Source organism: Jiangella asiatica (genome assembly GCF_004349065.1).
GTDB classification, from domain to species: Bacteria; Actinomycetota; Actinomycetes; order Jiangellales; family Jiangellaceae; genus Jiangella; species Jiangella asiatica.
Map to the genome: position 1 here is coordinate 56,586 of NZ_SMKZ01000022.1, position 43,545 is coordinate 100,130.

Consider the following 43,545-nt stretch of genomic DNA (forward strand, 5'->3'; position numbering starts at 1 on the left):
GCGCCGGCACAGCGCGCGGGAGCGCCACCTGTGCAACGGCCGGCCGGGGGAGTCGTTGAGCTCGACGGTGCCGGCGTCGGGCGGAAGCAGACCAGCCAGCAGCATCGCCAGGGTGGACTTGCCGCTGCCGTTCGGGCCGGTGACGGCGGTGGCCTCGCCGCGGCGGACGGTGAGGTGGACACCGTCGAGGGCGGGGCGGTCGGTGCGCGGGTAGGTCAGGGCGAGGTCGCGGGCGGCGAGAAGTGGTTCGCCGCCGGGCCCGGGGACGTACGGCGGTGGCGGCGGGCCCCATGGAGCGGGCACCCACACGCCAGCGGCGGCCAGCGCGGCGCCGCGCCGGCCGAAGACCTCGGCCGGGGTGCCGTCGTCGACGACCCCGCCGCCGGGTTCGAGCACGACGACGCGGTCAACCAGCCCGACGACGTCGTCGACCCGGTGCTCGACGATCAGCAGCGTGGTGTCCGTTCGGGCACCGCCGGTGGTGGGCGCCACCGTCGCGGTCACCGCGCCCAGCACCGCCGCGGCGCCCGGCGGGTCGAGGTTCGCCGTCGGCTCGTCCAGTACCAGCATCGACGGACGGCGTGCCAGCGCACCGGCCAGGGCCAGCCGCTGCTGCTCGCCGCCGGAGAGCGCCGTCGTGGGGCGGTCGCGTCCGTACCCGAAGCCGACCTCGCGCAGGGCGGCGTCGACCCGCGGCCAGATCTGGTCGGCGGGGACGCCGGCGTTCTCCAGGCCGAACGCGACGTCGTCGCCGGAGCGCGACATCACCAGCGACGCCTCGGGATCCTGGAACAGCACGCCGACGCGGTCGCGCGTGGTTGCCGCGGGCCGCCCGTCGACCAGAACCTTGCCCTCCTGCTCGGCGGCGGTCTGCGGGTCCAGGAGCCCGGCGACGGCGCGCAGCACCGTCGACTTGCCGGCCCCGGATGGGCCGACCAGGAGCACCCGCTCGCCGGCGGCGATCTCCAGGTCGACCCCGCGGCAGGCCCACGCCTTCCGGCCCGCGTAGCGCCAGCCCCAGCCACGCAGGCTGATCGCGGCAGCCGGCATCAGATCTCGCTCTGCGTGCGGCCGGAGGCGAACGACGCCAGGACGCCGGTGCGGGCCAGTGCCCGCACCAGCAGGTGCCCCAGGACGCCGGCGACGACCAGCCCGGTGGCGATCGCGCACAGCACGTAGACCAGCTTCCAGTCGGCCGAGTACTGCGGGACGGACACGATGATCTCGTAGACGCCCATCGCCACGCCGGCGCCGCCACCGGCGAGCACCGCGGCCCCAAGGCCCCAGCGGCGGTAGAGCAGCAGCGCGAACACCAGTTCCGCGCCCAGGCCCTGCCAGACACCGGACATGAACACCGACAGGCCCCACACCGAGCCGAAGAAGATGGACAGCGTCGCCGCCACGACCTCGGTGTACAGCGCCGCACCGGCCTTGCGGATCACCAGGCCGCCGACCACCGCCGGCAGCAGCCAGACGCCGGCCACCAGCGGACCGGTCGGCGTTCCATCCAACGGTCCGCTGACGGTGGTGTAGATGAGGTTGTTCCAGACCGCGAACAACAGCCCGAATGTCACACCGAGCACCGACGCGACGACGATGTCGACCGTGCGCCACCGCTGCCGGCCGAGATGGTCGGTCTGGTCCTGGCTCCGGGACTGGGCCATCGGAAGGCTCCTCTCGCACTGGGGGACGTACGACAGGGAACCGGTGCGGACATGGGTCAGCGCGCCTTCGCGGGGCCATCGAGGCCCGCCAAGACGCGCTGCCGCTGTCGAGGTGTCGACTTCCTGCGCCGGCATTACCCGGATCAGGTTCGAGGGTCTGCGGGTTGGTCCCGCACTCTCAGCGCTGCAGCGCTCCCCTGTCGTGGGTATGAAGTTATCTCGTGAACGAGATTACACCCCTTTCGTCCCACCCGTGTTGATCAGCGACGATGACGCTCCGGAGGTGGCCGGCGGGCGAGAGCCAGGTAACGTTTCGGTGACGACCGGGACGAACGGTGGGTATGCTCCATGAGGCGCTCCGCCCGGAGCCGCCTCAGTGCACACCGCCTGATCCTTGGGTAGGAGAGGTCCGCCGCTGATGCAACTGGTCGTTCGCCGACTGGCTGCAGCCGCTACCACGGTGGCGCTGACCGTGGCCTTGACAGCTTGTACATCCGGCCCGGAACACCAGGCCGTCGCGCCGCTCGCGCAGATCAGCATGGACGAGCGGAGCGACGCGGCCAACGGCATCAACGAGCTGGCGCCGCCGGAGGTCCTCGAGCGAGCCATCACGGCGATGCGTGGTGCCGGGACGTACCGCGTCACCGGCACCACGGTCGCGGGCAACGCCATCGACATCGCGTTCCACGACGGCGTCGGCTCGACCGGCACGGTGGGCACGGAGACCACCGTCCAGCTGGTCGCCACCACCGCCGGGATCTACGTCACCGGCGACACCGCCAGTCTGGCCGCGCAGGTGGGCGCCGACGTCGACACCACCATCGCCGGCAAGTGGCTGCTGATCTCGGCGGAGGCCGCGTCCGGGTTCGCCATCTTCGCCGACGGCTCCGCGTTCGCCAGCGCTGTGCTGGGCGCCGAGGCCCCGACGAACATGACCGAGGTCACCGAGGTCGACGGTCAGCCGGCGGTCGGCCTGCTGTTCCCCGAGACCGGTGGGACGCTCTGGGTCGCGGCCACCGGCGAGCCGCTGCCGCTGCGGCTGGAGGAGAAGGGCGCCTCGGTCGGTGCCGGCGTCATCACGTTCAGCGGCTACGGCACCGAGGTCGCGATCACCCCGCCGGCCGAGGACGCCGTCGTCGACCTCACGAAGATCCCGGCCTCGTGACTCGCGCCAGCACCGCCGTCCGCGCCCTGTCGGCGCGGTGAGCTAGTCTGCATCCGTGGAACTCGTCGGCGCCGTCGCCACCGGTCTGACCAGGCTGTTCGGCCGGGTCGAGGTTGAGGGGCTCGGCCACCTGCCGCTGCGTGGGCCGGCCATCGTCGCCGTCAACCACACCACCATCGCCGACGTACCTCCGGTGCTCTCCACGCTCTACCACGCCGGTCTGCGCCCCAGCATCCCCTGCCACCGCGACGGCTGCGGCGTCGACCACGGTCACGTGCGGTTCATGGCCTCGTCGCTGGTGTTCGGCAACCCCTTCATCGGGCCGCTGGCCCGGCAGGCAGGCATGATCGAGGTCGGCGGCCGGCAGGCCGGCGCGGCCGCGCTCAAGGCCGCCCACGACGCGCTCGGCCGCGGCGAGGTGGTCGGCATCTACCCGGAGGGCGACGTGTCGGCGACACTGGACGGGTCGCCGCGCCGGTTCCGCTTCGGCGTGGGCCGGCTGGCCGCCGATGCGAAGGCCCCGGTGGTGCCGGTCGCGCACCACGACGCGCGCCGCATCGGGTCGGGGTCGGTGGCGCGCAGCCTCGGCGGCGCGCTGACGTCCATCGTGCGCCGGCCCACGATCCGGCTGCGGGTCGGACGGCCGGTGCTGCCCGACGAGTACACCGGGCTGCCGCTGCGCGACGTCGTCGAACTCCTCCAAGAGCGGGTCGCCGACGTGTGGCGGGTCGTCTCCGGCGAGACGGTGCCCGATGTAGACCTGGACCAGCGGGAAAAGCCATTGTGAACGCGCGCAGCCCGATGCACTGTAGATACGGCTCCGCGGCTGCGGAGCCGACACGCGATTGGTCCAGATTTTGCCTGTGTGTTCCCTGCGGAGCGGATGGGCCACACTAGAGTCAGAGCGTCGAGCCCTGGCCTGGGCTCGGGAAGGAGGCGTGGCGCGTGAACACCCTCGTTCTGAACGCCTCCTATGAACCGCTGGCCGTTGTCTCCGTTCGCCGCGCTGTCATCCTGATCCTCACCGAGAAGGCCGTCGTCGAGCACGCCGACGCCGGCAAGCTCATCCGCTCGGCCACCCGTGAGCTGCCGACGCCGTTGGTGGTGCGGCTGCTGCGGTTCGTCCGGGTCCCCTATCGCCGCAAGGTGCCGTGGTCGCGCAGCGGGGTCCTCGAGCGCGACGGCCGCCGCTGCGCCTACTGCGCCGGACGGGCCAACTCCATCGACCACATCGTCCCGACCTCCCGCGGCGGTGCCGCCCGCAGCTGGCGGAACACCGTTGCCGCCTGCGTCGCGTGCAACCAGGACAAGGCCGACCGCACACCGGCCGAGGCGGGCATGCGGCTGTTGATCGAGCCGTTCGAGCCGAAGGCGCACCGTGCCCTCGTGCTCGCGCTGGGCGTCACCGCCGCCGAGGGGCTACCCGACTGGTTGCTCGCCGCCACCGCGTAGCCGCACCCTGCCCCGTCGTCGTCGCGGCCCGCCCGTCGCCTGCTGCCCGTCCTCGAAATGATCACGGGGCGCGCAGAATCCTGGCGATGTCCACGCCGAATCAGCCGTCCGATGATCGCCTGCGCGAGTACTGTCGGCCGGTAGGAGGTGTGCCATGGTGAGTCCTGTTCCTGGTCTCCCGACCGGCCTCGTGGTCGGGACGTACGACGACTACCCCGCGGCGCAGCGGGCCGTCGACTTCCTCGCCGACCAGAAGTTCGCCGTCGAGAACCTCGCCATCGTGGGCAGCGAGCTGCGCCAGGTCGAGCGCGTCACCGGCCGGCTCACGTGGGGCAAGGCCGCGCTCGGTGGCCTGGCGACCGGTGCCTGGCTGGGTCTGTTCGTCGGATTGCTGCTCGGCCTGTTCACTGACGAGGGGTGGCTGGCGATCATCCTGCTCAGCGTGCTCTGGGGTGCCATCTTCATGGCGATCTTCGGCGTCGTCGGCTACGCGCTCGCCGGCGGGCGGCGTGACTTCACGTCGCAAAGCGTCACCATCGCCGGCCGGTACGAGGTCTACTGCCAGCACCAGCACGCCGAAGAGGCACGTAACCTGCTGGCCAAGCTGTCGCTGCAGACCGGGACCACGTCACCGGGCTAGAGCCAGCCGCGGCGCTTGAAGTTCCAGTACAGCCCCAGGCAGATCGCGGCCATGAGCAGCATGACGCCCGGATAGCCGAGCTCCCAGCGAAGCTCGGGCATGTGCCGGAAGTTCATGCCGTAGATCCCGGCGATGGCGGTCGGAACCGCGATGATCGCCGCCCACGACGTGATCTTGCGCATGTCGTTGTTCTGCGACACGGAAAGCTGCGCCAGGTTGGCCTGCAGCATCGAGGCGATGGTCTCGTCGTGACCGGCCAGCAGGGTGTGGACCCGATCGAGGTGGCCGCTGACCTCGCGGAAGTAGGCCTGGATCTTCGACGGCAGGATTCCTGGTGCCGGCTGTGACAGCTCGCGTACCGGGTGGCTCAGCGGCAGGACCGCCCGGCGCAGCGTCAGCAGCTCCCGTTTGGCCCGGTAGATGCGTTCGGCCTGGTTGTCGCGGACGTCGGCGAAGACCGCGGCCTCGATCTCGGTCAGGTCCTCCTCGAACTCCTCCGCCGCGTCGAGATAGCCGTCGACGGTGACGTCGGCGGCTGTGTACAGCAGCGCCGTCGGGCCCTGGGCCAGCAGCTTCGGCTGCTCCTCCAGCCGGCGCAGCGCGAGGTCCAGCGTGCCCGGGTCGCCGCGGGCGACGGTGAGAACGAAGTGCGCTCCGGCCACGGCGGTCAGCGCACCGGTGTCGAGCATCTCGTTGCGCTCCGGGCCCTCGTGCCGGACGTAGCGCACCGTCCGCAGCACCATCGAGACGACGCCGTCGTAGTGGGCGAGCTTGGGGCTCGGCCGCGGGTCGAGCGCGTCCTCGACGACCAGCGGGTGCAGGCCGAAGTCGGCCGCGGCCTTGCGCCATCGCTCCTGGTCCGGTTCGCTCAGGCCGACCCAGACGAAGCCGTCGCCGGACCGCGCGGCATCGACGGCCTCCGGATAGCCGACGCCGTCCTGCCGGCGACCGTCGCGGAACAACGCCCACTCCGTGACCGTCACGGTTCCTCCTCGGCGAAGTGTCATCGGCTCCAACGCCACCAGCGCTAGCGTTACCAGCATGACGACGTTCCGGCAGCGGAATCGACAGGCTCACCGCTCGGCCGCGCGTGGGCAGCGATGAGCGGGCCGGAGCTGTGGCTCGTCCGGCACGGGCAGACCGAGTGGAGCCGCGACGGCAAGCACACCAGCAACACCGACCTGCCGCTGACGCCCGAGGGCGAGGTGGCGGCGCGGGCCATTGGCGAGCGGCTCGCGACGACGACGTTCGACCTCGTCCTGGCCAGTCCGCTGAGGCGAGCCCGCACGACGGCGGCGCTGGCTGGTTTCCCCGACCCTGAAATCACCGACGACCTGCGCGAATGGGACTACGGCGAGTACGAGGGCATCACCACGCCGACGATCCGCGAGCGCGACGCCGACTGGTCGCTGTGGATGGACGGGGCACCCGGCGGGGAGTCGCCGGCCGAGGTCGCCGCCCGGACCGACCGCGTCGTCGCCCGGGTTCGCGCCGACGCGGCCACCCGGGTGTTGGCGTTCGCGCACGGGCACATCCTGCGGGTGCTGGCGGTGCGCTGGCTCGGTCTGCCCGTCGACGACGGCGCCCACCTGCGGCTGGACACGGCAACGGTGTCCGTCCTCGGCTGGGAGCGCGAGACACCCGCCGTCGCGCGGTGGAACGCCTGACGAGCGCCCCCGGCGGGCACCGGGCGACGGCCGGGAACGGCACGCACCACCAGGATGCCGCGTCCCGCGCACTCGCCCTTTCTCATCACCAGGCATGCCCGATCCTCATGAGGCTTGCAAGCATGGTGCGACACGCAATTTCGTGCTGAACGTGATCATTTGGGGCCGGGGGTGGGCGAGCGGCTTGACCGCGCCGGTCTGACGCGACAGCGTCGGGGTCGTGAAAGGCGAACGAACCTGTCCTCGGTGCGGCACCATCGCCAGGCCGCCCGGTGCGTGGTCCAGCCGGTGGATCTGCCCGCTGCACGGTGAGATCTACCCGCTGGCCCCGTTGGTGGCGCCAAGCGCGCGGCTGGTCCACCAGCTCGGCGAGACGTCGGACGTTCCACTGTGGCTGCCGTGGCCGCTGCCGCGCGGGTGGGTCGTCGGCGCCGTCATCCACGCCGGCGACGACGCATCGGGCGTGCGGGCGGTGGGTGTGGGCATCAGCGGCCCGAACCCGATGGGCGGGCCGGGCGACTTCCTGCTGGTTGCCGAGGAACCGGGTGTCGGCCTAGGGGCAGGGCTGGCCGGCCTGGAGGGCGCCGACCCGGGCAAGGCCGTCGAGGGGGAGCCGCACGCGAGGATGCACGTGCACGGCCGCGCGGTGCCGCTGTGGTTCGTCGAAGGGCCGGCCGACCGCGCGGTCTACGTCGGCCACTGGAGCGGGAGCTGGCTGTGGGTCATTCTGTACCCGCAGAGCGCCGGGGTCCTGCTCCTGGAGGACCTCGCGGTGGTCGATCTACGTGATCTTGGCCACGAGGCGGACCTGCTGCCGTACGGAACGCCACCGCCGTGGTTGTCGCGGGGCTACGATCAATGAGATCATCTTTGGTCCAGTCCATTTGTGAGGTCGCCGGTTGCGCATCGATCTGCACACCCACAGCAGTGTGTCCGACGGCACCGACCGGCCCGACGAGCTGATCTGCCTCGCGAAGGCCGCCGGGCTCGACGTCGTCGCGCTGACCGACCACGACACCTTCGACGGCTGGGCGGCCGCCATCTCGGCGGGTGAGGACTCCGGCGTCGAGGTCGTCCCCGGCGTGGAGATCTCCACCGAGCTGCGCGGTCACGGCGTGCACCTTCTCGGCTACTTCGTCGACCCGGCGAATCGGGCGCTCGCCGACGAGCTGGCCCGGGTCCGAGGCGACCGCCGGACCCGGCTGGCCCGGATTGCCGCCGCACTCACCACGGCCGGGTTGCCGCTCGACGTCGCCGACATCCTGGCCGGGTCGCCGGACGCCGCGACCGTCGGCCGCCCGCACGTCGCCGACGCGATGATCGCGAAGGGGTACGTCCGCGACCGCGAGGAGGCGTTCGCCTGGTGGCTCTCGGCCGGCCGGCCGGGCTACGCGTCCAAGTACGCGCCGCCGGTCGACGAGGCCATCGACCTCGTGCACGCCGCCGGCGGGGTCTGTGTGCTGGCGCACCCGTGGGGCCGTGCGGGCGCCCGCCGTGCGCTGGGCCCGTCGTCGATCGAGAGGTTGGGCGAGCTCGGCCTGGACGGGATCGAGGTCGACCACCAGGACCACGACCCGGCCGCCCGCCGGGCGCTGCGGCGCATCGCCGGCGAGGTGGGCCTGGTCGTCACCGGCTCCAGCGACTACCACGGCACCGGCAAGGCCGACCACGAGCTGGGCGTGAACACCACGGCGCCGGCGGAGTGGGAGCAACTGCGCTCGCTGGCCAAGGGCTGACCGTCCCATGATCATCAACGATCCCGGGTGTCATAGCCCTCGAAATCGTTGATGATCATGGGGAGGGGGGAGAATGGGCGGGTGAGCCAGCCCATCCTCGACGGCATGCCCCGGCGGCTGTACGGCGCCACGCCGACCAGGTTGAACACCTGGCTCGACTGCCCGCGCCGCTACCGCTTCACCTACCTCGACCGGCCGCCCCCGCCGAAGGGACCGCCGTGGGCGCACAACACCCTCGGCGCGGTGGTGCACAACGCACTGGCCGGCTGGTGGCGGCTGCCCCGGCCGGCCCGGACGCCGGAGCGGGCCGGTTCGCTCGTCGACGAGTACTGGCTGTCCGAAGGCTTCCGCGACGCCGACCAAGCCGCGCTGTGGCGGCAGCGGGCCCGGGAGATGGTGGTCGGCTACGTCGCCGGCCTCGATCCCGACGACGAACCGCGCGGCGTCGAGCGCACGGTCGGGCTCATCCACGGCGGGACCTCGCTCACCGGCCGCATCGACCGCGTCGACCAGCGCGGGGACGACCTCGTCATCGTCGACTACAAGACCGGGCGGCACGTGCTCACCACCGACGACGCCCGATCGTCGCTGGCGCTGGCCGTCTACGCCGCGGCGGCCGCGCGGACGCTGCGCACGCCGTGCCGGCGGGTCGAGCTGCACCACCTGCCCAGCGGGACCGTCATCGCATGGGAGCACGACGAGCGCACGCTGCGGCGGCACCTGGACCGCGCCGACGGCATCGCCGCGGAGTGCGCGCGCGCCGACGCCGCGTTCAAGGCCGGTCAGGCCGGAGACGACCTCTTCCCGCCGCGGCCGTCGTCGCTGTGCGGCTGGTGCGACTTCGTGCAGCACTGTCCCGAGGGCAGGGCGGCGGTGCCGGCGCGGGCGTCGTGGGCGGGGCTGGAGTCGGCGTGAGACCGGTTCGCGGCGAGCTTGGGGTGATGTGTCGTGTCTGACACGTTTACGGCCGGACGCTCCGGTACATGATCACTCCGGAACACCGCCCCAGGCCGGGCCCGGGGCGGCTAGGGTTGAGGACGAGTTCGCACCGACGTGAAGGAGCGCGGATGGCCGGACGCTACGGCGTCTCATCCCGGTCGGGTCAGCGCCACGCTGCCCGGCGCACCCGTCGTCTGCGTGGGGTCCGGGCGACCGTGTTCGGCGCGTCGACGGTGGTCGCCGCCGGCCTGTTCGGGTTCGCCGGCACCGCCATCGCGCCGGAGGCACCGGTCGAGCCCGGCGCGCTGCCGCTCTCCGACCGGGTCGGCGGCGACGTCTCCCGCGGCGAACGCGACACTCTGCCGGCCAAGACCGTCGGACCCGCCGTCGTGAAGGTGGTCACCCGTCCGGCACCGCCCGTCGAGACCCCCGACCCGAACGCCAAGCCTCAAGCCGCCGCGCCGCTTCCCGCCGGCAGCGGCAGCGGCCACCGCGTGGTCTTCGACATCACCACCCAGCAGGTCTGGCTGGTCGACGAATCCGACGCGGTCGTGCGCACCTACCCGGTCTCCGGCAGCCGCTACGACCAGCTGCCCACCGGCACGTTCGAGGTTTTCTCCACCTCGCGCGACACCGTCAGCTGGCACGGCACCGAGACCATGGAGTACATGGTCCGCTTCTACCGCGGCGAGAACTCCAACATCGGCTTCCACGACATCCCGGTCGACACCGCCTCCGGTGCCGAGGTGCAGACGCTGTCGCAGCTCGGAACGCCGCTGTCCGACGGCTGCATCCGCCAGGACCTCGAGGACGCCGTCGCCCTGTGGGAGCACGCGCCGGTCGGCACCCCCGTTGTCGTCGTCCGCACCTGATTCTTTCCCGAGTACCCGATCCGCGGCGGCGGCAGGGCGGTCAGCGGCCGCTGAGGGCTGCGGGGAGCTCGGCGCGGCTGGTGATGCCGAGCTTGGCGTAGATGCGCGCGAGGTGGCTCTCGACGGTCCGGGTGGAGATGCTGAGCCGGCGCCCGATGTCGCGCGAGGAGATGCCGGCGGCGGCCAGCGGCGCGATCTCCTGCTCCCGCCTGGTCAGCGCGACCGCCTGCTGCCGCGGCGGGTTGGTCCAGACGCCGTAACCGGCCAGCGTCGCCTCGGTCGCCGTCATCATCTCGGTGTCACCGGCGGCCAGGGCGCGCGCGTAGCTGACCATGGCCTCCGCGCGCCACATGCCGTCGCAGCGTTTGGCCGCCACGGCCATCCGCTCGGCGACGTCACTCGGGGTCAGCGCGCCCACCGTCGGCAGGCCGTCGGCGATTCCCAGCAGCGCGATGTACAGGGAATCAAGCTCGGCCGGTGCCAGGTCGGCGGCGGCCGCGGCGTCGGCGGCCTCGATGGCGTGCACGACGGCATCGGCCTCGCGGCGGGCCAGCCCCACCCACAGCAGGGTTCGGCGCCGTCGGCCGTGGATGGTGGCGTCCTGGTGCACGGGCTCGCGCAGGGACTCCTCGCGTAGCCGGGCCGCCTCGTCGGTGTCGCCCACCCAGACCGACGCCTCGGCGGCCAGTGCGAGCGTGGCCGGCAGCATGCCCCGCGGGTCGCGCTCCCGCAGCGACGCGATGGCCGCCCGCAGGTGCCCCAGCGCCTCGCCCCAGCGGCCGCGCGCCATCGCGATCTGCCCGTCGACCAGCCCCGGGATGTTGCGGTGCTGCGGTACGTGCCCGATGTCGAGGTCGGACTCGTCGGCCTGCATGCGCTCCGCGCCGTCGACGTCGCCGGCGAACAGCCGGATGACGACGCAGGCCGCGCGCAGCGACATGAGGTAGGCGGTCGCCTCGGAGAGCGACTCTCGCGCGGCCGCCATGTACCGGTCGCCGAGCCGCAGTGACTCGCTGATCTGGCCGGAGCGCGCCAGCGCCAGCTGCACCGGTGCGACGAGCTGGATGCGCGCCAGCAGCGGCAGCGAGGCGTCGGCGAGGAACGCGACCGCCTCGCCCAGCGCCGTGCCGCTGTGGCCCGCGTTCATGAGGAGCGTCAGCCGGTGTCCGCGCAGCACCGCCGCGGCATGGGGGTCGTGCAGGACACGGGGCACCACGCCCTCGAGCAGCCGGACGGCGGCATCGGCGTCAGCGCGCCCGTGGAACATCACGTCGGCACCGGTGACGGCGGCGTGCACGACCAGCTCGGTGCCGACCGTGCCGCGTGGCAATGCGTGCAGCTGGTTGAGGTCGGCCTGGGCGCGGTCGATGGAGCCGAGCACGCGGTGTGCTCGGGCCCGCTGCGCCAGCGCCCCGGCGACGACGTCGAGGTCGGGGTCGGCCAGTAGCGCCAGGTCGGCGAAGCGGCGCGCGTCGGTGGGCTGCTGCAGCTCGTTGGCGAGCGCGGCCGCGGCGACCAGAAGCTCGGCCTCGGGCACCGAGCCGGCCTCCAGGGCCCACGACACCCAGCGCATCAGATCCGGCAGCGAGGCGTCGCGGGGCGCCGGCAGATGCCGCACGACCCGTTCGCGCAGCACGCGGCGGCGCCCGGGTGGGACGAGGCTGCGGATGGCCTCGCCGTACACCGGGTGGGACAGCTGCACGGTGGGCGGTCCGGCGGACGGGTCCACGACCAGCATGCCGGCCTCGACCAGGGCGTCGACGGCGGCGGTGTCGGCCAGCTCGAACAGCAGCGGTAGCGGCAGGGACTCCGCGAGCGACACGATCTCGAGGACCTCGCGCTCGCCCTCGGGCCGGCGGCTCAGCTCGGACGTCACCAGCCCGATCAGCCGGCCCGGCGCCACCGGCCCGGACCACGTCCACACGCCGTGGTCCTGACGCAGCTCGCCGCGGCTGATGGCGGAGCGGACCAGCTCGCGCAGGTAGAGCGGGTTACCGCGGCTGGCCTCCCACATCCGCCGTTCGGTGTCGCGGCCGACGATGCCGCCCAGCGCGGTCCGCAGCAGCTCGCTCGTCGTCGCCCGGTCCAGTGGCTCGACGTCGATCCAGCGAAGGAAGCCGTCCTTCCAGAGCGCGACCAGATCGTCCGGGATGCCAGGGCCGGGCCGGCTGGTGACCAGCAGCCGGGCCTGCCGCGCGGTGGCAAGCATCCGCAGCACCCCGCTGCTTGCGCCGTCGAGAAGGTGGCCGTCCTCGACCCGCAGCACGACCGGCCGGCCCTCGGCGTCGCGGCGCAGCCGCTCGGCGGCCGCCCGGAAGACCGTGATGGGGCTGGCGCCGTCCTGCGCGGGCACGTCGGCCAGCAGCGGCGCGAGAGCGGCGAGCATGACCGGCTGCGCGCGGCTCGGCGACGTCACCGTGACGACGTGCGCGGTGGCGGATACGGCCCGCTCCAGCTCCGTGGCCAGCGTGGACTTGCCGACCCCGCTCTCACCGACGAGCAGCACGCCGTGCGATGCTCGGGAATCGGAGGTGGTCAGGACGTCGAACGCGGACGCGTACTCCTCCGCGCGTCCGACGACCGGCCACGGGCCGGGCATGTGACTGGCGTGCATGCACGGAAACGGTAGAGGCAGATGACCATGATCGCCGACATTCCGGGCGAAGAATTTACGTAGTACCTACGGATGCCGATCCAGCGGGCCGGTACGTAACGTGGAACGCAGCCTGCGGCCCGGTTTTCGGGCGCGGCAGGCCGGGATGACGGCGGGCTGGTGCTTACGTCCGTAGTCCCGAGCCCGGCTCCGGCGAGTGGGGGGCGCCTGCTTCGCCGGTCCGGGCTTCCTCCCGGTGGCCCTCGGCACCCTCCACCCCGAGGTACACCACCCCTTCGCCGGGGTCACCGGGAGGACGCACCCTCCGCCACGCTCATCGGCGGTCGACCCCAACCCTGCGGGGGTCGACCGCCGATGATCATGACTGGATGGAGTCAGTCGGTGTCGACTGGATTGCCGCCTCGGGTGCGGCGCCGAGACCGCTGCCGCCGCGGCCGTGCCTCCCCGTCACCATGTTCGGCCCGCGGCTGGGCGCCGGACGCGCCAACCGCCTCGCCGCGCCGGGTGCGCCGGCGACCGCCCCGCGACGGCCGGGACGGACGGCCCCGCGTGCGGCCGGTCTCGCCGAGGTCCTCCAGCTGCTCGGCCTCCAAGCCGGCACGGGTCCGCTCGGAGCGGGGGAGCGTGCCCTTGGTGCCCGGCGGGATGCCGAGGTCGTGGAAGAAGTGCTCGCTGCTGGAGTAGGTCTCGGCCGGGTCCGCGTAGGGAAGGTCGAGCGCCTCGTTGATCAGCTTCCAGCGGGTGAGATCGTCCCAGTCGACCAGAGTGATGGCGACGCCAGAGGCGCCGGCCCGGCCGGTGCGGCCGATGCGGTGCAGGTAGGTCTTCTCGTCCTCGGGACAGCTGAGGTTGACGACGTGGGTGACGCCCTCGACGTCGATGCCGCGGGCCGCGACGTCGGTGGCCACCAGCACGTCGACCTTGCCGCCGCGGAAGGCCCGCAGCGCTTGCTCGCGGGCGCCCTGCCCGAGGTCGCCGTGGACCGCGGCCGCGGCGAACCCGCGGTCACGCAGCTCGTCGGCGAGGCGCTGTGCGGCCCGCTTGGTCTGGCTGAAGATCATGGTCAGCCCGCGGCCCTCGGCCTGGAGCAGCCGGGCGATCAACTCGTCCTTGTCCAGGTTGTGTGCCCGGTAGACGAACTGCGCCGTGGTCGGCACCGTCTGCGTCTCGTCCGGCGACTCCGCGCGGATGTTGACCGGGTGCCGCATGTACCGCCGGGCCAGGCCGACGATGGCGGCCGGCATGGTGGCCGAGAACAGCATCGTCTGACGCAGCTCCGGCGTGAGCGAGATCAGCTTCTCGACGTCGGGCAGGAACCCGAGGTCGAGCATCTCGTCGGCCTCGTCGAGCACCAGGACCTTGACGTGGCCGAGGTCGAGGTGACCCTGGCCGGCAAGGTCGAGCAGCCGCCCGGGCGTGCCGACGACGACGTCGACGCCCTTCTTCAGCGCGTTGACCTGCGGTTCGTAGGCGCGGCCACCGTAGAGCGTGGTGACCCGGACCCGGCGCACCGTCGAGGCGGTGGCGAAGTCGTTGGCCACCTGCACCGCGAGCTCGCGCGTCGGGGTGACGACAAGAGCCTGCGGCTTGCCGGGCTCGGTCGCCTCGGCGTAGTCGCGGTCGTCGGGAGCGACGATGCGCTGCAGCAACGGGATGCCGAACGCGATCGTCTTACCGGTGCCGGTCCGGGCCTGACCGATCAGGTCGTTGCCGGTCAGGGCGACCGGGATGGCCATCTCCTGGATGGGGAAGGCCTCCGTGATGCCGACACGCTGGAGCGCCTCGGCGATGGGTGGGAACACACCCAAGTCGGTGAAGGTTGTCAGGGCGTCTCGCCTCATTCGTCGCTGGGACCCCGAGTAGCCAGCCGATCGGCGCGCCATGCGCAACCAGGCCGCGCGCCGGCGCTGTGTCAGTGCCAGCGGGCCAGGAGCGTCTGAGTGCGCACGGACGTCCGGTTCGTCCCCAGGGGGCGCCCGTTTTCCGCCCGGACGCCATCTATACCACTGGACAGTGTACCGGCAAGTCCGTTCTACCCGGTGTTCGGCGTCATCCGCAGCGCGTGGCGGACCGATATCGTTGGTGTCCGTGACCGCGACCGACGGCTTCGACGACCCGGCCTACCGCGACGGCATCGTCGACCTGCTCGGGCTGCTCGGCCTGGGCGAGCTCACCGGGTTCGAACGCATGGCCGCCGACGCCGGCCTGGCTCCGACGCTCGCCGACAAGGCCGCGCTGGCCGGCATGGCCGTCACCGAGTTCCACCACTTCGAGCACATCCGCGACCGGCTGGGCGAGCTCGGGGCCTCCGTCGACGAGGCCATGGCGCCCTTCCGCGACGCGCTCGAGCAGTTCCACGCCAACACCGCACCGGCAGACTGGCTGGAAGGGCTGGTCAAGGCATACGTCGGCGACGGGATCGCCGCGGACTTCTACCGCGAGGTGGCCGAAGAGGTCGACCCGCTCACCCGGCAGCTGGTGCTCGAGGTGCTGGCCGACGCCGGCCACGCCGACTTCGCGGTCGAGCGGGTTCGCGAAGCGATCGCCGCCGACTCGCGCGTGGCCGGCCGGCTGGCGCTGTGGGCCCGCCGGCTGGTCGGCGAGGCACTGGCGCAGGCGCAGCGCGTGGCAGTGGACCGCGACGCGCTCGCCGTCCTCGTCGTCGGCGGCGCCGGGCGAGCCGGCCTGGACCTCGCCGAGATCGGCCAGCTCTTCGCCCGCATCACCAGGAAGCACGCCGACCGGATGACGAAGCTCGGGCTGTCGCCGTAGCGGCCGGATGGGGGTCGGTGCGGCCGGATGGGGGTCGGTGCTGCCGGACGGTGGAACGCCGTCCCCGCCCGCGGGCTCGTTCCTCGCCCGATGCCCGACCGAACCCTGGCCGGCGTTCCACCGTCCGGCCGCGGCGCTGGCCTTGCCCGATGCCCGACCGAACCCTGGCCGGCGTTCCACCGTCCGGCCAAGAGGGCAGGGAACGTGGGACGGACGGGTCAGACGGTGCCGAAGCCGACCCGGCGCTCCACGGGCTCGCCGATCTCGACGTAGGTCAGGTGCTCGGTGCGCACCAGTAGGCGCCGGCCGCGCTCGTCGGCGAGGTCGAGCAGCCCGTCCGTGTCGGCGAGCGCCGCGCGGACCGTGCTCTCGATCTCCTCGGGCGACTGGGCGCTCTCGAGCACCAGCTCCCGCGTGGCGTTGTGCACGCCGATCTTGACCTCCACGGCCACCTTCTCTCCCATCGGTACGCAGACCTTGCTGTGACCCTGCTTCAGGTGTGGTCTGTCGGTCTGGTCAACCTCAGGCTAGTCGAGCCGATTCCACCGCCGGTCGCCTGTGCGCCGCGAGCGTAATCACGCCGTCGTGGCCGCGCCGTCGATCTTGGGGAAGCCGCGGATGCCGCGCCAGCCGAGGGTGGCGACGAGCTCGGCAGCGGCCTCTCGGGGAATGGAGCCCGCTGAGGTCAGCCAGTACCGCGCGGTCACCTGGGCGATGCCGACCAGACCGACCGCGAGCAGGGTGGACGCCTCCGGCGGCAGGCCGGTGTCCTCGGCGATGATGTGGCTGACCTCCTGTGCGCACAGCTCGGTCAGGTGCTCCAGGCGGTCCTTGACGGCCGGCTCGTTGGGCAGGTCGGACTCGAACAGCAGCCGATAGCCGCCGGAGTCGTTGTCGACGAACTCGAAGTAGGCGTTGACGGTGGCGATGACGCGCTGCTTGTTGTCGTCGGTTGAGGCAAGTGCCCGGTGCAGCAGGTCGAGCAGGTCGTTCTTGCTGGCGTCGAGCAGTGCGAGGTACAGCTCGAGCTTGCCCGGGAAGTGCTGGTAGAGCACCGGCTTGCTGACGCCGGCGCGCACGGCGATGTCGTCCATGGCCGCGGCGTGGTAGCCCTGGGTGACGAAGACCTCGCGGGCGGCGCCCAGGAGCTGCGCCCGGCGCTGGTCGCGGGGCATGCGAACGCCGCGGGACGGCACGGCGGGCACAGCGGACACAGCACTCCTCGGCTTCGGGCGATTGCGCAGATCGTATCGTTCCCGGCGCGGCGGACTCAGCGGTAGTCGTCCTCGTCGTACTCGACGGCTCGGTGTTGTTCCTGCGCATCGGCGGGGTCGACGCCCTCCGGAACGGGCGGATCGCCGGGGTCGTCGCCGTCGTTCAGCAGACTGCGTTCCTGCTCGGTCAGGTCGCCCTCGGCGGCCAAGGGGTTCTCGTCCGTCCTGCGTTCGACCACCGTGCACCTCCGGCTCGCCGTGTGCTCGTTCCTCGTCGACGGTACCCGCTCAGCGTCTTCACAGCCCTTGGTGTGCCAACATCGTGAGGGTGGAACGGATCGAGGGCTGGCCGGGCGAGCTGCTGACTCTCTCCACCGGCCGGAAGGTGTTCGCGCGGCACTCGGAGCCGTCGCCGGGCGGGTCCGACTCCGACGGTGACGGCGCCACGCCCGAGCGACCGGCGCCCATCGTCTACGTCCACGGGCTGGGCGGTTCGTCCACGAACTGGACAGCGCTGATGCGCGAGCTGCACGACGACGCCGAGCAGTGGGCGCTTGACCTGCCGGGCTTCGGCGAGTCGCCGCGCGGCGGACGGCACACCGTCGCCGAGTTCGTCGCCGACGTCTCCGCGTTCCTCGAGCGCTTCGACGAGCCGGTCCACCTGGTCGCCAACTCCCTGGGCGGCATGATCTGCGTCTACGTGGCCGCGCGCCGCCCGGACCTGGTGCGGACGCTGAGCCTGGTCTCGCCGGCGATGCCGCAGTACCGGCTGCCGTGGGCGGCCCGGGCCACCGCGTTCCTCGCGCTGCCGTGGCTGGGTGAACGCATCCTGGCGCGGGTCAACGGCGTGCCGCCGGAGAAGCAGGCCGAGCAGCTCGCCGCCATCATGTTCGCCGACTGGTCGGTGATCCCGGTACCCGAGCTGGAGTTCGCGGCCGAGCAGCGGGCGCGCTGGATGAACCAGCCGTACGCCGAGACCGTCCTGCTCGCGGCGCTGCGCTCCATCGTCGTCCAGTACGTCCAGCCACGACGGCGCTCGGCTTGGGGCGCGGCCGGGCGCATCCTGCGGCCGACGCTGGTCATCATGGGCAGCAGTGACAGCCTCGTCGGTCCGTGGGCGCGCGGGCGCTGGCGGCGCACGTTGCGGCGCTCCCGGCTGGTGTACATGCCCAACACCGGGCACGTGGCGATGATGGAGCACCCGCACGCGGTGGCGGAGCTGCTCCGCGACTTCCTGCACGACACCGGGGAGTCCAGGATTCGGACGCCGGTGTCCAGCAGGCGAACGGCCGGTCCGGGAATGCCGTCCGGCGTGGCACCGTTGGCGAAGGAGAGAATGAACGCCACGAACTGACGGAGCCGATCGTGTCCCTGCCCCCACTGGTGGAGCCCGCCGCGGAGCTCACCGTCGATGAGGTGCGCCGCTACTCGCGACACCTGATCATCCCCGACGTCGGGATGGCCGGTCAGAAGCGGCTCAAGAACGCCAAGGTGCTGGTGGTCGGAGCGGGCGGCCTCGGCTCCCCGGCCCTGCTCTACCTGGCCGCGGCCGGCGTGGGGACGCTGGGCATCGTCGAGTTCGACGAGGTCGACGAGTCCAACCTGCAGCGCCAGATCATCCACGGGCAGTCCGACATCGGCCGGTCCAAGGCGCAGTCGGCGCGTGACTCGGTCAAGGAGGTCAACCCGTACGTCAACGTGGTCCTGCACGAGACGCGTCTGGACAACGACAACGTCCTGGACATCTTCGCCGGCTACGACCTCATCCTCGACGGCACCGACAACTTCGCCACCCGCTACCTGGTGAACGACGCCGCGGTGCTGCTCGGCAAGCCGTACGTGTGGGGCTCCATCTACCGGTTCGAGGGCCAGGTCAGCGTCTTCTGGAACGAGCACGGCCCCAACTACCGCGACCTCTACCCGGAGGCGCCGCCGCCGGGCATGGTGCCGTCCTGTGCCGAGGGCGGCGTGCTGGGCGTGCTGTGCGCGTCCATCGGCTCCATCATGGTCACCGAAGCGATCAAGCTGATCACCGGCGTGGGTGACCCGCTGGTCGGCCGCCTCATGATCTACGACGCCCTCGAGATGTCGTACAACACGGTCAAGGTGCGCAAGGACCCGAGCGCGGAGCCGATCACCGAGCTCATCGACTACGAGGCGTTCTGCGGCACCATCAGCGACGAGGCCGCCGAGGCCGCCGCCGACTCCACGATCTCGGTGCAGAAGCTGAAGTCGTGGATGGACGAGCGCGACCGCGGCGACCGCGACTTCTTCCTCGTCGACGTGCGCGAGCCCAACGAGTGGGAGATCAACCGCATCCCGAGCGCGGTGCTCATCCCCAAGAACGAATTCCTGACCGGCGAGGCCCTGGAGAAGCTGCCGCAGGACAAGCAGATCGTGCTGCACTGCAAGTCCGGGATGCGCTCGGCCGAGGCGCTCGCCGTCGTCAAGGGAGCCGGCATGGCCGACGCCGTCCACGTCGGCGGCGGGGTCGCTGCCTGGGTCAACCAGATCGACCCCTCCCAGCCGTCGTACTGAGGCCCTGACCCCCTTGATCATCAACGGTTGGCGACACCATGACGGAGCCAACCGTTGATGATCATGGGGAGACTTTCAGCCGTGCTCAGAGTAGGTCGCGCTTCTGCATCTGGGTCCAGAGCACCCAGCCGGGCAGGATCGGCAGCCAGAACGACACCAGCCGGAACACCAACACCGCCGTCACCGCGGTCGTTGCGCCCACGCCGAGCGTGCTGACGCCGGCGGTCAGCGCGGCCTCCACCGCGCCCAGACCACCTGGAGTCGGCACCGCCATCCCCAGCGTGTTTCCGACCAGCTGCACGACCGCCAACGCGGCGATGTTGGCGGCGCCACCGACGGCCAGCAGACAGGTGTAGAAGCACAGGATCAGGCTGGCCGACTGCAGCAGGATGCCGCCAAGCGCCACCAGCAGCTTGCGCGGGTTGCTGAGGACGTCGAGCAGCCGCGGCAGGCCGCGCTCGGCGAAGTCGCTCCACAGCGCCCGCAGCCGCGTCCGCACCGGCGGGATCAGGGCGAGCACCGCGGCCGCCGCCAGCACCACCAGCACGATGACGAGCGTATTCACCGACGGGTCGATGTCCGGCGCCGCGGAGGACCCGGTGACCAGGCCGAGGATGCCGATGGTCGGGAAGGTGATCGCGACGTTGCCGACCTGGTTGGCGGCGACGCTCGCCGCGGCCAGCGGAGCAGCGACGCCGGCCTTCGTCAGGACGCGGATGTTGATCGCGACGATGCCGACGGTGGCCGGGGCGACCAGCTTCAGGAAGCCGAGCGAGATCTGCGCTCCCATGATCCGCCAGAACCCGACGCGTTCGGGCACGAACCCCATCAGCGCGAGCGTCGCGCCGACGAAGCTGGTGAACATCAGCACGACCGCGACGAACAGCCAGCGCCAGTCGATCTGCGACCACAGCTGGCTGAAGGAGACGTCGGACAGCTGGGTGCCGACGAGGTAGACGGCGAACACCGCGCCCACCCCGGTGACCAGCGACAACGGGCGCAGCCGCTGCAGCCGCACCGGCTGGTCGGGCTCCCGTCCGGTGCCGCTGACCAGGCCGTCGCGCAGCTTGGACAGCACGTCACGGCGGCCTTTGAGGTCGCGGCGGGTGGACCGCGCCAGCGCCACCGGCTGAAGCAACGGGATCGCGCCGGCGACGACGTCCTGGCCGAGAACGCGGATGGCGGTGTCGATGGTGCGGTCGACGCCCACCACGAGGGCGCAGCCGACCAGCGCCTGGGCGAGGTCCGCCCGGATGGCCAGCTCTGGTGCGGCCACCTCACCGCCGGACGGGTCGAGCAGCCACACCTTGCCGGTCTCGGAGACCAGGATGGTGCGCCCGGAGATGCGCCGGTGGGCGACCTGGTTGCGCCGCAGCCGCCCCAGCTGCCGCCACAGATCCTCGAGCATGGCGTCGGTGACCTCGTCGGCGGTCAGGTTGGCCAGCACCCGGCCGGGCACGTGGTCGTAGACGATGGCCGCGGCGTCGGAGCCGATGCGCAGGACGTTGCGCAGCTTGGGGGTCCGGGCACCGGCACGGGAGACCGCCAGCGACTGCAGCGTGATCTGGTTGACCGCGCTGCGCATCGTCACCATCTGCCGTGGCAGCACCTCCTCGCGGGTGCGGATCTGGTCTGCCGCCCGCACGACCGCTCCGGCACCGTCGTTGTCACGGTCCAGGACCAGCACGCCGAGCGGTCCCTGCAGGCTGTCGGCGATGTAGCGGCGGTACTTGTCCACCGGGTCCGCATTCAGCGACGACACGTCGTAGCCGTTGGCGCGCAGCACGGCGGCGACCTTGTGCCCGTTCGGCGCCAGCGACGGCTGGCCGCTGACCAAGCGCACCAGGAGCCCGACGGCCCAGCCGATGCCCAGCGACAGCAGCATGCCGCCCACCGTCACGTCGCCGCGGAACAGCCACACCGCGAAGCTGCCGGCGACCGCGAACGCGGTGATCTGCCGGATGCGTTTCAGGGCCAGCCGCGACACGACGGTGACGATGGCCACCAGCAGCGTGGTCATCGCCGGGACCGCGGTGCCGGCGACGCCGTCGGCTGAGGGGACGAACGTGTCGTGCAGGCGCTCGGGCGCGGGCCCGGCGAGCCAGGTGGAGACGAGCGCCGCGGCCACCGACGCGAGCGCGCCGGCCACGAGCAGCTCGACGGTCGTGCGCATCCGCCCGCGGACCATGAGGATGAAAACCAGCGCCGGCGGCAGGATGAGGCTGGCCAGCTGCGAGGCGAAAGCGACCACGTCGACCGGCCCGCGCGGCACCGTCCGGTTGAAGTCGGCCAGGTCGGCGGTGAGGCCGGTGAGCGTGCGCTCGGCGACGACGGCGAGGGCGGCCAGCGCCGTCATGGCGGTCAGGACGAACAGCAGCCGCAGGCCGTCGATGGGGCGGCGGGTACGCCGCGGCAGCGGTGGCTCGTCGACCACGATCTTCCCGGTCGACCTACCCCGCGTCGGCCTCGCCTCGGTCGTCTCGGTCATCGCCCACCGATCGTCGCACGTCGGGACTCGTCACGTGGCCGCGACCCGCCTGGTCAGAGCAGCTCACGCTTGCGCAACTGGGTCCAGAGCACCCAACCCGGAATGATCGGCAGCCAGAACGACACCAGCCGGAACACCAGAACGGCGGTGACGGCCGCGGTCGTCGTCACGCCGAGGGTGCTGACGCCGGCGGTCAGCGCGGCCTCGACCGCGCCCAGGCCGCCGGGCGTCGGCACCGCCGTACCCAGGGTGTTGCCGACCAGCTGGACGACGGCGAGGCCGGCGATGCTGACGCTCTCGCCCACCGCGCGGACGCACGCGTAGAAGCACAGGATCAGGCTGACCGACTGCGCGAGGATGCCGCCGACCGCCATCGCCAGCTTCCGTGGATCGGTGAACACGTCCAGCAGCCGCGGCAGGCCGCGCTCGGCGAAGTCGCGCCACAGCTCGCTGAGCCGGGCCCGCACCGCTGGGATGAGCGCGACGACAGCGGCCGCCAGCAGCAGCCCGAGCACCAGCATCAGCGTGCCGGCCGACGGCAGCCCCGGCACCGCCGTGTACCCGGAGACCACTGCCAGCACGGCCAGCAGCGGGAACGTCACCGCCACCTGGGCGACCTGGTTCGCCGCGACGCTCGCCGCGGCCAGCGGCGCCGCCACTCCGGCCTTCGTCAGCAGCCGGATGTTGATGGCCACGTTGCTGACCGCGGTCGGCGCCAGCAGCCGAAGGAAGCTGATCGAGACCTGGGCGGCGACCACGCGCCAGAACGGCACCCGGTCGGGCACGAACCCCAGCATGCCCACCGCCATGGCCAGGTAGTTCGAGGCCACCAGTGCCACGGCCAGGAAGAGCCAGCGCCAGTCGGTGCGCTCCCACAACTCACCGAAGGACACGTCGGACAGCTGGGTGCCGACGAAGTAGACCGCCACGACGGTGCCGACGCCGGTTAGCAGCGACAGCGGCCGCACCCGTTGGAGACGGGCCGGCTCCGGCGGCGAGCCGGTCCGCTCGACGAGCCGGTCACGCAGCCCGACGAGGACCTCCCGGTGGCCCTTGACGTGCTCACGAGTGCCCGGTGTCAGGGCCAAGGGCTGCAGCAGCGGGATGGCCGAGCGGACGACGTCGGCGCCCAGCACGTCGATCGCGGAGTCGACGGCGCGGTCCGGTCCGACGACGATGCTCACGGCGGTGAGCGCCTGGGCGAGGTCGGCCCGGATCGCGACGTCGGTCGCGGCCACCTCGCCGCCGGACGGCGACAGCAGCCACACGTCACCGCCGTCGGCGACGAGTACGGTCCGTGCCGAGAGCCGGCGGTGCGCGATGTCATTGCGCCGCAGCAGGCCCAGCTGCCGCCAGAGGTCGAGCAGCAGGTCGTCGGTGACGTCGTCCTCGCTCAACTCCGCCAGCGGCCGGCCGGGCACGTGGTCGTACACGATGGCGACGGAGTCGCCGTCGACGCGCAGCACGGTGCGCAATGGCGGGGTCCGGACCCCGGCCCGCGCCACGGCCAGCGACTGCAGCGTGATGCGGTCGATGGTGTCGCGCATGGTCACCGTCTGCCGCGGCAGCACCTCCTCGCGGGTGCGCAGCCGGTCGATGAACCGGGCGAACGTGCCGGCGCCCTCGTGGTTGCGGTCGAGGACCAGCACGGTGAGCTTGCCCTTCGGCGTCTCGGCGGTGAGGTGGCGGTCCTCGCCGGCGGGATCGGCGCGCAGTGCGGTGACCTGGTAGCCGGCGTTCTCCAGCGCCTGGGCGATCATCTGGCCGCTCGGTGCCAGGGACGGCTGCCCGCCGATGACGCGCACGAGGAGCCCCGCGGCCAGCCCGATGCCGATGGCGATGAGCATGCCGCCGACGGTCGCCTCGCCGCGCAGCATCTGCACCGCGAAGCCGCCGGCGACGGCGAAGATGGCGACCTGCCGGAACCGCTTCACGTCCAGGCGTGACACCACCGTGACGACGGCCACCAGCAGGGCCGGGTAGGCGGGGACCGGCGTGCCGTCGGCCCCGTCGACCACCGGCACCAGGCTGTCGTGAAGCCGTCCGGGCGCCTGGCCGCTGGTCAGCCACTCCGAGACCAGGGCGGCCGCGGCGGAGGCGACGACGCCGGCGACCAGCAGCTCGACGGTGGTGCGGATGCGGCCGCGGATCATGAGCACCGCCACCAGCACCGGCGGGACGACCACGCCGGCGAGGCTGGCGGTGAAGTCGACGATGCCGACCACGCTGCCGGGCACCCGGACGTTGAGGTCGGCCAGGTCGGCCGTGATGGCGGTCATGGTCCGCTCGGCGATGATCGACATGGCGACGAGCCCGGTCATCGCGGCCGTCACCACCAGCAGGAACAGCACGTCGGCCGGCCGGCGGGTACGCGGAGGCAGCGGCGGCTCGTCGACGACGATCTCGTCGGCCGACGGCTCCGGTGCGTCCACGTGCTCGGTCATCGAAGCAGCATCGTCGCACGTGCCTGCGCGATCGGAACGCCCGGACATGCCGTTCTCCGTGGTGAGGTGATCGACCGGATGTGTCGTGGGCGCGGGTGCGCGGCCGGCGGTGCCGCGTCGGGCACGATGGGCGGCATGGACGACGAGTACGTCGAGGCGGTGCTCAGCCTGGTCGAGCTCATCCCGCCGGGCCGGGCGATGTCGTACGGCGCGATCGCGGATGTGGTCGGCGAGACGCTGGGCCGCGGCGGTCCGCGTCAGGTCGGCACCGTCATGTCCACGGTCGGCGGGACGGTGGCCTGGTGGCGGGTGGTGACGGTCGCGGGCCGGCCGCCGCGCGGGCACGAGGTCCGGGCGCTGCGCGAGCTCGCCGCCGAGGGAACACCACTGAGCGCCGACGGGTCCCGCGTCGACCTGCGCCGCGCGGCCTGGCACCCCGAGCGCCATCCTGACCCCGACCTCCGTTGATCTTGGAGTAACCGCGGAATCAACGGACGATCCGCCACGCGTTTCCGCGGTTGTTCCAAGATCAACGGGAGGGACGGCGGGGTCGGGCGGCGCAGCGGGACGATGGGGACCCGGACGCTGTCGGTGGGGCGTGGTGGGATGAGTGCCGTCGCCAGATCGTCGTCGACAGAAAGGAGCGGCACCCGGTGAGGCGTCCCGCCGATCGCGCTGTCGTGCGGCTTGTCCGCACCGTCCAGCCGCCCTTGTCGCCGGTCCGTCTCGACGACGCACAGCGGCGCGCCGTGGAGCACCGCGGCGGGCCGTTGCTGCTGCTCGCCGGCCCGGGCACCGGCAAGACCACCACGTTGGTCGAGGCGGTCGCGCACCGCGTGGAGCACGACGGGCTCGACCCCGAGCGGGTGCTGGTGCTGACGTTCAGCCGGCGGGCCGCCGCCGAGCTGCGCGAGCGCATCGCCCGCAGGCTGGGGCGCACCGTCCGCGAGCCGCTGGCGCGCACGTTCCACTCCTACGCGTTCGGGCTGCTGCGCCGCGAGGCGGTCGAACGCGGCGAGCCGACGCCGCGGCTGCTGGGCGGCGCCGAGCAGGATGTGCTCATCCGCGAGCTGCTGCGCGGCGACGTCGAGGACCTCGGTTCCGGCTACTGGCCCGACCGGCTCCGGCCGGCGCTGCTGACCCGGGGCTTCGCGGCGGAGCTGCGCGACTTCCTGATGCGGGCGGTCGAGCGCGGCATCGCCATCGACGACCTGGCCGAGCTCGGCCGGGTGCACGGGCGCGACGACTGGGTGGCGGCTGCCCGGTTCTTCCACCAGTACGGCGGCGTCACGGCCTTCCGCGACCCGCCGACGTTCGATCAGGCCGAGCTGGTCCGGGCCGCGGCCGGGCTGCTGCGCGACGACTCCGCGCTGCTGTCCCGCGAGCGGCAGGCCCGCGCGTTCGTCGTCGTCGACGAGTACCAGGACTCCGACCCGGCGCAGGAGGAGCTGCTGCGGCTGCTGGCCGGCGGCGGCCGCGACCTGCTCGTCGTCGGCGACCCCGACCAGTCCATCTACGGGTTCCGCGGCGCGGAGCCCGAGGGCATCCGGCGCTTCGCCGACCGCTTCCTCGCCGCCGACGGCTCGCCGGGCACGGTCCTGGCGCTGACGGTGTCGCGGCGCAGCGGGCCGGGGCTGCTGACCGCATCGCGGCGGGTGGCGGCGCGCCTGGGCGGCCCGCGCGCGCACCGTGACCTGCGGCCGGCACCCGACGGCGTCCGGGCCGGGCTCGGCGACGCGACGTCGGACCGGGCCACGGTGCACCTACTGGCCAGCGCCAGCCAGGAGGCGGCGTTCATCGCCGGCCGGCTGCGTGCCGCGCACCTGCTCGACGACGTGCCGTGGGACGCCATGGCGGTGCTGGTACGCGGCGCCGGCGCCATTCCCGTGCTGCGCAGGGCGCTGGCCGGAGCCGGCGTGCCGGTGAGCGTCCGGCTCGACGACGTGCCGCCGGTCGATCAGCCGCCGGTGCGGGCGCTGCTCACTGTGCTGGAGCTCGCCACCGGGCTGCGCGACCTGGAGGTCGAGACCGCGCTCGACCTCGTCACCGGACCGCTCGGCGGCGCGGACGCGCTGGCCGTGCGCCGGCTGCGGCAGGAGCTGCGTGGGCACGAGCTGACCGCCGGCGGCGGTCGTGCGTCGGGTGAGTTGCTGGTCGAGGCCATCGAGGACCCTACCGTGCTGGAGTTCCTGGACGACCGCGCGGTCGAGCCGGCCGCGCGGCTCGCCGGGCTGATCACCGCCGCCCGCGAGGCCGCCTCCGTCGAGGCCGCCACCGCCGAGGACGTGCTGTGGGCGGTGTGGAGCCGGTCCGGGCTCGAGGCGCGCTGGTCGCGGGCGGCGCTGAGCGGCGGCCGGGCCGCTCCGGCCGCGGACGCCGACCTCGACGCCGTCGTCGCCCTGTTCGATGCCGTCGCCCGCTATGTCGACCGGATGCCCGGCTCGCGGCCCGAGGGCTTCGTCGAGCACCTGCGCGACCAACAGCTGCCGGCCGACACCTACCGTCCCACCGCGCCGTCGGCGGCCACGGTCACCATCCTGACCGCGCACGCCGCGAAGGGTCTGGAATGGGACGTCGTGGCGGTCGCCGGCGTCCAGGAGGGCGTCTGGCCCGACCTGCGCGAGCGGGGCAGCCTGCTGGGCATCGAGTCGCTGGTCGACGTGGTCGCCCATCGGGACGACTCCGCCGTCACGCGTGCGAGTGCGCGGCTGGCCGAGGAGCGGCGGCTGTTCTACGTGGCGGTGACGCGGGCGCGCCGACGGCTCTACGTCACCGCTGTCTCCGACGAGGAGTCGCAGCCGTCGCGGTTCCTCGACGACGTCGAGCCGCTCCCGGCCGGCGCCGAGCCCGAGCGTGCCGTACAGCGCCCCGGCCGCGGGCTGAGCCTGCCCGCCGTCGTCGCCGAGCTGCGTGGCGTGGTCTGCGACCCGACCGAGCCCGACGAGCGCAGACGCGGCGCCGCGCACCACCTGGCCCGGCTGGCCGCGGCCGGGGTCGCGCAGGCCGACCCCGACCAGTGGTACGGCGTGCGTGAGCTGTCCGCGGCCCAGCCGCTGGGGCGGCCGGACCAGCCGGTGCGGGTGTCGCCCTCGAAGGTCGAGGAGTTCAACCGCTGCGAGCTGCGCTGGCTGCTCAAAGCCTGCGGAGCCACCGACTCCGACCTGCGCCGGGCCGGTGTCGGGTCGCTGGTGCACGACCTCGCCGAGCGCGCCGCCACCGAGGGATGGTCCGACGACAAGCTGCTCACCGAGCTGGACAACTCCTGGCCCTCCATCGATGCCGGCGAGGGCTGGGTGGCCGCCCGCGAGTACACCCGGGTGCGCGACATGGTGCAGCGGCTGGGCCGCTGGCTGCGGTCCAATCCACGCACGCTGGTCGGTGCCGAGCTCGGCTTCGACGTGCGCATCGGGTCCGCGCGGCTGGTCGGGCGGGTCGACCGGCTCGACGCCGACGACGACGGACGCCTCGTCGTGGTCGACTACAAGACCGGCGTGAGCGCGCCGAGCACCGCCGAGGTGACCGAGCACGCGCAGCTGGCGACGTATCAGCTCGCCGTCGAGCACGGCGCTTTCGACGACGCCACCGGCGGGCAGCGGCGCAGTGGGGGAGCGAGCCTGGTCCAGCTCGGCAAGCCCTCCCGGGGGGAGGCTCGCGAGCAGGTCCAGCCGCCGCTGCGGGATTCCGAGGAGCCGCGGTGGGCGCACGACATGCTGGAACGCACCGCCGAGGGGATGCGCCAGCCGACGTTCCGGGCCGAGAAGGGCAGCTGGTGCGGCTTCTGCCCGGCCCGGCCGTCGTGCCCGGTCTGGCCCGAGGGCGAGCAGGTGGTCCCATGACGTCCCTGACCACGACGGTCACGCCGCGGGAGCTGGCCCGCCGGCTCGGCCAGCCCGATCCGACGCCGGAACAGGAGGCCGCCATCGCTGCACCGCTGGAGCCGGGCGTCGTCGTCGCCGGTGCGGGCTCGGGCAAGACCGAGACCATGGCCGCGCGGGTGTTGTGGCTGGTGGCCGCCGGTCTGGTGCGACCGGAGCGGGTGCTCGGCCTGACGTTTACCCGCAAGGCCGCCCGTGAGCTGGCCGCCCGCATCCGCCGTCGCCTGGCGCAGCTGGCCGCGCGCGGGCTGGTCGACGGCGACCTGCTGGACGGCGAGCCGACGGTGCTCACGTACGACGCGTACGCCGGGCGCATCGTCGCCGAGCACGCGTTACGGCTGGGGCGCGAGCCCGGTGCCCGCCTGGTCACCGAGGCGGTGGCCTGGCAGTACGCGCAGCGGGTGGTGTCGGCGTACGACGGCGACATGGAGGCCGTCGGCTACGCGCCGTCCACCGTCGTCGGGAAGGTGCTGGCGCTGCACGGCGAACTGGCCGGGCACCTGGTCACGCCGGAGCGGGTGCACGAGTTCACCGCCGGTCTCCGTGCCCGCATCGAGTCGCTGCCCAAGGCGAAGGCGCAGCGCACCAAGGACCTCATGTACGCCGACGTCGCGAAGGGCCTGGCCGTCCAGGACGCCCGGGTCGCGTTGCTGCCGGTCGTCGAGGAGTTCCGGGCCCGCAAGCGCGCCGACGAGGTCCTCGACTTCGCCGACCAGGCTGAGCTGGCCGCGACGCTGGCGGCCCGGTTCCCGGAGGTCGGCGAGACCGAACGGGCCAGCTATCGGGTGGTGCTGCTCGACGAGTACCAGGACACCAGCCACGCCCAGCTCGTGTTGCTGAGGTCGCTGTTCGGCGGCGGGCATCCGGTGACCGCGGTCGGCGACCCGTGCCAGTCCATTTACGGCTGGCGGGGTGCCAGCGCCGGCACGCTGACCTCGTTCCGGCGCGAGTTCCGGCCTGAGTCCGGTCCCGCCGGCGGCGACGACGGGGCGCTGGCCAGACTCGACTCCCTCACCACGAGCTTCCGCAACGGCGCCGAGATCCTCCAGGTGGCCAACCGGCTGTCACAGCCGTTGCGTGCCGAGGGCCTGGACGTGCCTGAGCTCACCGCGTTCCCCGGCCTGGCGCCGAGCACCGTCGTCGCGTCGCTGCACCTCACCGCCGACGACGAGGCCGCCGACGTCGCGCGCCGCGCCCGGGCGTTCTGGGACGCCTCCGAGGACGGCCGCACCGTGGCCGTGCTGGTCCGCAACCGCGGCCAGATCCCGCGGCTGGAGGCCGCCTTGCGCGCGGTGGACCTGCCGGTCGAGGTGGTCGGCGTTGGCGGGCTGCTGTCCACGGCCGAGGTCGGCGACGTCGTGGCGACGCTGCGGGTCGTCAACGACCCCTCCCGCGGTGACGCGCTGATGCGGCTGCTCACCGGGTCGCGCTGGCGCATCGGTCCGCGCGACCTGGACGCGCTGGCGCGCTGGGCCCGGCGGCTGGGACGTCCGGGTACGGCGCCAGGCGCCGGGGCGGGTGGTCCGGCGGGCCCTGGCGGCGAGCTGGTCGCCATGGACGAGGTCGACGAGCTGAGCATCGTCGACGCCCTCGACGCGCTGCCGCAGGGCGGCGACTGGTTCTCGCCCGAGGGCGACCGCCGGCTGCGTGCGCTGTCGGCGGAGCTGCGCGACCTGCGCTCGCGCACCGGGCAGTCGCTCACCGAGCTGGTCCACGACGTGCAGCGCACCCTCGGCCTCGACATCGAGCTGGCCGCGCGGCGTGGCCCGGGCGGCCGGGCCAACCTCGACCGCTTCCTCGACGTCGCCGCGGAGTTCGAGACCAGCGGGCAGTCACACCACCTCTCGGGGTTCCTCGCCTACCTCGACGCCGCCGAGACCGCCGAGCGGGGCCTGGCCCCCGGCGAGGTCGAGGTCTCCGGCGACCGCGTCCAGGTCCTCACGGTTCACGGCGCCAAAGGGCTCGAGTGGGACGCGGTGTTCGTGACCGGCTTGGTCGACAAGGTCTTCCCGGCCGGTGGCGAGCGCGACCGCGCCTGGCTCGGCGACCCGGGCGAGCTGCCGTACGCGCTGCGCGGCGACGCCGGCGCGCTGCCGCCGCTCGACCTCGAGGGCGTCACCGACCAGGTCGGCGCCCGCGACGCCGTCGACCGCTTCTACGGCGACGCCGCGGCGGCAGCACGGCTGGAGGAGCGGCGGCTGGCCTATGTCGCGGTCACCCGGGCTCGGTCGCTCCTGGTGTGCAGCGGCTACTGCTGGGACGACGCCACCAGGCCGAGGCCGCTGTCGCCGTTCCTGCACGAGGTGCGGGCCGCCTGCGAGGCCGGCGCCGGTGAGATCGGCGTGTGGGTCGAGGCGCCGGACGACGACGCCGTCAACCCCCTCACCCAGGACGTGCTCGAGCTGCGCTGGCCGTTCGACCCGCTGGGCCATCGGCGCTCGCTCCTCGCGGCGGGCGCCGCGCTGGTGCGGGAGGCTCAGACAGCGGTCGACGGCGTCCTGTTCGACCCCGAGCAGCCGGCCACCGAGTGGGACGCCGAGGTCGAGCGGCTGCTCGCCGAGCGCGACCGGCACGCGTCCACGCGCCCGGTCGACGTACCGCTGCCGGCCCACCTGTCGGTCTCGCAGCTCGTCGCGCTGCGCGAGAGCCCGGACGAGCTGGCCCGCTCCCTGCGCCGGCCGGTGCCGCGGGCGCCGGCGCCGCTGGCCCGCCGGGGCACGCTGTTCCACAGCTGGCTGGAGTCGCGCTGGGGCGCGCCCCGCCTGGTCGACGTCGACGAGCTGCCCGGCTCCGCCGACGGCGGCGGCGCTCCGGACCGTGAGCTGGCCGCGCTACAGGAGGCGTTCCTGGGCTCGGGATGGGCAGCCCGCACGCCGGTCGAGGTCGAGGCGCCGTTCGAGCTGCTGGTGGCCGGCGTGCTGCTGCGCGGCCGGGTGGACGCGGTCTTCACCACCGAGGCCGGCGGTATCGAGGTGGTCGACTGGAAGACCGGCCGGCCGGCCTCCGGCGACGGCGACACCGCGGCGCGTACGGTCCAGCTGGCGGCGTACCGGTTGGCCTTCGCGCGGCTCTACGACCTGCCGCTGGAGCGCGTCGGTGCCGCCTTCCACCACGTGCGCGACAACCTCACCGTCCGGCCGGCCGATCTGCTGGACGAGGCCGAGCTGGAAGCGGTCATAGCGTCGCTGCCCACGCCTGAATGACTGTGCCGCGGGTGCGCGCACCAGCCCTGGTCACGAGGCCGCCGCGCCGCAAGGTGGGCATAATACCTGGTCGAGGACGGTTTGGCAGCGGAAATGACTCGTTGTCTCGATTCCGGAGATGCCACTTGATCGGCATGGCCGGCCGCGCGACACTCCTGTCTCGTGACCCCCGCGCTACAGCCCCTGCGCCGCATCGCCGCATACGCCGTCTGTCAGGACGAGGCCGGCCGAGTGCTGCTCATCCGCGAATCGGTGCGTTCGGGTACCCCGGGGGTGTGGACCCTGCCCGGCGGAAGTGTCCTGCACGGCGAGCATCCGCGCGACGCCGTCGTGCGTGAGGCGGCCGCCGAGTCCGGCCTCCTGCTGCGGGCGGTTGCGCCCATCGACGTCGTCGCGGACACGCGATCCCGGCCGCATCGCAAGGTGACCCTGCACACCGACCGCATCCTGTTCGAGGCCGAGGTCATCAGCGGAGAGCCGGAGCCGTTGTCGCCCATGGTCGACGAGGTCGACTGGGTGAGCCTCGACGAGGCGGCGACGCTGCAGCTGCGCCCGTTCGCCTCGCAGGTGCTGAAGCTGCCGCTGTCGACGGTGGACTTGCCTCCGGAGGAGATGCCGGAGCTGCCGGGCTTCCACATCCAGCAGGCGGCGGACGGCCGGCACACGGTGCAGCGCTTCGCCGCCTACGGCCTGGTGCGCGACCCGCGCGGCCGCGTGCTGCTGACGCAGGTCGCCGCGGGCTACCCGGATGCGGGCTGCTGGCACCTGCCCGGCGGCGGCACCGACTTCGGCGAGCAGCCGTCACAGGCGCTGCTTCGCGAGCTGCTTGAAGAGACCGGCCAGGTCGGCAGGGTACGCCGGCTGCTCGGCGTCGCCAGCCACCGCGAGCCGGAACAGGTCGGACCGGAAGGCTTCGCCATCGACTGGCACGGGGTGCGCCCCTACTACGACGTCGTGGTCGACGAGCCGAGCGAGGTGGTCCTCGCCGACGTGGGCGGCTCCACCGTGGGGGCGCGCTGGTTCGACCCCGCCGACGTGCTCGGCCTCACGCTGACCGCGGTGACTAGTGAGGCGTTGCGCGCCGGCGCGCAGCCGTAGACCCGCCTCGCCTCAGGACGACGCGCAGTGGCCCTCGCCGCAGGACATGGCGTCGTGCATCCACCGGCGCAGCTGCGACTCGGTGAGCTCCGGCGCCCGGGCGAGGGCGACCGCCTCGACCGTGGCGCGGGTAGACGGCGCTAGGCGCCGGGTGTGGCGGGCGATGATGGCGGCCTTGTCGACCGTGATGCGTCCTTCGTCGAGCGCGGTGAGCGTGGCCGGCAGGCTGCGCACGAGCTCGACCGCGAGCTCGACCAGCTCCCCGGCCTGCTCCGGCTCCAGCGCCAGAGCTTGCGCGACGGTGGCCGCGGTGGCGTCGCCGCCGGGAGGGTCGGGCCGGGCCGCCAGCTCGGCCACGACCCGGGCCCGCAGCGCGTCGAGGTGTGCGACCTGCCGCTGCGCCGCGACGGCCGCGTCGACGAGCTCCGGGCGGGGCAGCGATCGCAGATCGAGCGTCTCGATGACGGCGTTGAGCACCGTGCCGGGCGGGAGGCCACGCCAGGCCGCGCTGGGCCGATCTCCGGGGGCGATCATGGCGGTCACGCTACCGTACACCTGTTCGAACCGCTACCCGTGATCTCACTCTTCAAGAACCGCGACGCAGCACCGCCAGGACCGGCCGGTGGTCGCTGTCGCCGACCGCGGCCAGGACCGAGAACCCCGTCACCTCCCAGGTCCGGGAGTCGGCGAGGATGTGGTCGATGGGCGCGCCCGCCCAGGTGGGCCAGTCGGCCGGCCACGTCCCAACGGCGCCGGCACCGGCCTGGGTGGCGGCGTCCACGCACGGTTCCGTCGAGCGCAGCGCCGGATGGTCCGGTGTCGCGTTGAAGTCTCCGGCGACGACGGCGCCGGCCTGCTCCCGGCAGCGGCGGACCGCCGCCGCGGTGTCCGCGCGCCAGGCGTCCATGGTCGAGCGCGTCGGCGGGTAGGCGTGCACGGCGGTGATCGGTGGTGCGCCCGGCGTCGTGGGGTGGACGGTGAACGTCGCGAGGCCGCTGCCCGGGTCCGGCTCCGGCGGACCGTAGCGCCCGACGGTGTCGGCCACGAGCAGGCCGGTGGCGGACGTGATGCCCGCGTCGACCTGGTGGTGGAAGACCTGGAAGCCGCCGCCGGCCAGCAGGGCGACCTCGTCCGTCGTCGCCGATGACGTCTCCGGCAACACGACGACGTCCGCCCCGGTCGACGTCACCAGGGCGGCGAGCTCGGCCGCGGGGACGCCGTCGTGCAGGGTGTTGAACGCGAGCACGCGCAGGTCACAGTCGGCCGGAGCCGCCGGGGCAGCGCCTGGCCGCCATCCGTCCAGCCCTCGCCACAGCACCACGCCCGACGACCACGCCGTCGCCGCCGCCACCACCACGGCCACGACGGCCAGGTGTGCCCGGGCTCCCGCCCACCGCGACGCCCGCGCGGCGACCAGCGCCGCCACCAGCAGGATCAGCAGGGCCATCCCGGCCGCGATGCCCAGCCCGCGCATCGCGACCACCTGCGCCGGGCCGTAGTGCCCGGCCAGTCCGAGCGCCTGCGGCCACACGACCACAACAGCGGCCAGCGCCGACAGCGACGTAGTCAGCGCCAGCGACGCCGGGCGGCTCACGTCGTGACGGCGTCCAGGGCCAGCTCGACCATCTCGGCGAAGGTGCGTTCGCGCTCGTCCGCGGAGGTCTCCTCGCCGGTGACCAGGTTGTCGCTGACGGTGCAGACGGCGACCGCGCGGGCGGCGAACTTGGCGGCCAGCGCGTACAGTGCGGCGGCCTCCATCTCGACGGCGAGCACGCCGTACCGCGTCAGGCGGTCCCGCAGCTCGGGACGGTCGTGGTAGAAGGAGTCGGTGCTGAAGATCTGCCCGACGTGGTAACGGGCACCGGCGGCCTCGGCCTTCTCGACGTAAGCGCGGACCAGCGAGAAGTCGGCCGTCGGGGCATAGTGGACGCCCTCGAACCGCAGCGCGTTCATGGACGAGTCGGTGGCAGCGGAGATCCCGATGACGAGGTCGCGGATGGCTACCCGGTCCAGCAGGCCGCCGCACGAGCCGACCCGGACCAGCGTGCGCGCGCCGTAGTCGGCGAGCAGCTCGTGAACGTAGATCGACATCGACGGCTGACCCATCCCGGTTCCCTGGACTGACACCCGCTGGCCCTGGTACGTGCCGGTGAAGCCCAGCATGTTGCGGACCTTGCTGTAGCAGGTGACGTCGTCGAGGTACGTGGCCGCGATCCACTCGGCTCGGAGCGGGTCGCCCGGCAGCAGGACGGTCTCGGCGATCTCGCCCGGCGCGGCGGCAATGTGGGTGCTCACGGGTCGCAACGGTATCCGGCGTAGGGTCGTGGGTCGTGCACGAGGCCTACGCGTTGCCCGGACCGCTCGCCCTCTCCCGATCGACCGTCGACCGCGCCGCGGACCGGCGCGCCGACCCGGTTTGGGTCGACGCGGCCTGGGCCGACCGCTCGACCCGGGTGGTGCTGGTGGGTGACGGGGCAGTGGCCGTGGACGGCACCGACCTGCGCTTCGTCAAGCCCGTCGAGGCGCCCGACGGCGACCGGTTCCTGCTCGGCGTCGAGGACGGCGTCACCTACTTCGCCGTGCCCGTCGAGGGCAAGCCCGACGACGGTGCCACCCTGCGGGAGGTCGGCGAGACGCTGGGCGACCGCGATGCCGGCCTGGCCGTCCATGCGATCGCGCTGGCGAACTGGCACGCGACGCACCGCCACTGCGGACGCTGCGGCGCGCCCACCGACTCGCAGGCCGGCGGCCACGTGCGAGTGTGCCGGGCCGACGGCTCGCAGCACTTCCCGCGCACCGACCCAGCGGTGATCGTCCTCGTGGTCGACGAGAAGGATCGGTGCCTGCTCGGCCGCTCGGCCGCGTGGCCGGGCCGGCGGTTCTCCACGCTGGCGGGATTCGTCGAGCCGGGGGAGACGCCGGAACACGCCGTCGTGCGGGAGCTGTACGAGGAGGTCGGCGTGCGGATCCGGTCGTGCCGGTACGCCGGCGCGCAGCCGTGGCCGTTCCCGTCGAGCTTGATGCTCGGCTACTACGCGACGGCCGACGGCGAGGAGCCGACGCCGGACGGCGACGAGATCGCCGAGGCGCGCTGGTTCACCCGCGACGACCTGGAACGGGCCACGCGCAGCGGAGAAGTGACTCCGCCCGGCGGCATCTCGATCGCCCGCCGGTTGGTGGAGGGGTGGTTCGGCCGCCCCCTCCCGGTGGACGAGCGCGGTTGACCAGCAGTCTCGAGGGGGCCGGCGCGGTGAAAGCGGGCCTGCCGCGCTGAACGCGGCCGGCCGTGCTCAGGCGGCCGCGAGCTTGGCCTTCACCTGCGCCGGGCTCGGGTTGGTGAGCGAACTGCCGTCGGCGAACACCAGTGTCGGGACGACGGCGTTGCCACCGTTGAGGCTCATCACCAGATCCGCCGACGACGGGTCGGACTCGATGTCTACCTCGTCGAACATGATGCCCTCACGGTTCAGGGCGCTCTTGAGCCGATGGCAGTAGCCGCACCAGGACGTGCTGTACATGGTGAACCCCGACATCGACTCTCCCGTCCCTCGATTCGTTGTCATGTCACCTACGTGAACGCGGGCGACGGCGACATTCTTCCAGCCCGACGCCCCATGATCATCAACGGTTGGCGACGTCATGGCGTCGCCACCCGTTGATGATCATGGGCGCGCAGGGGGACAGGGTGTGCCGCGGTGGCACGCTGTCGGTGGCGGCTGCGAGGATGGGTCGATGCGCGCATCCGACGTCCTCGCCGGCCTCGATCCCGAGCAGCGAGCGGTCGCCACGGCGCTGAGTGGGCCGGTCTGCGTCATCGCCGGTGCGGGCACCGGCAAGACCCGCGCCATCACCCATCGCATCGCGCACGGCGTGCTGACGGGCGCGTTCGACCCGCGCCGCACCCTTGCCGTGACGTTCACCACGCGGGCCGCCGGCGAGATGCGCGGCCGGCTGCGCACGCTCGGTGTCGACGGCGTGCAGGCGCGAACGTTCCACTCCGCGGCGCTTCGCCAGGCCCGGTACTTCTGGCCGCAGATCACCGGCGGTGAGCTGCCGGAGATTTCGCGGAGCAAGCTGCCGCTCGTGGGCTCGGCGGCCGCACGCTGCCGGGTGCCCACCGACCGCACCGTCCTGCGCGACCTCGCCTCCGAGATCGAGTGGGCCAAGGTCAGCAACGTCATGGCCGAGTCCTACGTCGAGTCCGCCCGCGCGGCGCACCGCGAGGTGGGCGGTGTCGACGCCGAGACCGTCGCCCGCGTGTACGCGGCGTACGAGGACCTCAAGACCGACCGCGGCCTGCTCGACATGGAAGACATCCTGCTGGCCGCGGTCGGGCTGCTGGCCGGCCATCCCGGCGTGGCCGACGCCATCCGTGCGCAGTACCACCACTTCGTCGTCGACGAGTACCAGGACGTCTCACCGGTCCAGCAGCGGCTCCTCGACCTCTGGCTCGGCGATCGCGACGAGGTCTGCGTCGTCGGCGACCCTGCCCAGACCATCTACTCCTTCGCCGGCGCGCAGCCGGACTACCTGCTGAACTTCCCGCGGCGCTATGCCGAGGCCGCCGTGGTCCGGCTGTTCCGCGACTACCGCTCCACGCCCGAGGTCGTCGGCGTCGCCAACTCCGTGCTGCGGGGCGGGCGCACGGCCCAGGCCGGCGTGGTCCTCGAGGCGCAGCGCCCGCCCGGGCCGAAGCCGTCCTTCGTCGAGCACACCGACGAGCTCGCCGAGGCCGCCTGGGTGGCCGACCAGATCGCCAAGCTGGTGGCCAACGGCACGCCCGCACGTGAGGTCGCCGTGCTGTTCCGGGTCAACGCGCAGTCCGAGGCCTACGAACAGGCGCTGGCCGACGCCGGCATCGCCTACGTGGTCCGCGGTGCCGAACGGTTCTTCGACCGTGCCGAGGTTCGCCAGGCGGCCATGCTGCTGCGCGCCGCCACCCGCTCCGCCGACACCGCGCCGGACGCTCCGGATGCCGCTGCGGCGACGGCGGCCGTGCTCAGCGCGGCGGGCTGGTCGCCGACGCCGCCGGCCGGCGGAGGAGCGGTGCGCGAGCGCTGGGAGTCGCTGGCCGCGGTCGTAGCCCTGGCCGAAGAGGTCGTGGCCGCCCGGTCCGGTGCCACGCTGGCCGACGTCGTCACCGAGCTGGAAGCCCGTGCGGCCGCGCAGCACGCACCCGTCGCCGACGGGGTCACGCTCGCCTCGCTCCACTCGGCCAAAGGGCTGGAGTGGGACGCGGTGTTCGTCGTCGGCTGCCACGAGGGGACACTGCCGCTCAGCTACGCCGAGACGCCGGCGCAGATCGAGGAGGAGCGCCGGCTGCTCTACGTCGGCGTCACCCGCGCCCGCGAGCAGCTGTCCATCTCGTGGTCGCTGGCGCGCCAGCCCGGCGGCCGCGGCAACCGCCGCCCGAGCCGGTTCCTCGACGGCGTCCGGCCCGGCGGCATGGCCCGCAGCGACCACCGCGAGCGCAGCGCGGCGGCCGGCAAGGGCCGGCGGTCCGGGGCGCCGGCGCGCTGCCGGGTATGCGGGTCTCCGCTGGTCGAGGCGGTCGATCGCAAGCTCGGGCGGTGTGGCAGCTGCCCGTCGTCCATGGACGAGGCCCTGTTCGACCGGTTGCGCGCATGGCGGTTGGAGCAGGCACAGGAGCAGAAGGTCCCGGCCTACGTGGTGTTCACCGACGCCACCCTCACGGCCATCGCCGAGGCCAGGCCGGCGGACACCACGGCGCTCTCGGCCATCCCCGGCGTCGGCCGCACCAAGCTCGAACGATATGGTGACGATGTACTCGACCTGTGTCGCGATGTCGGCGATGAATGACCGTAAAAATAGGTTGCCCCTTACATTGCGCCAGGTCTACGATGTCCGAGCACGCGGTAGCGCCATGTGCCCATGAACCGGACGGTCCGGTTCGTGCCTACACCGGAAGGAGGGACGCCACGATGATGATCAAGACTCTGAACCCATCTGTGTGCGGCGTCGGCGACGCCTATGCGCGCTCCTTCCGTGGTGTCTCCGCCACCACCGGGGTGCGTCTGCTCGCGCCCGTCAACGCCCCGATCACAGGTGAAGTGCGTCCGCAGGCAGCCGATGTCAAGCAGGCCCACTTCGTCGATGGGGCCACGCGAGGCGTGCGCGTCCGCAGCTGGAGGCCACCGGTCTAGCCATGAAACGACCGGCACCTTCCAGGCCGCGGACTCCCACACCGGGAACCGCGGCCTTTTTGTTTGCCCGAAACGAGACCAGGAAGGGAGGTGACCGATCTCATGATGCTGACCAGCGTTCTCGACCAGGTCGACGCCACCGAGGAGTCCATCCCCTGCCGGAAGGACCCCGAGCTGTGGTTCGCCGAGTCGCCGGCTGACGTCGAACACGCGAAGGAGCTCTGCCGCGAGTGCCCCGTGCGGGCCCAATGCCTGGCCGGTGCCATGGACCGTGGTGAGCCCTGGGGCGTGTGGGGCGGAGAGCTGTTCGTGTCCGGCGCCGTCGTGGCGCGCAAGCGTCCGCGAGGCCGGCCCCGCAAGTCCGAACTGGCTGCCTGACCAGCACGCCCAGCACGACGAGCACCACCACGAACGGCGAACCGAACCACCTGAGCACGATGCGAGACGAACGGCTCGAGCCGACGACCGATGGCCCCGATGAACGGACCGACATGACCACCACCGACGTGACCACCGCAGATGTGAAGACCGCGGACCTTTCCCGAACAACTGACGGACCAGACTTCAGGAGCACCGAGATGCATCTCATGAACGAAGCCCTCGCGCGTGCGCACTGTACGGAGCAGCTGGAGCTCGCCAAGCGCGAGCAGCGAGTACGGCGCATCATGGCCGCCCGCCGGATGGACCGGCGAGCCGCCCGCGCTGCCCAGCGGGCCAGTCGATTGGCCTCGGCAGCCGTCGCGATGCGCACCCGCACCTACTGATCGAGCGGTGACCTCGTCCCCATGGGGACGCCATGATCACCCGCCCGGCACCTGACGACCCTGCGTCGTCCGGCGTCGACCTCGTGGCCCATGCCCCGAGCCGACGCCGGACGCCCGCGGGGTCGTCGTCGGCAGGACATGATCGCCGATGCGGCGTACCGTGTGGACCAGACCAGGCGTTGCGGACAGCGCAGGCCCGGTTCACCATCGACCGGGCTCCCGCGGGGTGGGCGGGGCGCCGACATCGACGGGGGGAGGACACGTGGCCGAGACGGTGACGTGTGCGCACTGCGGGATGGTGGTCGACGAACCACCGATGACGTGGATCAGCAGCGTCGAGCGGGGGCGGACGCTCTACTACTGCGACACCTGTGCCCGCGACCATCTGCGGGCCATCGAGGCCAGGCTCGACTCCAGCTGGTGGTGAAGCCGACACCGCGGCCCGACCGCCGGGCCCGTCGTCACCTGGCATCCGGGGAGAAGCCGGGCAGCCAGCGCGCGAGCTCCGCCCGGAACGGCGCCTGGCAATCCAGCTGCGACAACACGCCGATGCCGCCGATCCAGACCCGGTGGATGAGCAGGTACGACGGCGGCAGGTTCAGCTTGAGCCCGATGGAGTAGCCCGGCCGCCGGGGGTCGTTGATGCGGGCGAACTGCTCGCGCATCCACGGCCGGTTGAAGTGGAACGTCTCGACCGTGGCCGGTTCGAGGAACGGCGACAGGTAGTCGTAGAGCGCCTCGGGGTCGAGGTTGATGTGCGGCTTGACGAAGCCTTCGTCGCGCAACCCGTCCAGCATCTCCTCGGCGGCGCCGTCGAGCGCACGGCGCATCAGCTGGCCGATCGACGTCGGCAGCCCTTCCGGTAGCCGGGCGACCGCACCGTAGTCGAGCACGCCCAGCCGGCCGTCGGGGGTGATCCGGTAGTTGCCCGGGTGCGGGTCGGCGTGTAGCAGCCCGGCGCGCGTCGGCCCGGAGAACAGGAAGCGCACGTACAGCAGCCCCGCGCGGTCGCGTTCCTCCTGCGTGCCGTCAGCGATGATCTGCGACAGCGGCCGCCCGTCGAGCCAGTCGGAGATCAGGACGTGCTCGGTTCCCTCGACGAGCCGGGGCACCGCGAACTCCGGGTCGCCCTCGTAGGCCAGCGCGAAGCCGTCCTGGGCGTCGGCCTCCATGCGGTAGTCCAGCTCCTCGACCATGCGGTCGTGGAGCTCCTCGACCAGCGCCTTGGCATCCATGCCCGGCACGAGCGCGCCGATGGAGCGGCCCAGCCGGGCCACCTGGCGCAGGTCGGAGCGCAGCGCGTCACCGGCGCCCGGGTACTGGACCTTGACCGCGACCTCGCGGCCGTCGTGCCAGACCGCCTTGTGCACCTGGCCGATGGACGCGGCCGCCGCCGGGGCGTCGTCGAACGAGCGGAAGAGGTCGCGCCAGTCGGTTCCGAGGTCGGCGGCGAGCACGGCGTGCACCGTCGCCGCCTTCATCGGCGGGGCGGCCTCCTGGAGCTTGGTCAGCGTGGCCCGGAACGGCGCGGCCAGCTCCTCCGGGATGCCCGCCTCGATGACCGACAGCGTCTGCCCGAACTTCATGGCGCCGCCCTTGAGCTCGCCGAGCACCCGGAAGATGTGCTCGGCGGTGCGCTGCTGCACGTCGGCCGTGACGGCGTCGGCGGACATGCCGCCCAGCCGCCGTCCCAGGCCCACAGTGGCCCGGCCCGCCAGCCCGATGGGCAAGGTGGCGAGCTTGAAGACCCGGTTGACCGAGTTGCGAGGCGGATCGCTCACGACACCCATTGTGCCGCCCCGCCTCCGCCGCTCCACCCGCACCCACACCCTGGGTGTCGGGTCCAGCCCCGCCGGCGTGGCACACCACCTGGCAAACTCACCTCGAGGGTGGCGTCGACGGCGGCCGCCGCGAACCCGTCGAGATGCGCCAGGACCTGCGTGGCGGCCAGCCCGGCGACGACGGCGGCCAGTGCGGTATCGCCGGCCGGGCGCGGTGGCGGTCGGCGCATCGACTGGTCGAGCACGAGGGGCCAATGCGGGTCGCGGTCCGTGCGGTGCAGGTCGTGGCAGCGCAGGCAGGACGACTCGCCGGGGATCACCAGCGGCCCGACGATCCCGGTCAGCTCGACCAGTCGCACCAGCAGATGGGCGACGCCGTGCCGGACCAGGTCCGCCGCCTCGTCACGGCCGGTGCTGTCGGTGGGCGCCAGTACGGCGAACCGCGGGCCGTCACCGTCGGGCACAGTCGGTGAGACGACGACGGCGTCGCGCCGGACCAGCTGGCCGGCGGCGCGCTGGCGCGGAAGCCCGACATCGCCGGGGCCGTAGCCGCCCGGGCTGACGTCGCACGGCCGCACCGGTGCCGCGTCGAGCACGACCACCTCGCCGACCCCGGCGGCGGCCAGCAGCCGCGCTACCTGCGCGCCGACCCGGCCCGCGCCGTGCACGTCGACCCGCAGCCGGCTCCGGGCATCGAGGGCCGCCGCGCCGCCGTCGCGCTCGCGTCCCTGCAGCCCGATGCTGGACCGGTCCGGCGCGCGGCGGTCGTCGTCGGGAGCTCCCTCGTCCGCCGCCGCGTCGTCGCCGTCGATTGCGGCCCCGGCGGAGAAGAGCACCGCGAGCAGCCGATCGACGGTGCCGGGAGCGGCGCCCACCTCGGTGGCCACCTCGCGCAGCCCAGCGAGGTCGAGTCCGCTGGTCATGCCGCGCAGGATGGCGCGCTCGGGCGGGCCCAACCCGCCCAGCACCAGCGCGAGCCCTGGCGTGACGCCCACCTGCAGGGTGGACTCGTCACGCCAGGTGTGGCTCAACGCGGGATGCAGGACGGGTCGCACAGCGGCATCCTGCCCCGATTCGCGCCGCCGTGCGTTCGGCTGTCCACAGGCCCGTGCCCGTGGACAGCCGGCTCAGGCCTTGCCGAGGATGCGGTTCAGATTCGTCGAGCAGACCGGACAGGTCGCCTTCGCCATCCGGGTCCCCTTGTCGTTGACGACGACGTCGCCGGTGGCCTCACGCTTCTCCTTGCACTTCACGCAGTAGAACTCGCCGGTGTAGCTCTCCATCGGGATGGTCTCCTTCCCCCGTACTGACTGGTAGCGAGTCACGCTACGGGACGACGAGGTGTTGCGAGCCGTCCTCGGCGAACATCGCCGTGCTGGAGACAGGCGCGCGGCGGGGTCCCAGTTCCGCTGACAGGCGTGCGTCTTCCCCGTGAGCACGCTGGCGTCATCGTTTTCCGAGACCCCGCCGAACGATCAGACGGTTCGAGCGATGTGTGGTGTGCAGAGATCCGAACCGCCGGACATGTCAGTGAACGTACGGCGATCCAGCGGTTGCGGCAACGAGAACGAGAAGAGACTTTCCCAAGCCTGTGGATAAGTCTGTGGACGACCTGTGTAGTAGCCCGGGGTGGCTTGTGGACCACCGGTGCGCACGGTGTTGACGACGGTGCACTAGCGGCCATCGCGGCTCGCTGACCTGCGAATACGCCATCCACCACATGTGCATGAAGAAACCTGGCGCCAGAGCCGCGGCCGAACGTGTCGGAGTCCGGCAAACACGTGGTACGACGGCAATTCGGGGCAGTTATCCACATCGCTTCCACGCGACCGGTCGGGCCGGGAGTTACGGTTCTTTCATGGAGGCATCCGACGTCGAGATACGGCGTTCGCTGCGCCGCCGCCGGACGGTGACGGCGTTTCGCGAGGGCGGCCGCATCGTGGTGTGCCTGCCGTCCCGGCTCAGCAAGGCTGAGGAACGCCGCTGGGTCCAGGTCATGCTCGACCGGCTGGCCGCCCAGGAACGGCGTCGGCGTCCCAGCGACGGCGAGCTGCTCAGCCGGGCGCGCGAACTCTCCCGGCGCTACCTCGACGGCCGCGCCGACCCGTCCAGCGTCCGCTGGAGCACCGCGCAACGGGCCCGGTGGGGCTCTTGTACGCCCAGCGACGGCTCGATCCGCGTCTCCGACCGTCTCCAGGGCCTGCCGACCTGGGTCATCGACTACGTTCTCGTGCACGAGCTGGCTCACCTGCTGGTGAGCGATCATGGACGGGAGTTCTGGGACCTCGTGGGCCGCTACCCTCGAGCCGAACGTGCGCGCGGCTTCCTCGACGGCTACAGCCACGCCGCCGGCCGGCCTACCCCCTCGGACGCCGACGACGGCGACGTGAACGACCAGCCCGAGGACGAAGCCGCCGCCACCGACTGACGCCCCCCGCCGCCGTCCACCCGACCC

At 72.7% G+C, this 43,545-nt stretch carries 40 protein-coding genes and 1 riboswitch (1 of these 41 cut by a window edge); of the genes, 23 read left to right on the plus strand and 17 right to left on the minus strand.

All coding sequences use genetic code 11. The features are described from left to right. Together E1269_RS16475 and E1269_RS16480 are read right to left on the minus strand one after the other, a co-directional pair. On the minus strand, positions 1-1,050 hold the 5' portion of the coding sequence (locus E1269_RS16475) for an ABC transporter ATP-binding protein (protein ID WP_131896416.1). Its footprint begins 429 nt before the window's first position; 1,050 of the gene's 1,479 nt are visible here — the first part of the coding sequence; its start codon is at positions 1,048-1,050; the stop codon falls past the left edge of the window. Continuing rightward, entirely contained in the window at positions 1,050-1,664 is a 615-nt protein-coding gene (locus E1269_RS16480) for an ECF transporter S component (RefSeq protein WP_131896418.1), read from the minus strand. The genes E1269_RS16475 and E1269_RS16480 overlap by 1 nt, the downstream gene beginning before the upstream one ends. 103 nt (positions 1,665-1,767) lie before the next feature. After that, a riboswitch (TPP riboswitch) is annotated at positions 1,768-1,873 on the minus strand. A gap of 209 nt (positions 1,874-2,082) precedes the next feature. Between E1269_RS16480 and E1269_RS16485 the strand changes: the two genes are divergently transcribed. From E1269_RS16485 to E1269_RS16500, 4 genes are all read left to right on the plus strand, one after another. Then, the gene (locus E1269_RS16485) at positions 2,083-2,829 is read left to right on the plus strand and encodes a hypothetical protein (protein ID WP_131896420.1); all 747 of its coding nucleotides are present in this window, start codon (positions 2,083-2,085) and stop codon (positions 2,827-2,829) included. A gap of 55 nt (positions 2,830-2,884) precedes the next feature. Continuing rightward, positions 2,885-3,616 carry a lysophospholipid acyltransferase family protein gene (locus tag E1269_RS16490; RefSeq protein WP_131896422.1) on the plus strand — a complete coding sequence of 244 codons (732 nt, stop codon included), beginning with the start codon at positions 2,885-2,887 and terminating at the stop codon, positions 3,614-3,616. A 158-nt stretch (positions 3,617-3,774) separates the two neighbouring features. Beyond that, positions 3,775-4,281 (plus strand): HNH endonuclease, encoded by a 507-nt coding sequence (locus E1269_RS16495; protein ID WP_131896424.1) that lies wholly within the window; start codon positions 3,775-3,777, stop codon positions 4,279-4,281. Between the two features lie 154 nt (positions 4,282-4,435). Then, entirely contained in the window at positions 4,436-4,921 is a 486-nt protein-coding gene (locus E1269_RS16500) for a YflT domain-containing protein (protein WP_131896426.1), read from the plus strand. Here the strand turns inward: E1269_RS16500 and E1269_RS16505 are convergent. Further along, positions 4,918-5,904, minus strand: a complete 987-nt coding sequence (locus E1269_RS16505; protein ID WP_162606451.1) for a magnesium and cobalt transport protein CorA — start codon at positions 5,902-5,904, stop codon at positions 4,918-4,920. The two genes, E1269_RS16500 and E1269_RS16505, sit on opposite strands and share 4 nt — an antisense overlap. A gap of 117 nt (positions 5,905-6,021) precedes the next feature. Between E1269_RS16505 and E1269_RS16510 the strand changes: the two genes are divergently transcribed. From E1269_RS16510 to E1269_RS16530, 5 genes are all read left to right on the plus strand, one after another. Next, entirely contained in the window at positions 6,022-6,588 is a 567-nt protein-coding gene (locus E1269_RS16510) for a histidine phosphatase family protein (protein ID WP_131896430.1), read from the plus strand. Between the two features lie 220 nt (positions 6,589-6,808). Continuing rightward, positions 6,809-7,450, plus strand: coding sequence for a DUF6758 family protein (locus tag E1269_RS16515; RefSeq protein ID WP_131896432.1), 642 nt, complete (start codon positions 6,809-6,811; stop codon positions 7,448-7,450). A 37-nt stretch (positions 7,451-7,487) separates the two neighbouring features. After that, positions 7,488-8,324, plus strand: coding sequence for a PHP domain-containing protein (locus E1269_RS16520; RefSeq protein ID WP_131896434.1), 837 nt, complete (start codon positions 7,488-7,490; stop codon positions 8,322-8,324). Between the two features lie 81 nt (positions 8,325-8,405). Further along, positions 8,406-9,239 carry a RecB family exonuclease gene (locus tag E1269_RS16525; RefSeq protein WP_203433740.1) on the plus strand — a complete coding sequence of 278 codons (834 nt, stop codon included), beginning with the start codon at positions 8,406-8,408 and terminating at the stop codon, positions 9,237-9,239. A gap of 152 nt (positions 9,240-9,391) precedes the next feature. After that, positions 9,392-10,135, plus strand: coding sequence for a L,D-transpeptidase (locus E1269_RS16530; RefSeq protein ID WP_162606452.1), 744 nt, complete (start codon positions 9,392-9,394; stop codon positions 10,133-10,135). A gap of 40 nt (positions 10,136-10,175) precedes the next feature. On the opposite strand, the gene E1269_RS16535 is transcribed toward E1269_RS16530, so the two are convergent. Then, the gene (locus tag E1269_RS16535) at positions 10,176-12,749 is read right to left on the minus strand and encodes a helix-turn-helix transcriptional regulator (protein WP_131896438.1); all 2,574 of its coding nucleotides are present in this window, start codon (positions 12,747-12,749) and stop codon (positions 10,176-10,178) included. Between the two features lie 374 nt (positions 12,750-13,123). Further along, positions 13,124-14,632 carry a DEAD/DEAH box helicase gene (locus E1269_RS16540; protein ID WP_131896440.1) on the minus strand — a complete coding sequence of 503 codons (1,509 nt, stop codon included), beginning with the start codon at positions 14,630-14,632 and terminating at the stop codon, positions 13,124-13,126. Positions 14,633-14,831: 199 nt separating this feature from the next. On the opposite strand from E1269_RS16540, the gene E1269_RS16545 reads away from it, so the two are divergent. Next, a complete protein-coding gene (locus tag E1269_RS16545; protein WP_420810646.1) occupies positions 14,832-15,521 on the plus strand; it encodes a ferritin-like fold-containing protein in 690 nt (229 codons plus the stop codon). A 218-nt stretch (positions 15,522-15,739) separates the two neighbouring features. Here the strand turns inward: E1269_RS16545 and E1269_RS16550 are convergent, their stop codons facing one another. The 3 genes from E1269_RS16550 to E1269_RS32300 form a co-directional block, all read right to left on the minus strand. Further along, positions 15,740-15,967 (minus strand): DUF3107 domain-containing protein, encoded by a 228-nt coding sequence (locus E1269_RS16550; protein ID WP_131896497.1) that lies wholly within the window; start codon positions 15,965-15,967, stop codon positions 15,740-15,742. A 129-nt stretch (positions 15,968-16,096) separates the two neighbouring features. After that, a complete protein-coding gene (locus E1269_RS16555) occupies positions 16,097-16,696 on the minus strand; it encodes a TetR/AcrR family transcriptional regulator (protein ID WP_131896444.1) in 600 nt (199 codons plus the stop codon). Positions 16,697-16,791: 95 nt separating this feature from the next. Continuing rightward, positions 16,792-16,974: a hypothetical protein gene (locus E1269_RS32300; RefSeq protein ID WP_162606453.1), complete on the minus strand. Its 183-nt coding sequence runs from the start codon at positions 16,972-16,974 to the stop codon at positions 16,792-16,794. Positions 16,975-17,063: 89 nt separating this feature from the next. Here E1269_RS32300 and E1269_RS16560 point away from each other — a divergent pair, with 89 nt between their 5' ends. Then, complete coding sequence (locus tag E1269_RS16560) at positions 17,064-18,089, plus strand: alpha/beta fold hydrolase (RefSeq protein ID WP_162606454.1); 1,026 nt, start codon at positions 17,064-17,066, stop codon at positions 18,087-18,089. Between the two features lie 11 nt (positions 18,090-18,100). After that, the gene (gene moeZ, locus E1269_RS16565) at positions 18,101-19,273 is read left to right on the plus strand and encodes an adenylyltransferase/sulfurtransferase MoeZ (RefSeq protein WP_131896448.1); all 1,173 of its coding nucleotides are present in this window, start codon (positions 18,101-18,103) and stop codon (positions 19,271-19,273) included. A gap of 85 nt (positions 19,274-19,358) precedes the next feature. Here moeZ and E1269_RS16570 read toward each other — a convergent pair whose 3' ends face one another. Continuing rightward, a complete protein-coding gene (locus E1269_RS16570; protein WP_131896450.1) occupies positions 19,359-21,761 on the minus strand; it encodes a lysylphosphatidylglycerol synthase transmembrane domain-containing protein in 2,403 nt (800 codons plus the stop codon). A gap of 53 nt (positions 21,762-21,814) precedes the next feature. Beyond that, complete coding sequence (locus tag E1269_RS16575) at positions 21,815-24,205, minus strand: lysylphosphatidylglycerol synthase domain-containing protein (protein WP_131896452.1); 2,391 nt, start codon at positions 24,203-24,205, stop codon at positions 21,815-21,817. Between the two features lie 135 nt (positions 24,206-24,340). Here E1269_RS16575 and E1269_RS16580 point away from each other — a divergent pair, with 135 nt between their 5' ends. From E1269_RS16580 to E1269_RS16595, 4 genes are all read left to right on the plus strand, one after another. Beyond that, positions 24,341-24,673, plus strand: coding sequence for an MGMT family protein (locus tag E1269_RS16580; protein WP_203433744.1), 333 nt, complete (start codon positions 24,341-24,343; stop codon positions 24,671-24,673). Positions 24,674-24,858: 185 nt separating this feature from the next. Continuing rightward, positions 24,859-28,041: an ATP-dependent helicase gene (locus tag E1269_RS16585; protein ID WP_203433746.1), complete on the plus strand. Its 3,183-nt coding sequence runs from the start codon at positions 24,859-24,861 to the stop codon at positions 28,039-28,041. Further along, positions 28,038-31,283: an ATP-dependent helicase gene (locus E1269_RS16590; RefSeq protein WP_131896454.1), complete on the plus strand. Its 3,246-nt coding sequence runs from the start codon at positions 28,038-28,040 to the stop codon at positions 31,281-31,283. The genes E1269_RS16585 and E1269_RS16590 overlap by 4 nt, the downstream gene beginning before the upstream one ends. Positions 31,284-31,445: 162 nt before the next feature. Continuing rightward, complete coding sequence (locus E1269_RS16595; protein WP_131896456.1) at positions 31,446-32,381, plus strand: NUDIX hydrolase; 936 nt, start codon at positions 31,446-31,448, stop codon at positions 32,379-32,381. Between the two features lie 12 nt (positions 32,382-32,393). On the opposite strand, the gene E1269_RS16600 is transcribed toward E1269_RS16595, so the two are convergent. The 3 genes from E1269_RS16600 to deoD are packed head-to-tail and all read right to left on the minus strand — an operon-like array spanning position 32,394 to position 34,676. Then, entirely contained in the window at positions 32,394-32,915 is a 522-nt protein-coding gene (locus E1269_RS16600) for a DUF222 domain-containing protein (RefSeq protein WP_131896458.1), read from the minus strand. A 52-nt stretch (positions 32,916-32,967) separates the two neighbouring features. Continuing rightward, the gene (locus tag E1269_RS16605) at positions 32,968-33,975 is read right to left on the minus strand and encodes an endonuclease/exonuclease/phosphatase family protein (RefSeq protein ID WP_131896460.1); all 1,008 of its coding nucleotides are present in this window, start codon (positions 33,973-33,975) and stop codon (positions 32,968-32,970) included. Beyond that, positions 33,972-34,676, minus strand: a complete 705-nt coding sequence (gene deoD / locus E1269_RS16610; RefSeq protein WP_131896462.1) for a purine-nucleoside phosphorylase — start codon at positions 34,674-34,676, stop codon at positions 33,972-33,974. The genes E1269_RS16605 and deoD overlap by 4 nt, the downstream gene beginning before the upstream one ends. Positions 34,677-34,711: 35 nt before the next feature. Between deoD and nudC the strand changes: the two genes are divergently transcribed. Next, on the plus strand, positions 34,712-35,605 hold the full coding sequence (gene nudC, locus E1269_RS16615) for an NAD(+) diphosphatase (RefSeq protein WP_131896464.1): 894 nt from the start codon (positions 34,712-34,714) through the stop codon (positions 35,603-35,605). A 66-nt stretch (positions 35,606-35,671) separates the two neighbouring features. Here nudC and E1269_RS16620 read toward each other — a convergent pair whose 3' ends face one another. After that, positions 35,672-35,944, minus strand: a complete 273-nt coding sequence (locus tag E1269_RS16620) for a mycoredoxin (protein WP_275264602.1) — start codon at positions 35,942-35,944, stop codon at positions 35,672-35,674. A gap of 169 nt (positions 35,945-36,113) precedes the next feature. Between E1269_RS16620 and E1269_RS16625 the strand changes: the two genes are divergently transcribed. From E1269_RS16625 to E1269_RS32935, 5 genes are all read left to right on the plus strand, one after another. Next, positions 36,114-38,201, plus strand: coding sequence for an ATP-dependent DNA helicase UvrD2 (locus tag E1269_RS16625; RefSeq protein WP_131896466.1), 2,088 nt, complete (start codon positions 36,114-36,116; stop codon positions 38,199-38,201). Positions 38,202-38,323: 122 nt separating this feature from the next. Then, on the plus strand, positions 38,324-38,545 hold the full coding sequence (locus E1269_RS16630; protein WP_131896467.1) for a hypothetical protein: 222 nt from the start codon (positions 38,324-38,326) through the stop codon (positions 38,543-38,545). A 102-nt stretch (positions 38,546-38,647) separates the two neighbouring features. Continuing rightward, the gene (locus E1269_RS16635; protein WP_131896505.1) at positions 38,648-38,923 is read left to right on the plus strand and encodes a WhiB family transcriptional regulator; all 276 of its coding nucleotides are present in this window, start codon (positions 38,648-38,650) and stop codon (positions 38,921-38,923) included. A 113-nt stretch (positions 38,924-39,036) separates the two neighbouring features. Further along, entirely contained in the window at positions 39,037-39,309 is a 273-nt protein-coding gene (locus tag E1269_RS16640; protein ID WP_131896469.1) for a hypothetical protein, read from the plus strand. A 262-nt stretch (positions 39,310-39,571) separates the two neighbouring features. Further along, complete coding sequence (locus E1269_RS32935; RefSeq protein WP_203433750.1) at positions 39,572-39,736, plus strand: hypothetical protein; 165 nt, start codon at positions 39,572-39,574, stop codon at positions 39,734-39,736. A 34-nt stretch (positions 39,737-39,770) separates the two neighbouring features. On the opposite strand, the gene E1269_RS16645 is transcribed toward E1269_RS32935, so the two are convergent. The 3 genes from E1269_RS16645 to E1269_RS32940 form a co-directional block, all read right to left on the minus strand. Continuing rightward, a complete protein-coding gene (locus E1269_RS16645) occupies positions 39,771-41,090 on the minus strand; it encodes an ABC1 kinase family protein (RefSeq protein WP_131896471.1) in 1,320 nt (439 codons plus the stop codon). Further along, positions 41,087-42,145 carry a ThiF family adenylyltransferase gene (locus tag E1269_RS16650; protein ID WP_131896473.1) on the minus strand — a complete coding sequence of 353 codons (1,059 nt, stop codon included), beginning with the start codon at positions 42,143-42,145 and terminating at the stop codon, positions 41,087-41,089. Before E1269_RS16650 ends, E1269_RS16645 begins: the two co-directional genes overlap by 4 nt. 72 nt (positions 42,146-42,217) lie before the next feature. Beyond that, positions 42,218-42,373, minus strand: coding sequence for a DUF5679 domain-containing protein (locus tag E1269_RS32940; protein WP_203433752.1), 156 nt, complete (start codon positions 42,371-42,373; stop codon positions 42,218-42,220). 575 nt (positions 42,374-42,948) lie between these two features. On the opposite strand from E1269_RS32940, the gene E1269_RS16655 reads away from it, so the two are divergent. After that, a complete protein-coding gene (locus tag E1269_RS16655) occupies positions 42,949-43,518 on the plus strand; it encodes a M48 metallopeptidase family protein (protein ID WP_131896475.1) in 570 nt (189 codons plus the stop codon). Positions 43,519-43,545 lie beyond the last annotated feature (27 nt).

What these genes read in the sequence shown, in the direction of transcription:
- E1269_RS16480 (WP_131896418.1), bottom strand. Translation starts at nt 1,664, where the DNA reads ATGGCCCAGTCCCGGAGCCAGGACCAGACCGACCATCTCGGCCGGCAG.
- E1269_RS16485 (WP_131896420.1), top strand. Translation starts at nt 2,083, where the DNA reads ATGCAACTGGTCGTTCGCCGACTGGCTGCAGCCGCTACCACGGTGGCG.
- E1269_RS16500 (WP_131896426.1), top strand. Translation starts at nt 4,436, where the DNA reads ATGGTGAGTCCTGTTCCTGGTCTCCCGACCGGCCTCGTGGTCGGGACG.
- E1269_RS16510 (WP_131896430.1), top strand. Translation starts at nt 6,022, where the DNA reads ATGAGCGGGCCGGAGCTGTGGCTCGTCCGGCACGGGCAGACCGAGTGG.
- E1269_RS16530 (WP_162606452.1), top strand. Translation starts at nt 9,392, where the DNA reads ATGGCCGGACGCTACGGCGTCTCATCCCGGTCGGGTCAGCGCCACGCT.
- E1269_RS16535 (WP_131896438.1), bottom strand. Translation starts at nt 12,749, where the DNA reads ATGCACGCCAGTCACATGCCCGGCCCGTGGCCGGTCGTCGGACGCGCG.
- E1269_RS16540 (WP_131896440.1), bottom strand. Translation starts at nt 14,632, where the DNA reads ATGGCGCGCCGATCGGCTGGCTACTCGGGGTCCCAGCGACGAATGAGG.
- E1269_RS16555 (WP_131896444.1), bottom strand. Translation starts at nt 16,696, where the DNA reads ATGCCCCGCGACCAGCGCCGGGCGCAGCTCCTGGGCGCCGCCCGCGAG.
- E1269_RS16570 (WP_131896450.1), bottom strand. Translation starts at nt 21,761, where the DNA reads ATGACCGAGACGACCGAGGCGAGGCCGACGCGGGGTAGGTCGACCGGG.
- E1269_RS16575 (WP_131896452.1), bottom strand. Translation starts at nt 24,205, where the DNA reads ATGACCGAGCACGTGGACGCACCGGAGCCGTCGGCCGACGAGATCGTC.
- E1269_RS16580 (WP_203433744.1), top strand. Translation starts at nt 24,341, where the DNA reads ATGGACGACGAGTACGTCGAGGCGGTGCTCAGCCTGGTCGAGCTCATC.
- E1269_RS16590 (WP_131896454.1), top strand. Translation starts at nt 28,038, where the DNA reads ATGACGTCCCTGACCACGACGGTCACGCCGCGGGAGCTGGCCCGCCGG.
- E1269_RS16600 (WP_131896458.1), bottom strand. Translation starts at nt 32,915, where the DNA reads ATGATCGCCCCCGGAGATCGGCCCAGCGCGGCCTGGCGTGGCCTCCCG.
- E1269_RS16620 (WP_275264602.1), bottom strand. Translation starts at nt 35,944, where the DNA reads ATGACAACGAATCGAGGGACGGGAGAGTCGATGTCGGGGTTCACCATG.
- E1269_RS16625 (WP_131896466.1), top strand. Translation starts at nt 36,114, where the DNA reads ATGCGCGCATCCGACGTCCTCGCCGGCCTCGATCCCGAGCAGCGAGCG.
- E1269_RS16630 (WP_131896467.1), top strand. Translation starts at nt 38,324, where the DNA reads ATGATGATCAAGACTCTGAACCCATCTGTGTGCGGCGTCGGCGACGCC.
- E1269_RS16635 (WP_131896505.1), top strand. Translation starts at nt 38,648, where the DNA reads ATGATGCTGACCAGCGTTCTCGACCAGGTCGACGCCACCGAGGAGTCC.
- E1269_RS16640 (WP_131896469.1), top strand. Translation starts at nt 39,037, where the DNA reads ATGACCACCACCGACGTGACCACCGCAGATGTGAAGACCGCGGACCTT.
- E1269_RS32940 (WP_203433752.1), bottom strand. Translation starts at nt 42,373, where the DNA reads ATGGAGAGCTACACCGGCGAGTTCTACTGCGTGAAGTGCAAGGAGAAG.
- E1269_RS16655 (WP_131896475.1), top strand. Translation starts at nt 42,949, where the DNA reads ATGGAGGCATCCGACGTCGAGATACGGCGTTCGCTGCGCCGCCGCCGG.